Genomic DNA, 55,508 nt, shown 5'->3' on the forward strand with positions numbered 1-55,508 from the left:
CCGATGGCGACCTCCAGCACGTCGCCGGTGGCCCGGGAGCGCACCCAGGCCCGGCCGCCGCCGAATTGGATCTTCTCGAACAGGCCGATGTCGCGGTCGTAGCGGGCGGCGTACCGGTTCCACTTGTCGCGCAAGGTGTTGTCGTCCATCGCGTCCTCCGGGGTCACCAGGTGACGGGCAGTGCGGTCAGCCCGCCGGTGAGGACGTCCCGGCGCACGTCGAGCCGGTCGGGTGGGACGGCCAGGCGCAGGGTCGGGAAGCGGGCGGTGAGCAGTTCCAGCGCGGTCTGGAGTTCGATGCGGGCCAATGCTGCGCCGTGAGCGCAGCCTGCCCGGGATCTGCACCCCAACCACTGGGCCGCCGCCACGGTCGCGGGCACGCCCGCGGCAGCCGCCCTCGACGCCGCGCTTGCCACCGCCGCGGCGCCGTCGACCGCGGACCTCCGTGACGCAGCCTTGGCCCGTGCCCTCGCCGCGGCGCTGCTCCTGCTCGTCATGGCCGAACCGGAGGGCAGCGGCCACCGCCTGCCCACGCACCAGGTGTTCGTCTGGTTCCGCGACGAGCTGGAGGCGGGCTTCCGCACCAGGCACAAGGTCGCCGACTACGCGGCCCGCCTGGGCTACTCGACCCGCACCCTCAACCGACTCGCCCGTGAGAACACCGGCCTCAGCGCCAAGCAGCTCATCGACGAGCGCGTCGTGCTCGAAGCCAAACGCCTCCCCGCCCGCGGACCCGACCCGGTGGCACGGATCGCCGGACAACTCGGCTTCGACGATCCGTCCAACTTCTCCAAGTACTTCCAGCACCGCACCGGGACGACCCCGGCCGCCTTCCGGGGCCGCTTCAGGCCGAGCGCCGAATCGTCCCGGTGAAGCCGAAGAGTGAAAGAGCCCGGCTGCAATTCAGCTCGTCATCGACACACACGCGACGTTGCCATCGGTAATTGCCCGTACCAGTCCTGTCGTTAGATTCCCGTGAATGCGCGATTGCGGTGTCGAGCCGAAGAATGCTACCGGCACCCCGGTCGGTGTGGAAGGCCCCGATCCTGATCACGGACAGACCCCCCCACCGCGTCGTGGGCGGACGTAGCGTGCTGACGACGCCACTGATCTTCATCGAATTGAGAAGCGCGCATGCCTATTGAACTTCCCGATTCCGGTGTTCCTCCCGCCTCCGCTGTCCCGTCGTCCTCGCCGCTGTCGCGGCGCACGTTCATCGCGACCACCGGCGTCGTGGCGGGCGGTGCGGTCGTCGGGCCGTCGCTGCTCGGCGCCGCCGAACCGGCGACGGCCGCCGAACCGGCGGCTGCCACCGCAGGACCGGGCAGTCGCGTCTCGTTGACCGTCAACGGCACCCGGCAGACCGTGGTGGTCGACAACCGGACATCGCTGCTGGACCTGCTGCGCGAACACCTCGGGCTGACCGGGACCAAGAAGGGGTGCGACGCCGGCGCCTGCGGGGCGTGCACGGTGTTGGTCGACGGTCGCCGGGCCAATGCCTGCCTGACGCTGGCCGTCCGCTTGGAGGGCGCCGAGGTCACCACGATCGAAGGGCTGGCGGGAGACAAGTTGCACCCGTTGCAGCAGGCTTTCATCGACCAGGACGCGTTCCAGTGCGGCTTCTGCACGCCCGGCCAGATCATGTCGGGCGTCGCCTGCATCCGTGAGGGCCACACCCGCTCGGCGGAGGAGATCCGGGAGTGGATGAGCGGGAACCTGTGCCGCTGCGGCTGCTACGTGAAGATCGTCAGGGCGGTCCAGCAGGCCGCCGCACAGGGGCGGTGACGCGGACGTGTTCCCCTTCTCCTACACCAAGGTCTCGACCGTGCGCGAAGCGCTCGCGGCAGGGCAACGGGGCGGTCGCTTCATCGCCGGCGGGACCACGCTGGTCGACCTGATGCGCGAGACCGTCGAACGTCCTGGCGCGCTGGTCGACATCAGCGCTCTGCCGATGCGGCACGTCCGGGTCACGGCCGGCGGCGGTGTGCGGATCGGCGCGCTGGTGCGGATGGCCGACGCCGCCGTCAACCGGACGGTGCGCGCCGCCTACCCGGTCATCGCCGAGGCACTGGAGCTGAGCGCTTCCGCGCAACTGCGGAACATGGCCACGATCGGTGGCAACATCATGCAGCGCACCAGGTGCGCGTACTTCCGGGATGTCTCCGCACCCTGCAACAAGCGCAGGCCGGGTTCGGGGTGCGCGGCGTTGGGCGGGTACAACCGCACGCACGCGATCCTCGGAGGCTCGGAGCACTGCGTGGCCACCCATCCCTCGGATCTCGCCGTGGCCTTGACCGCGCTGGAGGCGACCGTGCACCTGGCCGGACCGGCCGGGGAACGCCGGGTGGCCTTCGCCGACTTCCTGCTCCGGCCGGGGAACACACCGGATCGGGAACAGGACCTGCGCCCCGGTGAGCTGATCACCTTCGTGGAGGTCCCGGCGCTTCCGCGCACGTCGCGGTCCGGGTACCTGAAGGTGCGCGACCGGCAGAGCTATGAATTCGCCCTGACCTCCGCGGCGGTGGCGCTCGACATCCGCGGCGGGGTGATCCGCACGGCGAGGGTCGCCGCGGGCGGTGTGGGCACCGTGCCCTGGAAGCTGTCCGCCGTGGAGCAGCAGCTGGTGGGCAGACGACCGTCGGCGAAGCTGTGGGCCGAGGCGGCCGAACGGGCGGCGGACGGCGCTCAGCCGCTGGAGCACAACGGATTCAAGGTGGACCTGCTCAAGCACACCGTGGAACGTCAGCTGCGCGTGGTGGGAGGCAACAAGTGAACCAGGCCGTCGGTGCGCCCCTGTCCCGTGTGGACGGAAAGCTGAAGGTGACCGGACAGGCGCCCTACGCCGCCGACCACCACGTCGACGGCGTCGCCCACGGGGTGATCGTCTCGAGCACCGTCGGAGCCGGGCGGATCACCGGTGTCGACACCGGATCGGCCCTCGCGCAGCCCGGCGTGCTGTCGGTGATCACGCACGACAACGCGCCCAGGCTGCCGTACCGCCCGTACCGCAACTTCCTCGTTCCCCCGGGGGAGCGGCTGCACGTCCTGCAGGACGACCAGGTCCACTTCTTCGGACAGCCGGTCGCGGTCGTGGTCGCCGAGACCCTGGAGGCCGCGCAGCACGCCGCGAGCCTGGTCGATGTCGCCTACGACGGCCGGCCGCCGACCCTGGACCTGACCGGCGCCCCGACCAACGAGCCCTTCAGCTACGCGCGGGGGGACGCGGGGGGCGCGCTGGGTTCGGCCGCGGTTCGGCTGGAGATGACCTACCGGGCCGCCCGCAACCACCACAACGCCCTGGAGCCGCACGCCACCATCGCCCTCTGGGACGGCGATCGGCTGACCGTGTGGGACAAGACCCAGTACCTGGTCGGCGCGCAGGGCGAACTCGCCGCCGTGTTCGACATCCCGGTCGAGGCGGTGCGGGTCATCTGCCCGTTCATCGGTGGCGCGTTCGGCAACGGCCTGCGGTGCTGGCCGCACACCGTCGTCGCGGCGCTCGCCGCACGCGTGACCAAACGCCCGGTCAAAGTGGTGCTGACCCGCCGGCAGCTGTACTTCGGCGTGGGATACCGGCCCACCTACGAGTACAGCGTGCGTCTCGGCGGCGACCGGCAGGGCCGGCTCAGCGCCATGACCCACGACGCGAGGTTCGAGACCTCACGCTACGAGCGGCACGGCGAAGGCATCCAGGCCCTCGGGCAGATGCTCTACGAGACCCCCAACGTCAGCCAGACGTTCCGGAACGTGCCGTTGGACGTGAGCACCCCCACCTGGATGCGCGGGCCCGGCTACTCCACCGCCGCCTACGCCATCGAGTCGGCGCTCGACGAACTCGCCCACGAACTGGGTGTCGATCCGATCGAGCTGCGGCTGCGCAACGAACCCGACGACGACCCGGCCAGCGGGCTGCCCTTCTCGACGCGGCGGCTGCGCGAGTGCCTGGCGATCGGCGCCCGCGAGTTCGGCTGGCACAAGCGCAAACCCGAACCGCGCTCCACGGTCGACGGCGACCGGCTCATCGGCATCGGCATGGCCGCCGGCGCCTACCACACGCTGCGGGGCGCGGCGCGGGCCTACGCGCGTCTGACCGCCGAAGGCGCCGCACTGGTCCAGGCAGGGGCCAGTGACATGGGGCCGGGCACCTACACCTCCATGACCCAGATCGCCGCCGACGCGCTGGGCCTGACGATGAGCACCGTGCGGTTCGAACTCGGCGACTCCACCATGCCCCAGGTTCCGCCGCACGGCGGCTCGCAAACCATGGCCAGCGTCGGCTCCGCCGTCCAGAACGCCTGCGACCAGCTCCGACAACAGGCCATCACCCTCGCCGTCACCGACGAACGGTCGCCCCTGCACGGGGTCAAGGCCGAGGACGTCATCGTCCGGGACGGCGGCATGAGGGTGAAGAACGATCCCACGCGCGGCGAGACCTACCGGCAACTGCTCACCCGCCTCAACCGCACCCACCTGGAGGTCATCGGGTCCTACGCGCCACCCCAGCAGCCGCGGTTCTCCACCTACGCCTACGCCGCGACGTTCGCCGAGGTCGCCGTGGACGCCAGGCTGGGCGTGGTCCGGGTGCGGCGGATGCTCGGCGTCTACGACGCGGGCCGCATCGTCAACCCGAAACTCGCGGACAGCCAGGCCCTCGGGGCAATGGTGGGCGGCATCGGCATGACTCTGCTGGAGCACACGGTCACCGACCGCCGCGACGGCCGGATCGTGAACGCCAACTTCGCCGACTACCTGGTGCCCGTCAACGCCGACGTCCCCGACCTGCGGGCGATCTACCTGGAGGGCAACGACCCCGATGCCGACCCCATCGGCGTCAAGGGCCTGGGTGAGGTCGTGATGGTCGGCGTCGCGCCCGCGATCGCCAACGCCGTCTTCCACGCCACCGGCCGCCGCGTCCGCGAGCTGCCCATCACCGCGGAGGCACTGCTCTGACCACGCTGGTCCACCCCGTGCCGGGGAGCGGGGTTTCTCCCTTTGAGACGAGCTCACACCACCCGTGCCGCACAGGCACGACACTGACGGACATGACGTCTGAGCAGGACAACGGTGGGATGGAGCTCGGGCGGTTCCTGCGCGCCTGCCGGGCCAAGGTCACCCCCGCCGAGGTAGGCCTCCCGGCGGGCGCCGGGAGGCGCCGCACACCCGGCTTGCGCCGCGAGGAACTGGCCTGGCTCGCCGGGGTGAGCATCGACTACTACACGCGGCTGGAACAGGGCAAGAAGGCCCGCCCCAGCCCGTCGGTCGTCGGCGCCCTCGCCCGGGCGCTGCGCCTGGACGAAGCCGATCGGGAGCGCCTGCGGGCGCTGGCTGCCGGGACCGCACGGCACGTGCCCGAGGGGAGGACCGCGGTCGAGCGGAGAGTGCGGCCCGGCACGGTGCTGTTGTTGAACAGCCTGCGGCCCAACCCCGCGCACCTGCTCGACCAGGGCATGACGCTGCTCGCGTGGAACCCCGGTGGGCTGCGCATGTACCCGGGGATCGAGGACTGGCCGGTCGAGCACCGCAACGTCGCACGCTACGTGCTCCTGCACCCGGCGGCCCGGACGCTGCTCGACGACTGGGAAGACCAGGTCCGTTGCTGCGTGGCGTACCTGCGGGCGTCGGTCGAGAGGGATCCGGGTACCCCGGCTCTCATCGGCCTCGTCCGCGAGCTGGTGCTCGAAAGCCCGGAGTTCGCGCGGCTCTGGAAGCGGCAGGACGTGCAGGGGCACCCGCACGGCCGGCGGGTCCTGCACCACCCGGACGTCGGCACCATCACCCTGCGCTTCCAGGTCATGCACCTGGTGGGCGCCCGCGGCTGGCGCACGGTCACGTACTACGCCGACCCGGGCACCGCCGACCACGACGGCATGGTGATGCTCGACATGGCCGCGGACGACCACGCGGCGCATCCGACCGAGCCGCCGGGCTGACCGGGCATCCCGCCCCGGCGATCACGCGTGGCTTCACCGGACCTGGTGAGCCGCGTGACGCGGGAACGCCTTCCGGGCGCAGAAGAGCAGTCAGTGAGGGGAGAGTGGTTCGAGATGCGCGACCTGGCGCACGACTTGGCGGGCTGGACGCCGCCGTACGCGGTGGCGAGCGTGGTCGCGGTGCGGGGCAGCGCGCCTCGCGAGGTGGGCGCGGCGTTGGCCGTGCACCCGTCAGGGAAGGTGGTGGGCAGCGTCTCCGGCGGCTGTGTGGAAGGCGCGGTTCACGAGCTGGCGATGTCGGTGCTGGCGTCCGGTCGCCCGCAGCGCGCCCGGTTCGGGTACTCCGATTCGCAGGACGCTCGCGCACTCCTTTGTGAACGGACATCGGCTTGACCCCGTCCCGAGTTCCCGTGAGCAAGATCTGGTTCGTCACCGGTTCCTCGCGTGGGTTCGGGCGCCAGTTCGTCGGGGCGGCCCTGGACCGTGGCGACAAGGTCGTGGCGACCGATCGGAACACCGACTCCCTGGCGGATCTGGTCGCCGTGCACGGCGAGTCACTTCTCCCGCTGGTTCTGGACGTCACCGACCGGGCCGCTGTCATCGAAGCCGTCGAGCGGGCGCACGAGCACTTCGGTCGCCTGGACGTGGTGGTGAACAACGCCGGGCACGGCTTGCCCGGTGCTCTCGAAGAGCGGGCGGAACAGCAGGTGCGCGCCGGGTTCGAGACCAACTTCTTCGGCGCTCTCTGGCTCGTCCAGGCGGTCCTGCCCATCCTGTGCCAACAGGGCAGCGGCCACATCGTCCAGATCTCCACCGCAGGTGGCGTGTCCGACTTGCCCGCGGTCGACGGCCACAGCGCGTCCAGATGGGCGCTGGAGGGCCTCACCGAGGCCCTCGCGCTGGAGGCTGCCGGCTTCGGGATCAAGGTCACCCTGGTCGAACCCGATGACTTCGCCGCCGACCGGCCGATCACCGCCGGTCCGGCCCTGCTGAAGATCGTGGACGCCGAGAACCCACCGCTACGGGCCTACCTCGACACCTCACCGCTCTGATCGGCGATCCGGGACGGAACGTGATACCCGGCCGGGTGGCCGAAAGCTGCCGCGCGACCGGCCGCAGGGCCTCTACGGTCTGGCCGGCGGTGACCGGACGGCATGGGCGGAAGCGAGGCGGAGCGCGCGTGATCAGGGTAGTGGTGGTGGACGACGAGGCGCTGGTCCGGTCGGGGTTCGGGCTCATCCCGGGAGTGTGCAGTCGGTGCGGACGATCCTGGACAACCCCCGCTACACCGGCCGCCAGCTCGGCGGCGGCCACGTGGGCGCATGTAAGCGCCAGGACGGGGCGATCAGCGCGCCCGGGCCGAACTCACCCACCGCACGAGCTGCGGCGGGCCTTCCCGGAAGCTCGTGCGCACCCGCTCAGGCCAGCGCGGGTACCGGATCCGCTGGGCCAAGGCGGACACCCGTTCGCGCTTCGGCCGGGGAGGCGCGTTCGATGCGCCGCCGGCTCTGTGCACGCCACCGGAGACGGTCGCAGCACGAGGCCCGGGAACACCGGTCCCTCCTTCGTCACCTGCCACAGGCGCGGTCGAGCCCCGCACCCGCCCACGCCGCCACAGCCAGACCTCGTGTGGTCTCAAGTCGACGTCGTGACGGCCTGCTGCAAGTGCGCTAACAGGCGATGATGCTTAAGCGACAAGGGTGTGTGGAGTTCGATTTCGGCATCGACGGGTACCGGCCGCGATGGCTGTGCGGGTGGCGAGTTGTGGAAGCCGAGCACGGTGAGCGGCTGCGTGGGTTGGTCGGCCGGGTGCTCACTCGCGGTTGGGTGGCGGTGGACCCGGAAACGGAGATGTGGTTCAACCAGTGGCCGGTGCTGCTGGACTTCGAGGGCGAGCAGGTCGAGATCAACCACAAAGGGGCCTGCGACATGTCCATCACCTGGAACACCATCGATCCGGCTCGACCGGTGGTCTGGGGCGACCTCCGATTGATTTGGCGCGATGACATCGCGTCCCATTTGGTGCTCTCGCGGGGCGAGACCGTACGCGCTGTCGATCTGCTCGAGTGGGAGGTCCACGACGACGTCGAGGACGACGAGGTCCGCGACATCGCGGTCGCCCTCACCATCGGGAACACCGAGCTGGTGATCTACAACGAAACCGACGACAACCAGCTGCGAACCGCCCCGCCGACCCCATGGCACCGCCGCCACCACATCGGCTGACCAACCGTCCTCGTACCCAGAACCCTTCGGAGGACGAGAAGTGAACCGCCCCGGTTTTGATGGGGGCTCCATTGCGTGTGGAGGATGGAGTCATGGCAGGAACGTCACGGCACTCGGCTGAGGTGCGGCAGCGGGCGGTGCGGCTGGTTCAGGAGCATGTGGGCGAGTACCCGTCGTGGTGGGCGGCGGTGTGCTCGATCGCGCCGGAGTTCGGTGTGACCCCGGAGACGCTGCGCAAGTAGATCCGGCAGGCCGAGGCCGATCGGGGCACCGGTCAGGAGACCGCGGCGGAGGAGTCGGCGGAGTTGCGACGTCTTCGGCGTGAGGTGGCGGAGTTGAAGCGTGCCAACGAGATCCTGAAGTCCGCGGCGGGTTTCTTCGCGGCGGAGCCCGACCGCCCCGCGCAACGGTGATCGACTACATCGACCGGCACAAACAGGAGTTCGGGGTCGAGCCGATCTGTCGTGTCCTGCGCCGGGCAGGCGTGCGGATCGCCCCGTCCACCTACTACGCGGCCAAGACCCGCCCCGTTCGGCGCGATCGGTGCGCGACGAGCGGCTCAAGAGCGAGATCCTGGCCGCTTGGAGGGAGAACTACGAGGTCTACGGAGCACGGAAGATCTGGATCGCGTTGTGCCACAAAGGAATCACGGTCGCCCGGTGCACGGTCGAGCGGCTGATGCGCCAACCGGGCATCACCGGCGTGGTGCGCGGCCGTCCCCGCCGCACCACGATCCCGGCCAAGGACGGGGCGCCGTGCCGGCGACCCGGTGGACCGGGACTTCACCGCCGGACGGCCGAACGCGTTGTGGGTGGCGGACTTCACCTACGTGCCGACCTGGTCGGGCACGGTCTACGTCGCGTTCGTGATCGACGTGTTCTCCCGCCGGATCGTGGGCTGGAAGGCCGACACCTCCATGCGCACCGCGCTGGTGCTCGACGAACCACCGAGGGCAAGTCCAAAGCCGAGATCATCCGCTGCCTCAAACGCTTACTGGCCAGGGAAGTCTGTGAGCAGTCAACTGATCGAGTCTCCATCGAACCCGGGGCGGTTCAAACCCGCAGCGGCTTAACGCGGGTCAGAGCTATAGCGCCGACTTTGGCACCCCACACCATCCGGCAGATCCCCTACCGGCGCAAACGCGCTGCCGGTAAAGACAGGAAGCCTACGCTGCCTCAAACGCACGCTCGCCGATGTCGTCCACCGCACATGACACGAAACTCACAAGCGGGGACATGAAGCCACAAGCCGGGCCCAAGCCCGAAGGTTTCCGACGTCGTCGACGCAGATCACCTTTGCGCCCTCCTGCTGGACCGGCACGAGGACGCGAAGGTGAGTCCGCGGCCACCATCGGCACGGTCGCCTACAGTTGCTTCACGTAGGTGTCCTGGTAGGCCGCCCGGCCGCCGAAGACGTTGAGGCCGATGTGTCCGACTGTGTAGGTCGTATCCGTCACGTCGATGATCCGGGTTCCGTTCAGGAACACTTGGATGCGGTCGCCCTCGGCGAGAATGCCGACCGGGTATGTCGTGCCGCGGCGGACCAGGGCCGGGACGCGAGCGAGGACGGCGCCGTCGTCGAAGTGCCCGTCGGCCTTGGCGACCAGGCGGATCACCCGCAGGTCGGGGTCGATGTTGAGGCAGTAGGCGTCGGTGCCGTCGGCGGAAGCGCGCCAGAGGAGGGAGAGGGCGCCGCCGGTGTCCGGGCCGGGGCCGCCGAGCCGTACGAGGGTGGTGAAGTCCAGATCCGTCGCCGTGCGCGCCGACATCGCGTTGGAGTCCTTGTCGAAGGTTCCTGCGCGGCCCGCGCTGTCGGTGGACCAGTGACCGGCGGGGGCGGTCGTCAAGGTGCCGAGGTCGGAGCGGAAGGTGCCGCCGCTCGGAGCGGCCACCGGCGGCTTCACCCAGTCCACCAGGCGGTAGGTGCTGCCCAGTGTGTGCACCGTGAGCGACTCGATCCGCGCGGTGCCGCCCTTGGCGTAGAAGGCCATGCCGTCGGCGTCCGGAGCGGGGAAGATCAGGCTGGTCACCGCGGCCCGGCCGGCTGCGCCGAATGCCTCGACCGACGACGAGTCGACGTACACGCGCAGGGTGACCCGACCGTCGGTCGCCTGCATCGGCGCGGTCGTGCGGCCGGCGAAGTGCTGGGTGAAGTCGCTGCGGCCCGACGCCGACCGGTCCACGAACAACTGGTTCGTCTCGGCGTCGTAGCCGACGGTCGTCTGCCGGTCGTCGCGGGCCCGCAGTCGGAAGCCGATCTCGGTGGCTGTGCCGAGGGTGACCTCGGCCTCGATCTCGTAGGCGACACCTGTGACGCCCGTGAGCGGGTCCGCGGAGCCGGGGCCGACGGAGAGATCGTTGCGTGTGGTGGTGGACGTGCGCAGAGCGGCCAGTTCCGGGATGGGGCGCTGCGCCAGGCGCACGCCGTCGGCGGTGTCGGTGAGGGTCAGTTCGCGGGGGATGCTCAGCTGGCCTTTCCAGGAGCCGGTCGGCGCGCTGAACGGGTAGTCCCAGTTGCTCATCCAGCCCAGCCACACACGGCGGTCGTCGGGCAGGCCATCGAAGGACATGGCGGCGTAGTAGTCGCGGCCGGAGTCGGCGCGCAGAACGGTGCCGGGCCTCTGGTCGGGGGCGAAGCTCGTGCCGTTCCAGTCGCCGGTGAAGTACTGGGCGGCCGAGCCGTCGGTGGCGCGTACGGCCCCGGTGCTGAGGGTGAGGACCCACTTCACCTTGTCCTTGTCGCCGTCGACCGGGAGGGGGAAGAAGTCGGGGCACTCCCAGACCCCCGGCGTGACCCAGTCGCCGTAGCCGAAGGAGCTGACGTGGGTCCAGGTGAGCAGGTCGGTGGAGGTGAAGAAGCGGACGTGGTCGCCGCCGGAGACCACCATCAGCCACTGGTCGTGCGCCTCGTCACGGATCACCTTCGGATCCCGGAAGGTCCAGCCGGCGTCGGGACCGCCAGGGTTCTGCACGGCCGGAGCGGGACCGCCGTGCCACTGCCAGGAGCGGCCTTTGTCCTTGCTGTACGCGATGCGCACGCTCGCGTTTCCACCCGGCTTGTCCGGGTGGTAACTCGTGTAGTACGCGATCAGGCCCGAGCCGCCGTCGAAGAGGCCGGAGGTGTCGTCGGCGTCGACGACCGCGCAGCCGGTCCAGCAGTGGCCGTGGGTGTTCCAGGGCAGGGCGATCGGCAGGGCCTGCCAGTGCACGAGGTCGGTGCTGACCGCGTGCGCCCAGCGGCCCTGGTCCTGGTGGAAGAGGTGGTATTCGCCGTCGTGGAAGACCAGGCCGCAGGGATCGCTGGTGGAGCCGGTGAGCTGGGAGTAGTGGTACGTCGGGCGATACGGCTCGGTGAAGTGGTCGGCGGTGCAGCGGACCTCGACGTTCTGGAAGTACGACGTGCCGTGCGCGGACGCGGTGCCGACCGCCCCGCCCGTGGTGCGGGACACGTTGGTGTTCAGCGCTCGGACGCCGTCCACGTACACCTCGACCATCCTGCCCGTCGCGCGTGCCTCGACGCGGTACGTGCCACCGGGCGCGATGGGTCGCACCGGGCCTGAGGCGGAGGCGAGGCGGGCGCCGGAGGAGCGGTCCAGCAGGACGACGACGTTCCGGCCGGCCTCCAGGCGGGCTTCGTAGCCGCCGGAGCCGTTCACGGACGCGCGCAGCACCAGGCCGGCCGAGGACGACGCGCCGGCGGGTGTGATGTCGGCCCTCGCTACCAGGTCGCCGTCGGCGAAGGGAGCCGTGCGCAGGCCGTTCTCGCCGCGGATGCCCCGCAGGTCGGGGGTCCAGGTGCCGGAGCGGGCCGTCCAGCCCTGGACGCCGGTGACGAGATCGGCGGCGGCGATGTTCTCGAAGGACACCGCACCGGACGACGCCGTGACGGCGAGTCGGCCCTCCGCGTGGGTCGAGTCCTGGGCGGTGATGACGGGGCTGTAGCCATCGGGTGAGAGGAAGTTGGTCTGCCAGTGCACGCGCAGTTCGCCGCGCTCGGCTGCCACGCGTACGCGGTAAATCGTGTCGGCCTTGATGGTGGTCGCGTACGTGCCGAGGGTGACGTTCCCGTCGATGCGGTAGAGCCTCACCCGGCCGTGGCCGGGATCGACTTGGACGCCGTAGCCGCGCGAGGCCGTGGCGTCGGTGCGCACCAGCAGTTCGGCGACAGCGGAGGCGTCGTGCAGGAGCAGGTCTGCCTGCAATGCGGTGTCGTACGCCCGGGTCGCCGTGACGGCGCGGGCGGTGGCTCCCCGGGACGGGTCCGCGCGCCAGCCGAGCGAGGTGGCCGTCCAGGTTCCGCCGCTCGTGGTCCAGCCGGTGAGGTTGGTGGTGACCGCGGAGAGGGAGGGCGGGCTGAAGGTGACGGTGCCGTTCTCGGCGAGCAGGCCAACCGATCCGGTGTCGTGGCGGTGGTCCTCGGCGTGGAGGAGCCGCTTGCCGTCGACGTACACCGTCAACTCGGGTCCGTCCACGGCCACTTCGAGGTCGTGGGTTCTCCCGGTCCGCTGGAGCGGCGCGGTGGCGAGCGTGTCGCCGCTTGCAAGGTCGTAGAGCCTGACGCGGGCACCACCCGGTTCAAGGGTGGCCGCATAGCCGGTCGAGCCGTCCAAGGCGGCCCGGAACACCAACGCGCCCACGGCGGAGGCGGAGTCGGACGTCACGCGGGCCGCAAACGTGCCCTTGGTGGCGAGTTGCTGCTCGGACAGGGCGAGGGCACGCCCGCGGCGGCCGGCGGTCGCCTTCTGGCCGCCGTCGGCGGTGCGAGTCCAGGCACCGGAGACCGGAAGGGGGTCGGGGATGGGGGTTGCTCCGGCGGCGCTCGGGGTGGTGGTTTGCGCTGCGGAGAGCCCGCCACCGAGAGGCAGCAGGACGGCGGTGCCTCCGGCGAGCAGGAGGGTACGGCGGGACACGCTCATGGCGGCTCCTGTGGGGAAGGGTGGTCCGCGGCCCGGGGCGTCGCCTGCCCCGCGGGCGTGGTCGGGGTAAGACCGTCACGGCCACAGCGGCCGGGGTCCGTCGGTGAAGGCCGACGCCATCTGCCAGGCGTCGAACCGCTCCAGGGTCGCGTCGCCGTCGGCCCCGATGCCGACGCCGACGGCCGCCTCGGGGCGGGTGGGATAGATGCGGGCGGTGAGAGGGCGCCCGTTGGCGAAAACCTCCAGTGCGGAGTGGTCGACAAGGACGCGCAGATCGACGCGACCGTCGGCGTCCAACGGCAGTTCGCCGTACCGGGGTTCGGTGTCGACCGTCGGGTCGAGGCTGCTGGTGTCGCGGTGCAGGCGCAGCGTGCCGGCTCCGTCGTGCGCCCTGCCCACCTCCACCACCGTGCGCTCCGCGCCGTCCGGTGTCTCGCGGACCACGAGCCGGGCGGTGGCTCCGGGTGCGAGGCGCAGAGTCGTCTCGATGTCCAACTGGTCCCCGCGCACGGAGTGCAGCGGGGTGTACGGGTCGGTCAGCGGGCCAGCCGCCACCTGCACGCGGTTTCGCCGCAGCACGGCCAGTTCCGGCGCCGGGGCCTGCTCCAGGCAGCCGTCACCACCAAGCGTGACGACCCTCGGCAGGGACATCACACCGCACCAGCCGGCCTCCGTGTTGGCCTCGTCCGTCCGGCCTTCCTGGAGCCAGCCGAACATGATGCGGCGGCCGTGTTCGTCGCATGTGGACTGGGGGGCGTAGAAGTAGCGGCCGCCGTAGTCGAGGCGGTGGAGAGCGGTCGGCGTGAAGGCGTCACCCTTGTAGCGGCCGGTCCAGTACAGCGGGTGGTGGGTGGTGCCCTCGTCCCAGGCCGAGAAGACCAGCACGTCGGTCCCGTCGAGACCGAACAGGTCGACGCACTCCCACATCGTGCCGGTCCAGTCGAGTTCGCCCCGGTTCCGCGAGGCGTCACCGGTCAGCAGGGGGCCGACGTACCGCCAGCTGTTCAGGTCGTCCGACTCGTACAGGAAGGCCGTGCCGCCGACGCCCCGGACGCCCGAGCCGACGAGGTGGCGCCACACCGTGCCATCGCCGGAGCCCTCGCGCCACACGCAGTGGTCGCGGAAGGCGGTGATGTCGACGCCCTCGGGCGGGGCGGCGATGACCGGATTGGCGCGATCCTTGGTCCAGTGCCTCAGATCCGCCGATCCCCTGGCCACGCAGGGAAGTTCGCGGCCTCCGTGCCGGCCCGAGTAGACGATCGTGGGCACTCCCCCGTCGTCGACGAGGACACCGGACCAGCAGCCGTCGCGGTCGGGGCCGTCCGCGCCGGGGACGAGCGCGATCGGCTCGTCGGTCCAGTGGACGAGGTCGGTGCTGGTGGCGTGACCCCAGTGGATGCGGTGGTGGACGGGGGCGAGCGGGTTGTACTGGTAGAACAGGTGGTAGACGCCGTTCCGGTGCGTAAGCCCGTTGGGGTCGTTGAGCCAGCCACCCGGCGACGTGAAGTGGAAGCGCGGACGGTGCGGATCCCGGTGGGCGCGCTCGGCCAGCCCCTCGGCCGCGGCAGCGGGGAGGGTGAGGTCGTGGGTCATGCGGCGGTGGTCTCCGCTTTCTCGGTGTCGTCGGTGGCCTTGAGCACGCGGCGGGCGATGTCGGAGGCGGGTGCGCGCAGGTGGCAGCGCACCCAGTGCGGTTGCCCGTCGTCCTCGCCCACGATGTGCCGGACTGGCTCCGTGCGGCTGCACGTACCGTCGTCGCCGTACGGGCAGGACGTGGGGTTGAGGATCGCCTCGCGCAGCCGTGCGCGCTCGACCGGGTCGTAGCTCCCGGCCCGTTCGGGGTCGGGCACGGCGGACAGCAGCAGGCGGGTGTAGGGGTGGGCGGGGGCGTCCATGACGGCCAGGGCGTCGCCGCCCTCGACGAGTTCGCCGGCGAACATGACCATCGTGGTGTCCGCGAGGTAGCGCGCGGAGCCCAGGTCGTGGGTGATGTAGAGCATGGCGATGTCCCGCTCCTCGCGCAGGCGCCGCATCAGGTTGAGCACGCCCACGCGCACCGAGACGTCCAGCATCGACGTCGGTTCGTCGGCGAGGATCAGCCGTGGCCGCACGGCGAGGGCGCGGGCGATCGCGACGCGCTGGCGTTGCCCGCCGGACAGTTCGTGAGGGTAGGACTGGAGCATGTCCTCGGTCAGACCGACGGTCGTCATCAGCTCGCGCAGCGCCTCCCCAGTGGCGGGGTGGCCGTGCACGACGAGGGCCCGGGCGAGGAAGTGTTCGATGCGGTGCACGGGGTTGAGCGAGCCGAAGGGGTCCTGGAACACCATCTGGACCTTGCGGCGGTACACCTGTGACGCGCGGCGTCGCTCGGTGCGCAGGACGTCTTCGCCGTCGAGCAGCACCTGTCCGGCGGACGGTTGTTCGAGGCGGGCGAGGCAGCGGGCGATGGTGGACTTGCCGCTGCCGGACTCGCCGACCAGGGCGGTGATCCGGCCGGCTGGCAGGTCGAAGGACACGTCGTCGACGGCACGGACACGGCGCCGTGAGAAGACGGTGCCGACCTGGAAGTCCTTGGTCAGACCGCGGACGGAGAGCAGGGGATGGGTCATCACGGGGCTCCCTGGGCACTCTGAGCCACCCACCGGCCGGGGGCGACCTCGCGCAGGTCGGGGATGTTGGCGGAGCAGTCCGAGCGGTCGTCGGGACAACGGACGTGGAAGCCGCAGCTGTCGGCGGTGCGCGGGGCGTCGAAGAGACCGGTGAGCTCGCGACGCGGGCCGGTCAGCGGCGGGAAGGCGTTCATCAGCGCCTCGGTGTACGGGTGAAGGGGTTTGGCGAACAGGTCTTTCGCGTTGGCGAGTTCGACTATCCGTCCGCCGTACATCACGCCCATGCGGTCCGACAGCTCGACCATCAGGGACATGTCGTGGGTGATGAAGAGGATGGAGAAGCCCAGCTCGCGCTGGAGGTCGCGGATCTGGGCCATGATCTCCTGCTGCACGACCACGTCGAGTGCGGTGGTCGGCTCATCCATGATCAGCAACCGGGGGCGGAGCGCGACGGCCATGGCGATGACCACGCGCTGGCGCATGCCGCCGGAGAGCTGGTGCGGGTAGGCCTTCAGCCGCCCTGGGTCGATGCCTACCAGCTCCAGCAGCTCGCCCGCCCGCTCCCGCGCGGCCCGCTTCTTCAGCTTCTCGTGGGTGGTGAAGATGTCGCCGATCTGCTCGCCGATGGTCAGGACGGGGTTGAGCGAGTTCATCGCCGACTGGAAGACCATCGCGATCTCCCGCCACCGGAAGGCGCGCAGCTCCCGCCCGTCCAGGGCGAGGACGTCCCTGCCCTGGAAGCGGATGCTGCCCGCGGTGATCTCCGCCGGGGGCTTCAGCAGCCGCATCACCGCGTTGGCGATGGTCGACTTGCCGCAACCCGACTCACCGGCGAGGCCGAAGACCTCTCCGGCGCCGATGGAGAAGGAGACGTCGTCGGCGCCCACGACACTGCGTCCGTCGCCGCGGTATTCGACGCGTAGGCCGCGAACGTCGAGGACGGGTTCGTCACGTGCGGAATCCATGACTCAGCCCTTCCTCTCGGCGGAGCGCCGCTTGGCGGACCGGACCCGCAGCCTGGGGTTGGTGATCTCGTCGACCGCGTAGTTGACCAGCGCCAACGCGAAGGCGACGAGCGCGATGGACAGCCCGGAGGGGACGAAGACCCACCACGTGCCGGTCATCAACGCGCCATCGGTGCTCGCCCAGTACAGGTTGGTGCCCCAGCTGACGACACTGCTGTCGCCGAGGCCGAGGAACTCCAGCGCCGCCTGGGACGTGATGCCGAAGACCACGCAGCCCAGCAGCGTGGTCATCACCACGGACGCCATGTTGGGCAGGATCTCCCGGAACATGATCCGCAGGGGGCGCTCCCCGGTGACGACCGCGGCGGCCACGAAGTCCTTGCCGCGGATCGACTTGGCCTGCGCGCGCAGCACCCGGGCCGAACCCGCCCAGCCGGTGATCACCAGCACCAGGACGACCGTGGAGGTTCCCGGGGGCAGGAACGCGGCCAGGATGATCAGCAGCGGCAGACCGGGCAACAACAAGAAGACGTTGGTGACCAGGGTCAGCGCGTCGTCCACCAGCCGCCCGAAGTACGCGGACGCGAGGCCCACCAGCATGGCGATACCGGTCGCCACGAGCCCAACGGTGAACCCGACCAACATCGAGGACCGCGCGCCCCACAGGGTGAGCGCGAGGACGTCCTGCCCCTTGGTGGTCGTGCCGAACCAGTGCTCCCCCGAAGGTGCCTGGCTGCCTGCGGAGTTGATCAGGGACGGGTCACCAGGGGCGAGGACGGGCGCGAACAACGCCAGCAGCGCGAACACGGCGAGCAGGCACAGCCCGGACAGCGCCTTGCTGTTGCCGAGGAGTTGGCGCGCCAACCCGTGTCGCCTCCCCCCTCCCGGTGCTGGAGGCGTCGGCGTGGCCGCGGCCGGGGTGGTGCCCGCGCTGTCTACGGCGGTCATGTCTTGAAGGCTCCCTTCAGCGGACGCGCACGCGCGGGTCGAGGCGGACGTAGAGGATGTCGACCAGGAAGTTCGCCAGCAGCACGGTCGCCGTGATGGTGAGGAAGATTCCCTGCATCAACGGGTAGTCGAGGCCCTGCACGGCCGCGAGGAGCTGGAAGCCGATACCGGGGTAGGCGAACACGACCTCGGTGAGCAGTGCGCCGCCGACAACGAAGCCGAGGCCGATGCCGAAGTTGGTGACCGAGGGGAGCAACGCGTTGCGAGCGGCGTAGCGGAACATGATCCGCGAAGGGCTCAGCCCTTTCGCCTGCGCCATGGTGATGTAGTCCTCCGCCGCCGTGGCGATCATGGTGTTGCGCATGCCGAGCATCCAGCTGCCGACGGTGACGGCCACGACGGTCAGCGCCGGGAGCACCAGGTGGGTGGCGGCGCTCGCCAGGAACTCGGCGTTGAAGCCGGGCGTCAGACCGGCGTCGTACGCGTGCCGCAGCGGGAACCAGCCCAAGGTCACCCCGAACAGGTACAGCGCGCCCATCGCCAGCCAGAAGTACGGGAACGAGCCGACGAAGACCAGCAGCGGAGGGAAAACGGAGTCGAAGACGCCGCCGCGCCGCCAGGCGGCCACGATGCCGAGCAGGTTGCCGACGACGGCCGCGACGACGAGGGCGGTGGCGCCGAGCAGCAGCGTCCAGCCGAGCTGCGAACCGATCACCTCGGACACCGGGGTCGGGAAGCGGGTGATGGAGATGCCGAGGTCGCCGGTGAAGACGCTTTTGACGTAGGTGACGTACTGCTCCCACAGGGGGCGGTCGTCGAGGCCGAAGAGCTTCTCCAGCTGGGCCAGCTGCTCGGGCTGCATCCCGCCCTGGGTCCGCGCGAACATCCGGGAGACCGGGTCGCCCGGCATGAATCGCGGAAGCAGGAAGTTGAGCGTGATGGAGACCCAGAAGGCGAGCAGGTAGAACCCGAGGTTGCGCAGGATGAGACGCACTGCTCGTGCTCCCTGTCGGTGGGGGTGAACGGGGATACGGTGCGGGGGCGGCCGTCCGGGGAGGTGGGCGGCCGCCGGTCCGCGCGGGCGTCAGTCCTTGACGGGCTTCAGCGACGTGAGCACCAGGATCGTGCTGGTGTTGCGGTTGCCGAGGGTGGCGTACGGGTTGTCCGCCGACGGCCAGCCGGTGAAGCGGGCGTCGGTGTACGCGCCGAACTCGGGCCCGGTGAACAGGGGCACCGCAGGGGCGACCTCGTCGTACAGCTCTTGCAGGGCGTCGACCTGCTCGCGCTGCCCCCGCTCGTCCGTGGCGGCGGCGAAGGCCTCGATCAGCCCGTCGGCCCTCTTGTCGGCGTAGCGGTGGTAGTTCTGCGTGGCCTTTTCGCCGACGGGCTTGAGCATCCCGCTCGACATCACGTCGCGGAAGTACTCGTACGGGGTGGCTCCGTTGTTACTCCACACGATGCCGGTGTCGAAGGTGCCCTGCTCGTAGGAGTTGATCACGGCCGCCCAGTCGGGCGTCTTCACCGTGGCGGTGATGCCTACCTTCGCGAGGTTCTGCTTGATGATGTTCGCGACCGAGATCCAGTCGGAGGAGGCGGATCCGACGGAGATGTCGAGCGTGAAGTCCTTGCCGTCCTTCAGCTTCCGCTTGCCGCCGCTCTCCTGGTAACCGGCCGCGTCGAGGGCCTTGGCCGCCGCGTCGGCGTCGTACTTCGTCCACGTGCACGACGCGGCCAGGTCCTTGTCGCGCCACTTGTCGTACGTGCGGGCAAGGCCGGTGCAGTCGGCGGGTTCGGCGTAGCCGCTCATCGCAACCTTGGTGATCTGGTCACGGTCGACGGCCATGCTGAGCGCCTTGCGCACGGCCGGGTCGTCGAACGGGGCCTTCGTGGTGTTCAGCTGCCAGTTGATCATCGCACCGGCGGGCGGGAACCAGTAGTGGTTGTGGTCCTTGTCCTTGGCGACGAAGGACTTTTCGATGTCCGGGATGAACGACTGCGTCCAGTCCACCTCACCGTTGGTGAAGGCGAGGTTGGCGCTGTCGTTGCCGGAGAAGGCGAGCATCCGGATGCCGGCGATCTGCTGCTTGCCGGGCTGCCAGTAGCCGGGGTTGCGGTGCAGCTCGTACGACTGGGCCTGGAACTTCTCCACCTTCGTGTACGGGCCGGTGGCGACCGGGTCCGGGTTGGTGAACTTCGCCGGGTCCTCGACCGCGGACCAGACGTGCTTCGGCATGATCGACTGGCCGCCGATCTCGAAGAGCGCCGGCGAGAAGGGCTTGGTGAAGGAGAACGTCACCGTGCGCTCGTCGACCGCGGTGACCTTGTCGAGGTACTCCAAGCCGCCCAGCACCTTCTTGCGCAGCTCGAAGGTGTAGACGACGTCCTCGGCGACGAGCGGCTTGCCGTCCGACCACTTGACGCCCTCGCGCAGCGTGAACGTGAGCGAACGGCCGTCCTGTGACTGATCCCACTTGGTGGCCAGCCACGGCGTGTCCTTGGCGTCGGCCATGCTGTGCACCAGCAGCGGCTCGTAGACGGCCTCCTTGGTCATGGGAGCGGCCTGCGGGGAGAGCGGGTTGAAGTTGCGCGTGAACGTCGCCAGGTCCTCACGCGGGATGGTGAGCAGCTGGTTGCCGGAGGTGTCACCCGCGGAGGCGCCCGAGCCCGCCGAACAGGCGGACAGGACCAAGGCGGCGGTCGCGGTGATCGCGATCAGGGTGGGCCGCAGCCACCGCGAGCGTGCGGAGGGTGCCATAATGAAGACTCTTTCCTCTCTTCAACACACAGGACGAAGACGGGATGGGATTCCTCGGCGGGCTGATTAGCGGTCAGACCGACGAGCGTTCGATCAGCGGGCAGTCGATCGTCACCCGGCGGGTGTCGAGCGGCTGCCCCGCTGCGAGATCCGCGAGCATGTCGACGCCCTTGGTGCCCATGGCCTCGAAGGGCAGGGCCAGCGTCGTCAGCTTCGGCCGCAGGTAGCCGGCGATCAGTTCCTGGTTGTCGAACCCCACCACGGCCACGTCGTGCGGGATGCGCAGTCCGCGTTCCTTGATCGCGTCGTAGGCGCCCATCGCCATCCGGTCGTTGCCGCAGAACAGCGCGGTCGGCCGGTCGCCCCCCGGACGGTCGAGCAGTTCGCAGGCGGCGGTGTAGGCGCCGTCGGCGGTGGCGTAGCCCGGGATGACGAGGGAAGGGTCCGGGGTGATCCCGGCCTCGCGCAGGGCGCGTTCGTACCCCTCGCGCCTGCCGATGGCGGCCGGTATCACCGGGTCGAGGTTGATGAAGCCGATACGAGTGTGCCCGGCATCGAGGAGCCGGCGGGCCGCCCGGTAGCCGCCCGACACCTCGTCGGGCAGGACGCACGGCAACTCCCCCTCCGCGTCGTAGCAGTTGACGAGCACCGTCGGCACCTCGCGAGCGGCCTCGGGGAGCGTGACGGCCCGGTGCCAGGTCGTGGCGTACAGGAGTCCTTCCACCCGGTGCTCCAGCATCTGGTCGAGCGCGGCGGCCTCCTGGGCGGGGTCGCCCTCGCTCGCGGCGATCAACAGGAATCTCCGGTCGGTCCAGGCGCGACTCTGCGCCCCGGTGATCACCTCCGCCGCGAAGGGGCCGGTCACGATCTCGGTGATCAGCCCGAACCACCCGCTGCGATTCGCGGCCAGCGCCCGCGCGCCGGCGTTGGGCCGGTAGCCCAGCTCGTCGATCGCGTCGAGGATCCGCCGACGGGTCTCGTCGGGGATGGCGGCACCGGGCCGGTCGTTGAGGACGAAGGAGACCGTGGTCCGCGAGACACCCGCGTGGCGGGCCACATCGCTCATGGTCACACGACGTGGGTTGTTCGGGGCCACTGTTGGTTCCCTTCGGAGGAGGCGTGACATCACGTCAGGTTTCGCGCTTTAATAACGCGCGTTAGTTGGTGGTTGCAGGGAAGTTACGTCCGCCTTAGCGGCATGTCAATACCTGTGCACTGGCCACATCAGGCCCCCGAGCCCTCCCGAGAGAGGCAGACAGTCGCCATGACCCGCCCCCAGTCCCCGGCAGCGTCACCGTCATCGGCGAGCGCGTCGCCGACGCCTTCACCGACCCCGCCCGATCCGGCCCCGACGAACTCGCCGGAGAGGGCATCGGGTTCAATCCCGCGCTGGTCGTCGCCGATCGCTCCGACGCACTCGGCAGCTACCGCGCGGCGCGGGCACTGCTCCCGTCCGCGCACCGGCCCACTGCGCTGTTCTGCTTCAACGGCCGCATGGCGATGGGCGCCTACCGCGCGGCCGCCGAACTCGGCCTCACGGTTCCGACCGACCTGTCCGTGATCGGGTTCGACAACCAGGAGCTGATCAGCGAGAACCTGCACCCCGCACCGGCCACCGTCGCCCTGCCCCACTACGGGATGGGGGCTCGGGCGATCGCCCGGCTCCAAGCCGTCATCGACACCTCGGAGACCACAACCGGCCCCGCTCCCCAAGAGGTGCTGCGCTGCCCCTTGGTGATCAGGGACTCGGTCGCTCCGCCGCCCCGGTACTGACCACCGCAACGGCAGAGCGACCTCGGCAGGGCGACCGCTGACACCGGTCGCCCGGCAAGAACCCCAGCCCAGCACGATGGAGGAACCATGAAGGTGACGTCGCGGGCGTTGGTGGACCGGTCGTCGGTCGAGGTCTTCGGCGACGCGGGCCAGGCCGTGATCACCAGCCAGGCCTTCCCCATCCGACCAGCGACGGGGTGGAGGTCTTCGCCGATGGCGGCAGCACCCGGATCGACCGCCTCACCGCCCGGGACATGGGCTCCTACCAACACTGACCGCACACGGTGGTGGAGCCCGCTGGGGCTCCACCACCACTCCCGCAAGGAAACCACCACATGATCATCGTTGCCGGCGAAGCCCTCATCGACCTCGTACCGGACCGCACCGGCGGCTACCGCCCCCTGCCGGGCGGGAGCCCGGCCAACACCGCCGTCGGTCTCGGCAGACTCGGCACCCAGACCGCGTTGCTGGCACGCCTGGCCGAGGACCGCCTGGGCACGCTGCTGCGCGCCCACCTGGAGACCTCCAACGTCGACCTCGGCCACGTGGTGCGGTCCACCGCTCCCACGACGCTCGCAGTGGTTGACGTCGACCGGACCGGCGCGGCCGACTACTCGTTCTACATCGACGGCTGCGCCGACGGCGGCTGGCAGGTAGCTGACCTGCCCAACGCCCTACCGCCGAACGCGGCACTGCACGTGGGCGGCTCCTTCGCCCTGGCCGTCGAGCCGATGGCTGCGGCGTTCGAGACCCTGCTGTCCCGCGAACACTCGCACCGCGTGGTCACCTTCGACCCCAACATCCGCTCTTCCCTGGTGAACGACGACAACGCGGTGCGCGACCGACTCCGACGGTGGCTCGCGATGACGGACGTGGTCAAGGTCAGCGCCGACGACCTGCGGTGGATCGCCCCGGACCGCCCCTTCGCCGACGTCGTGGCCGAGTGGCACGAGATGGGTCCGGCTCTCGTCATCGTCACCCGGGGAGCGGACGGCGTGCACGCCTCCGGCCGGACCGGCCGGGTCGACCTCCCCGCCGTGCCCGTCGCCATCGCCGACACCGTCGGAGCGGGAGACGCCTTCATGGCCGGACTACTGGCGGCCCTGGACCGGAAAGACCTGCTGACCCGGACCGGTGTAGCGGCACTGACCGAACCCGAACTGGCCGAAATCCTCGCCTACGCCCAACGCGTCGCCGCCCTCACCTGCACCCGCCCCGGGGCCGACCCACCGTGGTTCGACGAACTGCTGCCCACCGACACCCGTCCCGCGATCTTCTGACCTCGACAGAGCCGAAATCCGGGTCTGATCCGAAGGATGTGGTGAGGTGACTGCCTGGTCTGGTCGGGCGGCTACTTCGACGGGGTCGAAGCGGGCGGTGAACCCCTGGGCGCTGGCTTGGCGGACGATGCGGCGCATGGCACAGCCACGGGATCCCGGTGGGCGAAGTAGTCCCCGTCCAGATCGTGGTAGTGACTGTCGCCGGCGAGCATGTGCCAGACAGCGGTGAGATGGAGCTCGATGGCGAATCAAAACTTTCTCCTACTCAAGGACGGCTTGAGCTGGACCTCGAACACCAAAACGGCTGACATCTCAGCCGCAGCGGTCCACAGAGGGTAACCGCAGAGATACTGTCTGTGGACTTTTGGCGTTCCGAAGTCCTCGATAATGTCGTGGCCGAACTCGCGGACGACGAAGCCGCCTACATGAGGGTCCGACCTTGATGTTTCCCGTGCCCTCGGTTGTGGGTCGAACGACCGGCAGCGGACTGCCCACGGCGAGGTGTGTCGGGTGCGGTGTTTCGTCGCCGCACCCGACACCTCCGGGGGGTTCTGTCCGAAATCTGCTTCTGTTGGTGCTACGGGGTCACGCGGACGTAGAAGTGGTCACCGTCGATGATGCGGTCGTACGAGTACCAGGTGCCGATCCAGGTCCCCGAGGCGCTGTTGTCCGGCCTGGGAATCGCCTTGACGGAGAAGTTCCGCTGGGGATTGGTCGTCTGCCACGCACCCTCGCGCGTGCTGGCGAAGGGGTATTCGTCGCAGTCGTACCCCTCTCTGGGGTACTGGCCCGGCGGCAAGTCGCTCACACAGGTGCGCACCGCTTCCTCGCGGTTCTTTTCACGCCAGTAGTTGTCGTGGTACAGCCGGTGCAGAGGGGTTCCGCCGATGGCGCCCGGGATGGGTTTGCCGGTGATCGTCGGGATCGTCTGTTCCGGGTGTTCCATGGCTTCGAGGTAGTGGAGACCGGACTCCCTCATCGCGGCGAACTCCGGCGTGTTGATCGGGAAGTTCATGACCGGGTTGACGTCCGGGAAGATCGCTCCGGTCCGCCCGTTCGACGTGAGGTAGGTGGCCGAGTCGAACCGCATGCGCACGTGCGGTGTGTCGACCTGCTTGGTGCTGCCGTCCTGTCGTTGCACCTTCACACGCACCCAGGCCGAGCCGTAGCCGAGCTTTTCGGGGTTCTGCGAGGGATCGGTCGCCGGCTCGGCGCCGAGGACATCTCCTCTGGCGTCCCTGTTGCTCATCCACTCGGAGATGGTGCGTTGCACTGGCGGCGTGTCACGGTCGGGTTCGCAGTCGGTCTCCGTCACGAGTGGCAGGCATCGGGTCTCGACGGTGACCTTCGGTCCACAGCGAGCCGTTCGTCCCGGTCGCGACGATGCGCAGGGAACCGTCGTATGCCTCGACCGGAACGCTGGTCGCGTACAGGATGGAACTGCCGGTCGGTAGCTGCTGCCGGAAACCCTGGCCGTTGGGCTCGTCGAGCGCGATGTGCGCACCGCGGTCGCTCCACAGGTCCAGGTAGTGCACCCGACCATCCGACGTGGCCAGCACCTTGGGCGGGGCCGGAGGTGCCGGTGGAGTCCTAGGATCCGCTGTCGAACTGCCGACCGCTCCGATGATGCCCGCTGCCAGCAGTGCCATCACAGCGAGAAAGGTGACCGGCCGCCGTCGTAACCGCACTCGGCGGCCACGCAACGCGGTTTTTCTTGCACGGGAAAGCAAAGCAACCCCCCTCGGGTTGTTCATGAACCCCCGCCAGGATCATTTCGTCGTGGTACGGACAGGCCTAGCCCCGTTCGGATCAACCCTGCTTGCGCCTACGTCCACCGTCATCGCGATACCCGCCGTCACGTCACGTCCGACCGTCGGCTGTCGGATCGGGAACTCGCCACTCCACCGCCGGAGTTGGTGCAGAATGGCCGGCGTGGTCGCACCAGTAGTGGACTCGTGGCGTGGAATTGCATCTTGGCTCGAAGTCCACGCCCCCGTGACATTCGCTGCCCTTGCACCGCCCGCGCGCATGGACGAGATACAGGCTGTGCGCGACGACGTCGGGCAGGACCTCCCGCACGACCTGGTCGCATGGTGGAGGCTGTGCGGCGGCACCGAGCCCGGCGATGGGACCGGCCGACTGCTGCCGCCGTTCTACGAGCCGTGTCCTCTGCGCGCTGTCCATGCGATAAGGGGATTCGCGGTCGGCTCCGGTTCAGCCGCCGCCATCCGCAACGCCGGCGTCGGTGAGGCGGGCAGCCTCGCCGGGGCGTTCCTCGCCTCGTTCGTCCCGATCGCTGCCGACGGCGGTGGCGACTACCTCTTCGTCGACCTCCGCACCGGATCGGCACAGGGCTGCATCCAGCACTGGAGCGGCGACGACGGCGCGGCCGGTGTGGTGTGGTGGTCGGGTGTGGCCGAGATGCTCGCCGATGTGGCCGACGCCTTGCGGCACGGGTCCGAAGCACGTCGCGGCTACGCCGACGCAGCGGCCCAGCAGCACTTTCGGGCGTCCACGGACCTGGCATCGGTCAGCGACGGGCGTCTGATCTGGGAATCCACGCCGATCAGCCCTCCGCTGTCCGGCCGATGACCCGGCATCACGATCCACAGCCGGCTGCGGCCGGCACACGTCGTGCGAGCGCGCGGTGGGCCGCGATCACGGCTGCGTCCCTGCTTGTGGGACTTGGCCTGGTCGTGTCAGCACTGTTTTCCGGTTCGTCGAGAAACCGTGACACGACCGGAGATCACCTGTGTGTGGTCTGGGGAACACGAGTGGAGACACCTCGGGATCTCTGCGAGCGCGTGTCGGCCGACACCGCTGGACGGAGCAGGATCAGCGAATCCCAACGCGCAGTCGGCGAAGCCGCGTTCGCCCGGGTCGAACGAGCACTAGGGCTGCTCGGCAGGTGCTACACCGACCATGGGATGCCCTGTGCACGCGAACACGAACCCAGGGCGCCCTCTCAAGCCGATGCTGACCGCCTGAAGCAGGACATGACCAGCGCGGGCTTCAGCCGCAACACCGCCCGCATCGCCACCACCGAGGATGCTGCTCCTCACGGCAGTCTGCTGTACGCGATCCAGGTCGACGACCGCACCTGTGTCATCGGCTATCTGAACCGAGTGCCTCTCGGGCTGAGTGGACACGACGTAGTGGGACCCCTGCCAGGTGGTGGTTGCCTGACCGCTTGAACAGCCCTACCAGCCACGGCAAGCGTATTGAGTCGAAAGTGATCTGCCCCCGCAAACCGCGAAGGGCGGTCGCCACGTTGAGCACTGGTTTCGCAGCGCCAGGGCCGGACCCACGCGCATCGGGCGGCGAGGCGCACACAGACCGTCGTCGATCATCGGCGAGGTGAGGTGATCGGCCGGCGCCATCGCGGTGAACCGGTCGCAGGACACCGGCACGACCGTCTCGTGGGCGTCCCGCGTCGGGGTGCTGATCAAGCAGGCCGTCGGCCAGGGCCTGCTCCTGAGCGCCCACGACCACCGCGCGCCGCCGGCGCACAGGATCGCTACGGGTCGTCAGAAGACAACCCGCGCGCGTACGCGCAGCTGGAGCACGAGCTGCCGGTGATCGAGCGGCTCGACTTCCCCGGCTACTTCCTGATCGTGCACGACATCGTGGAGTTCTGCCGCCGCAACGACATCCTCTGCCGGGGCCGCGGATCGGCCGCCAACTCCGCGGTCTGCTACGCGCTCGGCGTGACCAACGTGGACCCGCTGCGCTGGGACCTCCTGTTCGAACCCTCATCGCCGAACACGACGGCACCCGCGTCGACCTGGCCCACCTCGACCTCGCCGACCCCGAGGTCTACGACATGCTGTGCGCCGACACCGTCGGGGTCCTCAAGGTCGAGTCCCGCGCCCAGATGTCCACCCTGCCCTGCCTCAAACCCCGCAACTTCTGGGACCTCGCGGTCGAAGTCGCGCTGATCCGGCCTGGCCCATCCAGGGCGGCTCCGTGCACCCCTACATCCGCCGCCGGCAGGGCGAACCCTGGCAGCACGACCACCCGCTCCTCGCCCGTGCCCTGGACAAGACCCTCGGCGTGCCGCTGTTCCAGGAACAGGTCATGCAGATCGCCGTCGACGCCGCCGGATTCACCCCGGGCGAAGCCGACGAACTGCGCTGCACGATGGGCTCCAAACGCGCCCTGTCCAAAATGGACCGACTGCGTGACCGGTTCTACCGGAGAGCCGCTGCGAACGGCATCCACGGCGATTTCGCGAACAAGATCTTCCTCCAGGTCCAGTCCTTCAGCGGCTATGGTGTCCCCCAGAGCCACGCACTCGCGTTTGCGCACCTGGTGTTCGTGAGCGCGTGGCTCAAGCGCCACCACCCCGCCGCGTTCTGCGCCGCCCTGCTCCGCACCCAGCCGATGGCGTTCTACACGCCCCAGTCCCTGGTCGCCGACGCCCGCCGCCACGGCGTGAACATCCGCCGCGCCCAGGTCGGCACGAGCCTCGCCCACGCCGGCCTCGAACCCGACCCCACCAGCACCGGCGGCCACGCCATCCGCCTCGGCCTCGCCGGCATCCGCACCCTCGGCGACGACCTCGCCACCCGCATCGCCGACCACCGCCGCCGGTACGGCCCCCTACGAAAGCCTCGACGACCTGGCCCGCCGCACCAACCTCACCACACTCCAACTCGAAGCACTGGCCACCGCGGGCGCGCTCGCCGAACTCGAAGCCGACCGCCGCGCCGCGCTGTGGAAAGCCGGCGCTGCCGCCCGCGAACATCCCGCCACCCTGCCCGGCACTGCCGGCATTACCGCCAAAGGGCAAGGTTACCGCGGGTGTTCAGGGTGTCGTACCTCCACTTGACGACCGCGGCACCTCGACCCTGAGCAGGACCGTTCAGCGCCGGCGTCGTGCGGTGTGCGCCACGACCGCCGCACGTGAGGTCACGTCGAGCTTGGTGAAGATGTTGCGCACGTGCGCGTCCACCGTCCGCACGCTGAGCACCAGCCGGTGGGCGATCTGGGTGTTGGTCAACCCCTCGGCGATCAACGCCGCGACCTGCCCTTCCCGTGTCGTCAGCCGCGGCGACGGGTCGCCCCGCGGTGTCCGGGTCGGGAAGCGGCAGCCGAGCCTGCGCAACGCCTTGGTCGCCTCGTCGTGCAGGCGGTGCGCGCCTCCCGCGCCGAACAGGTGACGAGCGTGCTTCAACTCGGCGATGGCGGCGGCGCGCGCTCCGGCGGCGGCGTGCGCCGATCCGGCCAACAGCCGGGCCCGCCCGAGGTCGAGCGTGTCGTCCGCCTCCGCGAAGACGACTGCGGCCGCGTGCGCCTCGTCCACCGCCTGCCGGGCGCGACCGTCGGCGAGCATCAGGTGCCCCCTGGCCAGGCGGACCAGAGCCGACCGGCACGGCAGCGCCGACTCCAGCCGATCGGCCGCCTCGGCCATCCGGTCGAGCCACGCGTGCGCGGCGTCGAGGTTGCCGGCGGCCGCCTCGGCGTAGACGAAGAACTGGTACCAGTTCGGCCGGTGGCCCGGGTCGATGGCCGCCAGTTCGACGCCGCCGACGGCGTCGACCACCCGGGTCAGGCACACGGCCGGATCGGCCCCGCCGTGCAGGAGCGCCTCACCGTGGATCACCGCGGCCGTGGCCGACCACCAGTCGCGGTCGGCGCCCGCGGCGGCCACGGCCCGTCCGCCCGCGTACGCGGCCAGGTCGAGGTCGCCTTGACGGCACGCGACCAGGGCTTGCAGCGCATAGGTCATGGTGCGCAGTTCGTCGCTGCCGGTGAGTTCGGCGGTCGTGACCGCGTCGTCGGCCCATCGGGCGGCGGTGTCCAGCTCGCCGAGCCACTGGTGGTCGCACGCCAATCCGGCGAGCAGGCACGGGAGCAGGTGCTCCTGACCGGTGCCGCGGGCCAGCCGCAGACCGCGTTCGAAGTGGTCGCGCGCGGTGTGGAACCGTTCGAGGAACATCTCGATCCACCCCAGGTGGACCATCGTCTCCAGGTTCGCGGCCAGGGTGTCGTCGGGTAGCGCGTCCACCAGGGCGGCCGCCGCGGCGGCGCCGACCGCGGCGGCTTTGACGGCGCCGGAGGTGAAGTCCGCCAACGACAGCAGCGCCGTCGCGTGGGCTTGCAACGACGGGTCGTCCACCCGGCGCGCGGTGCGGTGGGCGTTCTCGACCAGCTCGCGATCGGCGGAGAAGTCGCCGCTGAGGATGGCGACCATGCCCAGCTCCAACTCCAGACCGGCCGCGGTGACCGGGTCGTGCACGACGCGCAGCTCACGGCGCAGCAAGGCACGCGCGCGCGAGTGGTGCCCCAGGACGCGTTCGACCGCCGCGGCCAGGACCACCGCCTCGGGACGACGGTCGTGGCCCGGCGGCAGGCGGTGCAGCACCCCGTGGACCACCGCACGCGCGTCGTGCGGACGCCCGTCGGCGGTGGTGCAGCGGGCCAGCTCCAGCTCCAGGCCGTGGCGCCGGGCCGGGTCCGCGTGGTCGACGGGCAGCAGGCGGACGGCCTCGGTCAACATGCTCGCCGCGGTGCCCGGTGCGCGTGGGTGCAGCTCGGCGGCGGCCGCTTCGAGCAGCGCAACGGCGTCCAGGTCACCGACGACCGCGGATCTGGCGACGTGCGGCGCGCAGACGGACAGCGCCTCGCCGCGGCGGCGCAGCACCAGGGCGGCACGGGCGTGCACGTCACGGCGCCGGCTTGCGCCCGTGCTGTCGTAGACCGCCTGCCTGACCAGGTCGTGCCGGTAGGCGAACCGGGACAGGCCGTGCGGCCGGACGAGGTCGCGCCGGTGGGCCTCGTCCAGCGCGCGCGTGACCTCCGCGCGGTCGACACCGGAGACCTCGGCGACCAGGTCCGCGTCGAACGGGTCACCGATCACCGCCGCCGTCCGCGCCACCTGCCGCGCGGACGGCGAAAGCCCGGCCAGTTCGGCCAGCAGCACCGCGTGCAGCCTGGTGCGGGCAGGGTGGTCGCCCGCCGCGAGGGCACGCAGGTAGAAGGGGTTGCCGCCGCTGGTCCGGTGCAGGTCCGCCGCGCGGGTGCGGGTCACGCCCGGTCCCAGCAGCTCCCGGCTCTGCTCCTCGGTGAGCGGCTTCAGCTCGACGTGGCGCACGACGGCCGGACCGGCGAGCACGGCCGCCGCGAGGCGCGGATCGACCTGCCGGGGCCGGTAGGCCACCACCAGCAGCACCCGTGCCCGCGGCGGTCGGCGGACCAGGTACGCCAGCAGCTCCACCAGCGCCGAGTCGGCCCGGTGCACGTCGTCCAGGGCGAGCACCAGGCCCCGCCGGCGGCCGAGCTGTTCCAGCAGCCCGCGCACGGCCCGGTGCACCAGGTGCCGCTCCGAGCGGTCGGCGCGGAACCGCGCGAGGGCGGGGAACACCTCCGCCAGCGCGGCGAGGTCGTCGGCCATCGCCGCACGCCACGGGCCGCCCTCGGCGACGTGGTCGTCCATGGCCTCGGCCAGCGCGCCGAACGGCGTGCCGTCGGTCGCCTGCCCGGCCAGCGCCACCGCGCCGCGCGCCGCGGCCTCCTCGACCGCCAACGCCAGCAGCGAGGACTTGCCCGTCCCGGGATCCCCCACCAACTCCAGCACCGTGCCCGTGGCGGCGTCTTCTTCCAGCGCAGCACGAATTTCGGCGATTTCCGCCCGCCGTCCGACCAACACCCCGGATCCCCCCTTGCTCCCAGCGCACAAGACCGTGGCACGTCTGCGTGGATACGTCGGGGATGTAGGCGGTTTCACCGATGAGACCGGCGATCCGCCCGGCTTGACTCGGATCGGCCGATGACGGCCACCCGATCGTCGGGAATGCGAGGAGAACTCATGACAACCACCTTTTCCGTGCGGTGGCGGACATTCCGCCGACGTGCGGTGGTGATGGCCTTGGCGATGGCGGTTTCGGTCGTCGTCCCGGCCACCGAAGCCGCGCACGCCGCACCACCGTCGCACCGCGCGACGCTGAAGCTGCCCACGCCCACAGACCCCGTGTCCGGTCCCGTCGACACGGCCCCACCGCCCGAGGTCGTCGGCTCCGCGGTGCTGAACCCGCCCTTCACCGGCCTGGACGAGACCGTCGACAACACCGCGGTCTCCGACACCGTCGTCGCGGCGGGCGCGACCAAGGTCCTGCAGGCGGTCAACCGGAGCCTGCGGATGACCGACACCACCGGCGGCAACGCGCAGGTGATGAGCCTGGAGCAGTTCTTCGGAGCCGCCGGGCAGGGCCTGATGTTCGACCCCAAGGTGCACTTCGACCGCAACGCGGTCAACCAGCGCTTCTACGCGATCGCGCTGCAGGAGGCCAACACCGACAACGGGAACCCGGCCGACGACTTCTCGGCGATCCACCTCGCCGTGTCGCGGTCGGCCGCGCCGTCGGGCCTGGACCCCGCGAACTGGTGCCGCTACGAGCTGGACGGGCTGCTCACCAGCCCGGCGACCGGCAACCAGGTCAGCACCGCCGACTTCCCCGGGCTCGGCGTCGGCGCGGACGGCATCGTGATCACCACCAACCAGCACACCGGCGACTTCGCCGTCGCCGCCGTGCGGGCCCTGGACAAGGCGCTGTACTCGAACAACGCGGCGTCCTGCCCGCTCGCGCCCTACTGGGAACTGGAGGCGTCGGGCGTCTTCAACGACTTCTCCGCGCACACCCTGCAACCCGCGCAGCACTACACGAACCCGACGTCGTTCCCCGGCCGGGCCAACCCGGTCTACCTGGTGAGCACCCGGCACGCCGAGGTGTCGAACGCGTACCGGGTCTGGCGCGTCGCCAACATCGCCCCGTTCGACCCGGTCACGCCCCCGGTGCTGGAGAGCACGACCGTGTCCTGGTCGACGTACAGCCCGCCACCCGCCGCGCCCGGCGGAGCGGGTGGCGCGAAGGTGGACACCGGTGACTCCAGGACCCTCCAGGTGGCCGGTGTCGGCGACGCGATCACCGCCGCGCACGCGATCGCCTGCCAGTTCACCGCGGGCACCGCGCTGGAGTCCTGCGTGCGGGTGGTCCGGCTGGTCATGGGCCAGAGCGGCGGCGTGATGACCGCGACGAAGTCGGAGCTGCAAGGGCTCGGTGGCGGTGACAACGCGTTCTACCACCACCCCGGCGTCGCGGTGGACACCAGTCATCACACCGCCGTGGTGTTCCTCGCCAACCTGCCCGGCAACGCGCACCGGGTCAGTTCCCGGGTCGCGGTGAAGGCACTGGGAGCGGGGTTCGGCGCGTCCGTCGCGTTGACCGACGGGACGTGCGCCCGTGCGCCGTTCCTGCCCGGCCTCGCCGTGCGGACGGGCGACTACACGGGGGCGCAGACCTCGGTCGACGGCTCCGCGTTCTGGGTGACCGCCGAGCACGCCGACCTCGTCGGCGGTGTCTGCCGCTGGAAGTCCCGCATCGCCCGGGTGACGCCGTAGTCCACATCGGACGGAGAGGAAGAAGACGATGACCGAGCCGATCGACCAGGTCGCGCAGCAGATGCTGGACCTGACCAGGGTGGTCAGCAACGCCCCCGGCGTCGGGCCGGGCGAACCGCTGCGCGTCGACGTCATCCCGGGTGTCCCGGTGTTCGGCGTCGCGGAGATGTTGCTGAACTCCCTCGGGGTGCTCCGCCTGGAGGTCCACTACCAGGTGTTCCGCGACGACAAGGAGATCAAGGAGGGCTTCGTCAAGACACCGGTCGCGGCCCCCGGTTCGGCCGAGCTGCTGTCGTCGGCGTTCACGTTCACGCCCCGCCTGCGGTTCGTGTCCCACCCACAACCCCAGCCCGTCCTGCCGTCGGCGGCGAAGCACAAGCTCAAGGTCACGTTGACGATCCACTTCGGCGACGCCTCGCTCAGCCGGGCGATCGACATCCCGTTCGCGGTGCCCACGATCGACATCCCGCTCGTGCCCGCGGTGTGCGTCTGCTCGAAGTTCAAGGAGCTGTCCACGGTGGTGCCCGCGGACGGCGAGGACGGGGACGAGCCGCAGTTCCTGGTCCTCGTCGCGCCCGGCGGCCCGAGCACCGTCGGCGAGATCGTCACCGCGTACAACCGGCTGATCTCGACGCTGATGACCTTGCAGGGCGTGCTCGACGTGGCCTCCATCGCGCTGGCGCCGCTCAAGCTGCTGGTGCAGACGCTGACCTCGCTGCCCAAGCCGTTCCTGAGCACGGACGCGTGGGTCCTCGACTTCGACGACTTCGGGGACTTCGACGACGAGATGAGCTCGTTCCTGGTCGTCGCGCCGACCGGCACCGCGCTGCAGTTCTCCGACGAGGCCAACCCGGCGTCGTGGGATGTCAGCTCCGACGTGGGGATCAAGACCTACACGCCCATCGACCTGCTCCAGCTCGTCGGCCTCGCCGCCGACTCGCCGGCCGTCCTGGCGATCAAGGACTACGAGCGGGAGAAGCTCGGGGTGTCCGCCGAGGCGGTCCAACTCGTGAAGGACGCCCTCGGCGCCGTGGACGGGATCACCGGGGATTCGTTGGAGGGCCTGCAACTCGGTCTCGCCGTGCTGTACGTCGGGAACCTGGCCGCCAATCCGGACGAGAACCCGGACTACGACCGCATCGAGCCGTTCCTGTTCTACGAGACGCCCGGTGACACGGACGAGGAAGTGCAGAACGACGTCGCGTCGGCCCGTTGGCTGCCCGCCCCGTCCGGAATCTGAGGAGGATCGATGTGGACCCAGCTCAACGTGTGGATCATGCGGGGTGACAACGCCTGCCTGGTCGACGACAGCACGGACTGGAAGGTGTTCGCCGGCGACGCGCACGGCGACCCGTTCCAGTGGAAGGGCATCGCGTACACGCAGGGGTTGCGGCTGTTCCAGCCCGGGCACCGCGCCGTCGAGATCCCGCCGGGCGCGTACGTCGTGTGGGCGGAGCGTGGCGACGGGGCCGTCCGCACCCACAAGGCGGTCGTGCACGTGGGCTTCGAGCCGCACGTGGGCGTCCGGCTGCTGCCCGATCTCCCGCGCGACCGCCCCGACCCGCACGAGTGCGCGGTCGCCATCACGTCGGTGGTGGGCGTCGGCTCGCCGACCCCGTCCGCGGTCCGGGTGACCGGCACGGCTGCCGGCTGCGCCGAGGTCGAGGTGACGGTCACCGGCAGCGGGTCGAAGTCCGCCCACGTCGCGGTCGGGCCGAACGGCGACTGGGTGGCCCTGCTGGCCGAGGTGCCCGGCGTCACCTGCGGCAGGCCCGTCTCCGTGCGGGTGGCGTGCGCGACCGACCCGCGGTGCCAGGACGCCGGGGAAATCCAGCGCCTGGAGTGCGTGCCGCACACCGGCGGCTGACCGCCGAGCCGGTCCGGTTGCCCCGGCGGGACCGGACCGGCCGCGTTCCCCGGACCACAGCCCGTCACGTGGGAACCGGATGACTCATCGGCGTTGCCAGGGGGTCTACCGATATCCGCCCATCGGCAGTACAGGACGTTGCGCGGTGCCGTTTCGGTGGTGACGTGGATGTTGTTCGACCGGCGAGCGAGGTGAACGTGGGCATGCCGAGGGTGACCGCGCTGGTTTGACGCTGGAGCGCGGCGTCGATCTGGGTAAGAACCAGTCGTCGTGCATGCACGTCGGGTTGGGTTCAGTGCCCCACCCGGCCGGTGTCGTACGCCCACATCGCGATCTCGACCCTGTTTCGGGCGCCGATTTTGGTCAGCAGGCTGGCGACGTGGGTCTTGGCGGTGGTCAAGCCGATGAACAGCTCGTCGGCGATCTCGGCGTTCGTGCGGCCACGGGCGACCAGCGTCAGCACCTCCTCCTCGCGTTCGGTGAGCGGCTCGATCGGGTGGGTCCGTCGGCTCGACGGTTCCCTGGCGGCGAGGGTGGCCAGCAGCCGCCGGGTGATGTTCGGCGCGATCAGTGCATCGCCGACGGCGGCGGCATGGACGGCCTGGACGAGCAGCTCCGGCCCGGCGTCCTTGAGCAGAAAGCCTCGGGCGCCGGCCCGGAGCGCGCCGTGGACGTACTCGTCGAGGTCGAATGTCGTGATCACCACCACCGCGATCGGGTCCGGGACGCCCCGCCCTGCGAGGAGCTGGGTCACCTCGATGCCGTCGAGCCCGGGCATCTGGATGTCGACCAGGCACACGTCGGGGCGGAGCCGATGCGCCAGCTCGACGGCGGCATGGCCGTCGGCGGCCTGGCCGACGACCTCGATGTCGGGCTGCGCGTCGAGGATCATCGACAGGCCGGTGCGCACCAGATCCTGGTCGTCGGCCACCAGCACGCGCACCGTCATCGGCGTACCTTCGTCGGCAGTTCGGCGTCGACCGTCCACCCGCCCCCGGGGGCCGGCCCGGCACGCAGCGTGCCGCCGAGCAACTGCACACGCTCGGTCATCCCCAGCAGCCCGAAGCCCTGGTTCACCGACCGTGCCGGGTCGATCTGTCCGTCGTCGGTCACGCGTAGTCGCAGCCTTCCCGCGCCCTCAACGACCCGGATCTCCACACGCGAGGCGTTGCGGGCGTGCCGCAGGGCGTTGGTCAGCGACTCTTGCGCCAGCCGGTAGACCGTCGCGTCGACCTGGAGCGGAAGTTGGTCCAGGTCATCCGGCAACTCCACGTCGACGACCGGGACAGGGTCGCGGCGGGCGAGGGACACCAGGTCGGCAACGCCGGGCTGGGGGGCGTACGCCGCCGGCGCTCCGTCGCGCAGCACCCGGACCATCGCCCGCATCTCCGCGAGCGTCCGCGACGCTTCCCCTTCGATGACCGCCAGCGTCTCGAGCGCCGCTTCAGGTCGCTGCCCGGCGATCGCCCGGCCCGCCTGCGCCTGCACAGCGATCGCCGAGACGTGGTGGGCGACCACGTCGTGCAGCTCGCGCGCGAGGCCGACCCGCTCCTGGCTGCGGATCTGGTCCAACGCCCGGCGCCAGCTCTCGGCGCGGTAGCGGAACGCCGCTCCGCCCGCCGCCGCCGCCGTCAAGATGGCGAACCCGCCGTAGAGCTCGGCAGGCCCGACGTGGTCGGGGACCATACCGATTCCCGCGGCGACCGCCACCACCGCCAGCCCGATCACGATCTCGTGCCCTGAGCCCCAGCGGACCAGCGCGTAGACGAGCACCAAGACGTAGATCATCGTGTCGAGGCCCACGCTCGGGGCCCCGCCCAGCAGGCTCGCCAGCCCCAACGCCATCGCGGTGCCGAAGGCCACCACCACACAGGCCAACGGGTGGCTACGCCGCCACAGCAGCACCGGCGCGAGTCCGACCGCCACGATCGTCGCGAACGGCCGCCAGGCGACGTCGTCCCGGAGGACTCCCTCGAGCAGCGCCGTCACCATCAACACCCCGACCAGCACCCAGTCGCGCGACACCCGTTCGGGAGCGTCCGTGGCGCGGGGCTCGGCCCACAGCGATCTCAGGGCGTTGGTGATCACACACCCAGTCTAGGAACCGCCGAGGCGGCGGGGACCGACCGAAAGAACGAGACGCGGCTCCTCCCACCGAACGAGGCGGGTCCGGCCTCGACACCGATGTGCCCGCCGCCGCGCCCGGCGATCGTGGACCTACCGATCATCACCACAACGGAGCCCATGATGAGAACACGTCAACCCACCACCACACTGGAAGACCCGCGGATCCCGGTGCGAGTCAAGCTCGCCGCGGCGTGGACAAGCCTCATGTTCCTCTACGCCTACGTGGACATCCTGGCCTTCTTCAAACCCGGCGTCGTCGCTGACATCCAGGCAGGCGTCGTCTGGGAGTTCGACATCAGCCAGACGTTGTTCACCGTCTTCCTCGTACTCATGGCGATCCCGATCTTCATGATCGTGCTGTCGATGACGCTGCCCGCCCGGGCGAACCGGATCACGAACCTCATCGTGGCCTCGGTACAGGTCCCCTTCGCGGCATTCAACGCGGTGGGCGAGTCCTGGAGGTACTTCTACGGCCTTGGCGTCGTACTGGAAGTGATCATTCTCGCCGTCATCCTGCGGTACGCCTGGACCTGGCCCCGCACCGCACCGTCGGCGACCATGGCCACCAGCCCGGACCGTGAAACCGTTCGCGCCCAATAGCAAGCGTGAACCCAAGCTCAGTCCCCGTCCTGTTCGGAGCCGTCTGCCTCGGTGCCGCGGCGTGGGCCTGTTGGCGGTAGGACACCAACTACCACTGGGACGTCGCGTAGGGGCCTTCCAAGGCCCCTACCGGCAGGTCAGGTCGTCGGATGCGCACACAGGCCCACCGCATCGTCGACACCGACCCCAAGCGCGGCAACGTCGTCGTCCGCGTCACTGGCACCCGCCACGACGAGCCGACGTATCAGGTCGCCAGTCCCCACCGAACACCCGGGAGGTCCCGGTCACGATCCAGGCACACCAGCTCACCAAGCGCTACGGCGACAAGACCGCCGTGCACACCCTCCGCTTCACCATCGCGCCCAATGGGTGGAGACCGAGCGCTGGACGGCGTTCCGGTCGCACTGGGGCGTCGAGGCGTTCTACTGCCGGCCAGGCGAGGTCGGGGCGCACGAGAAGGGGCGGGGTCGAGGGGCGGATCGGCTGGTTCCGCCGCAACCGCATGGTCCCGGTCCCGGAGGTCGACTCGCTGGCCGAGCTCAACGAGCTGATCGACCGCTGGGACGGCGAGGACCTGGACCGGCGGATCGGGGCGCGGCCGCGCACGATCGGGGAGATGTTCGCCGCCGAGGCCCCGGTTGCCGGCGCCGCTGCCGGTCGAGCCGTTCGAGACCGGCCGCTGGTTCGCCCCGCGCGTGGACCGCTACGCGCAGGTCACCGTCCGCACCAACCGCTACTCGGTGCCCGCCCGGTTGATCGGTCGTCAGGTGCGGGTCCTGCTGCACGCCTCCGAGTTGGTCGTGTTCGACGGCCGCGTCGAGGTCGCCCGGCACGAACGGCTGCTCGCGAAGGGCGGCACCCGGCTGGAGTTGGACCACTATCCGGAGGCGTTGCTGCGCAAGCCCGGCGCGTTGCCCGGGGCGACGGCGTCGGAGCAGGCACGAGCGGCGGGCAAGTTCACTGGACCAAGACCTTCACCGACCCGCGGCTCTGCGCCGCCATCGTCGACCGCCTCACCTTCGGCGGCAACGTCATCGAGACCGGCACCGACTCCTACCGCCTGGCCCACAGCAGGGCACGAGCCGGCACTTGATCGCGCTCCACAGCTGTCCTGTCCGACGGAGCCTTGCGGGATGGGCACACCGCTGGACCCGCGGCACGAAACAAGCTCCGCCCAGCGGGTGCTCCTCGCTGTTCGGAGCAACCTTTCGGATTCGATGAGAGACACAGCTCCGACAGTCGTCCGGTGAACGCGGGGCCACGGCGGTGTCTGGCACCGTCCCGCTGCCAGGTTGAATGAATACCATGACCGATCACCTCACGATGAGCGACCGCGAGTACTTCGCGAGCGTGGCCGCACGACCGGGCATGTTCGTCGGTCGACCGTCCTTCCACGCGTTGACGGCGTTCATCACCGGCTACGACGAGGCCGCCAGGCGGCTTGGAGCACCCGGACTCCGCGGTTTGCGCGAGTGGCTGGTCGCCTACCGAGGACGCGACTGCAATCATGCGTGGCCGGGACAGGTCCTCCACATAGCCATCCCGGGAGGCTGGGAGGACCTATGGGCGCTAGCGCCCGACGTCGAGGCCCGCGCCATCGAGGTGCTGTTCGATCTGCTCGACAGGTTCCTCGCCGTACGCGACGGCAGCGCCGACCTTGGTACCGGCTGAGAACGGCAACTCCAGACAACCGTGCCTCACGACGTCCGCTTGCATCCGTAGCGAAACGGACACGCCCGAAGACTTGCCCCGAACACCCGAAGCCGAAGCCGAACCCGAAGGGTCCGCCCGGACAGGACAACAGCCAGGCGCAACTGATTCACACCACAGCTCCGCCGGTGACGTCGGAATTCGCGAACATTGCCCGTGGCCCCTGTTCATCGCCGCCGCCGCGACGGCGGGTCTGCTCCTCTCGGCCTGTGGTGCCGAGACCAGTGGCACGGCGACTCCCGGCTCCACGGAGGCGACGACCACCACCGCCGGCTCGAAGGAGACCAGCACGCCCACCGCGTCGCCGGTCGCCGGCAGCGACACCACCGCTCCCGGTACGAGGCTGAAGGTCGACGCCCGTGCGGTGATCCCGTACGCCTCGGGCGAGAAGAAGGGCACGATCGCGGTCACGCTCACCGCCATCGATCCGGGCGCGAAGGAGGACCTCGCGAAGTTCGGTGACAAGGCGAAGAACCTCACGCCGTTCTGCCTGCGCGTGCAGATCGAGAACCTGAGCGGCACCGACCTCTCCTACACGTCGGTGTCCCTGCGGGGCCTCGGCGCGGACGGCAAGGGCACCGGCGTGATCATCACCGGTGAGACGGCGAAGTGTGAGTCCGGCAGCGCGCCCAAGGCGTTCTCGACGGCGGGTGCGGAGTACGAGACCTGCGTGCTGAGCGCGGCACCGGACGGCTCCAAGGTCGCGGCACCCGCGTACGACCGCGGCGACGGTTGCGAGAAGTCGCCTGTGATCTGGGAGAGCTGAACCATGCGTTCGGCCATCTGCGCGGCCATCGAGTGAACGACAGGACGGAAATGAAGGTTTTGACACGTGCGTTCACCGCGGTGTCGCCGGCAGGGGTCGTGGCGAGCACCGCGGCGCCCGCCGCTTCCGCGGTGGTCGTCTACAACAAGCGGTACACCCCTGAGCGACTCTGCCACTCCACTCGCCAGGAGTTCGAGATCGAGTTGGCGCAGTCCGGGACCGTGCTGCGGGTGCCGGCCGACCGGTCCGTGCTCGACGCGGTCGAACAGGCGGGCGTGTCCGTGCTGTCCTCGGGTCAGGAACGCACGCGCGGCACCTGCGAGACGGTCGCGCTCGACGGCGAGCCCGATCACCGCGACCCCGTTCTCACCGCGGAGGAACAGCAGTGCGGCGAGGCGATGACGATCTGCGTGTCGCGGTCGCGCTCTCCGCGCCTGGTGCTCGATCTCTGAGCATGACCCCAAGTAACACTTGACAGTTCAACAAAGCAGACCCATGCTTACTATATCAGGATTCCTGATATACGCGAACCTGATGCCGACGCTCGACGAGGAGCTGCCATGCGTGGTCACTAGGAACCGGCGAGAGCGGCGCGGCACCGGTTGAGCAGGTCGTGCAGCGCGGTTCGCTCGCTCTGGTCGAGCCTGCTCACCATCCGTTCCTCGATCGCCGCGATCTCGGCGGCGTGCTCGTCCAGGAACGCCCTGCCCTTGTCCGTGAGGCTGATCAGCAACCTCCTGCCGTGCGCGGGGTCCTGCTCGCGGACGATCAGCTCCCGCCGCTCCAGCGCGGCGACCATGTCGGTCATCGTCTGCGCCGTCACGAACGACTTCCGCGCCAGCTCCGCTGACGTGAGGCCGTCGCGGCCGTCCAGCACCGTCAGCGCGGTGTACTGCAGGGTCGTCACGCCGGCAGGACGCAGCACCTCGTCCATCAGCGCGCGTGCCGCGAGCTCCACCTGCTTGACCTCGTACATCAGCGACGGACGCAAGCGCCTCACCTTCCCCATCTGCTGCTCCCCTCTCCCCCGAAGCCTGTCACAGGAAGGGCAAATCGACATGACCCCAGTCGACGACCGGCAGACCGCGACGGTGCGCCGCCCCGACGTCACACCCGGCAGGTTGTTCATCGGGGGCCGGTGGCGGGAGCCGGCGGAAGGCAGCCGGATCAACGTCGTCGACCCGTCCACGGGATCCGTGGTGACGTCCGTCGCCAGGGCCGGGACGGCGGACGTGAACGACGCGGTGGACGCGGCGCGCGCCGCGTTCGACGGCTGGGCGGCGACACCGGGCAGGCACCGCGGGCGGATCCTGCAGCGGGTCGCCGACGTCGTGCGGGCCAGGGCGGACGAACTGGTCGCGGTGGAGAGCCTCGACGTCGGCAAGCCGGTCGCGTTGTGCCGCCCGGTCGACGTGGACACGACCGCGGAGCAGTACGAGTACTACGCGGCGCTGGCGCAGAGCATCGACGGGGCGACGCGGCAGATCCCCGCCCCCGCGCACGCCTACACCCGCCGCGAACCGGTCGGGGTGGTCGCCGCGATCACGCCGTTCAACTTCCCGCTGATCCTGTCGAGCTCGAAGATCGCCCCGGCACTGGCGGCCGGTTGCACGGTCGTGCACAAGCCGGCCGAGGACACGCCGCTCAGCGCGTTGCTGATGGCTGAGATCCTCACCGAGGCCGGCGTCCCCGCGGGCGTGGTCAACGTGGTGACCGGGTACGGCGCCGAGATCGGCGAACACCTGCTCCGCCACCCCGGCGTCGACAAGGTGGCCTTCACCGGGTCGACCGCCGTCGGCAGGCACGCGGCGAGCGTGGCGGGAGCCCAGCTCAAGCCGATGACGATGGAGCTGGGCGGCAACGCGGCGCACATCATCTTCTCGGACGCCGACATGGAGAAGGCAATCGGCGCGGCCATCAAGGGATTCGTGTTCAACACCGGCCAGTTCTGCATGAGCGGCCCCAGACTCCTCGTCGCGGCGCCGTTGTACGACGCCGTCGTCGAGGCGCTCGCCGACGCCGTGCCGCACGTCCCGCTCGGTGACCCGTTCGACCCGGCGACCGTGATCGGCCCGATGGCAGGCGAACGCCATCTGTCCAAAGTGGAAAGCTATGTCGCACAGGCGAAGGCGGCCGGCGGCCGGATCGTCGCCGGCGGGCAGCGCGCCGACCGCGACGGATTCTTCTTCAACCCCACTGTGATCGCGGACCTGCCGGACAGCTCCCCCGTCGTGCGGGAGGAGATCTTCGGGCCGGTGCTGACCGTGCAGCGGTTCGACACCGAGGACGAGGCGATCGCCATGGCCAACGGTACGTCCTACGGCCTCGCCGCCGGACTACAGACCGAGAACCTCGCCCGCGCGCACCGGGTGGCCGCCCGGCTGCAAGCGGGCATCGTCTGGGTCAACGACTGGGCGGTGCTCGACCCCGCAATCCCGTTCGGCGGAGTCAAGGACTCGGGCTACGGCCGCGAGTACGGCCCCGAGGCGCTCGCCGCTTACACGCGCACCAAGTCCGTCGTCATCTCCCTGGCCTGAGGAGAAAACCATGTCCACCACAACGATGGCGGCCGTGGTCGAGTCCGCCGGTTCCGGGTTCGCGCTCTCCGAGGTGACGCTGGACGACCTGCGCCCGGACGAGGTCCGCGTCCGCGTCATCGCCGCCGGGATCTGCCACACCGACCTCGGCGTCGCGGGGGGCCACCTGCCGTTCCCGCTGCCCGGTGTGCTCGGCCACGAGGGCGCCGGGATCGTCGAGGAGGTCGGCGCCGCGGTCACCAAGGTCGCCGCGGGCGACCGGGTGCTGCTGAGCTACACCTCCTGCGGCCACTGCGCCCGCTGCCGCGAAGGTCACCCGGCCTACTGCGACACCTGGCTGCCGTCGAACCTCATCGGCGGCGAACGAGCCGACGGGACGTCGCCGATCTCCCGCGACGGCGTCCCGCTCGGCGGTCACTTCTTCGGTCAGTCGAGCTTCGCCCACCACGCCGTCGTCGACGAACGCAGCGTCGTGAAGGCCCCCGCCGACGCACCGCTCGACCTGCTCGCCCCGCTCGGCTGCGGGGTCATGACCGGTGCGGGTGCCGTGTGGAACGTGCTGGCCCCTCGGCCCGGCGCCACCCTCCTCGTCACGGGCGCCGGCGCGGTCGGCCTCTCCGCGGTCATGGCGACCCGGCTCACCCCGGCCACCCGGGTCATCGCGGTCGACCGCGTCCCGAAGCGACTGGAGCTGGCCGCCGAACTCGGCGCCACCGACACGATCGACACCACCTGCACCGACCTCGGCGAGGCGCTCGCGAAGCTCACGTCCGGCCGCGGTGTCGACGGCGTCGTGGAGACCACCGGCAACGCCGACGTGCTCAGTGTGGCGATCTCCTCGCTCGCGACCCGTGGCACCGCGGTGATCGTCGGCGCACCCGCGTTCGGCACCCAGGTGCCCGTCGACGTGAACTTCATGCTGCCCGGCCGCCGGGTCGTCGGGCTCACCATGGGCGACGCCGAGACGCAGTCGCTGATCCCGGTGCTCGTGGATCTCGTCGCCGCGGGCAGGCTGCCGATCGACCGGCTGATCACCCACTACGAGTTCGGGGAGATCCAGCAGGCGGTCGACGACGCGCTGGCGGGGGTGACGATCAAACCGGTGCTGCGGCTCGGATGAGGTGGCGACGGCGACGGCGACGGCGATGATCGGACCGGTCAACGCCGGCGTCGGCAGCCGGCCGGCGCGCCGGGCTCGCATCTCCCCGCACCGCGCCGCTCTCGCGCGCCGCACACCCACCTGGCATCCCCATCCGTTCCGCCCAGTGCCGCATGTGTTGCCGGGTGCTGCCCAGATTGGGGTTGGTGCGTGCGGTGAACGGCATGTGAAAAGCGGGACGCGACGAGATGCGGTTCATGCCCGGATCTTCGCAGTGGCGGCGGCCCGCAGAAGGGTCAACGTCCCGTGATCACGCGGCTGGAAGGGTCTGCGCTGGTTCCGGCAAGCGAACTCGCCCCGCATTTTGCGGGAAACACCCACGGAGGATTGGCCAGTTCCCCTGGGTTAACCCGGAAGGGGCAATCGGAAGCACTCGTTCCGACTATATCGGTGCCTCTGCCGAGCACCAGAGAATCGAGCGATGTCTCGAAAAGCTGACGGGCACGGTCTGCCCAGCGTCATCGTCGTGGGCGCCGGGATGTCGGGGTTGGCCGCCGCGCGGGCGCTGCGCGGACTCGGCCATGACGTGGTGGTGCTGGAGGGGCGTGACCGCGTCGGCGGGCGGATCAGGACCGACGAGCACGGGGTCGACCTGGGCGCGCACTGGATCCACGGCACGGACGGCAACCCGATCACCGAGCTGGTCGAAGACCTGGGCATCCCGTACAGCTACGTGGGCGGCGACAGCGCCTACACCGGCGGCTTCGACAGCCTGGACCTGTTCGGGGCGGACCTCCGCCTGGCTAACCACCGCCACAAGAGCCGCACCCTCCAGCTCGCCGACGACGTGCTGCACGAGCTCGAACAGCGTGCGGCGATCGCACGCAAGGAGCAGCACCCGGACATCTCGCTCGGTGAAGCTCTGCGTCGGATCTTCACCGAGCGCCGCTTTCCTCCCGAGGACGAGCAGGCGGTCCGCTACCACCTCAACGTGCTCCTGCGCGAGGACGTCGCCGAGGATCCCGACAAACTGTCCCTGCAGTTCTGGGAGGACGGCTACCTGGTCTACGGCTACGGCGACAGCGTGCTGCACCAGGGCTACCAGTCGGTGGTCGACGCCCTCGCCGAGGACCTGGACGTCAGGTTGGGACACGTGGTCACGCGGATCGACACCACCGCCGGGCCGGTGCGCGTCACCACCGACCGGGGTGACTTCGAGGCGGACAAGGTGCTGGTGACGCTGCCGCTCGGCGTGCTCAAGGCCGAAGTGGTCCGCTTCGAGCCGCCGCTGCCGGAGGCCAAGCGGTCGGCGATCGCGCGTCTGGGCTTCGGCACCCTCAACAAGATCGCCCTGCACTACCGCGAACCCTTCTGGCCCCGTGACCAGTACGTCTTCGGCTACCTGTGCCGCGACACCGACCGCTACCCCACGGTCGTCATCAGCATGTGGAAATCCCACGGCAAACCGGTCCTGGTGCTGCTGCTGGGCGCCTCGCTCGGCCGTGAGGCGGAGACCTGGTCCGACGAGGACGTCGCCGCCTACACCGGCACCATCGTCGAGGACCTGTTCGGCGCCGACGCGCCCGCGCCCGAGCACATCTCGCGCACCGCGTGGTCGGCCGACCCGTTCGCGCGGGGTTCGTACACCTGCATCGGCGTCGGCTCCTCGTCGAAGGACGTCGGCACGCTGGCCGAGCCGGTCGGCGACCGGTTGTTCTTCGCCGGCGAGGGCACCAATCCCTACCACTGGGGCTGCGTGCACAGCGCCTACGAGTCGGGCCTGCGCGAAGCCGCGCGGATCAGCGGGGATCCCACCCTCTACACCCCGCCGAGCGCCGGAACCTCTCGCCGCCAGTCGCGGAACACCGACCGCGTGCTGCGCTTCGCGCGGCTGCGGATGACGCACATCGACGAGCGTGACCTGGCCGAGCGGGTGGCGTGCCTGCGCGAGGGCGTCGACCCGCACGGGGTGCGGCTGTTCGCCTCGCTGGCGGACTCCGAGTTGGAGACCCTCGCCTCGATGTTCGACGAGATCCCGTTCGCCGCGGGCGATGCCATCTGCCGCGAGGACGACCCCGCGCACGGTGTGTTCATCGTCGTCCGCGGCGAGGTCGAGGTCGACTTCGGCGGGATCTACGAACGCACGGTCGTGGGTCGCGGCACCGTGCTCGGCCACTACGACCTGTTCTTCAACGCCCGCACCACGTCGGTCACGGCGCTCGGTGACGACGTGGTCGTGTTCTACCTGGACCACTACCGGTACCAAAGCTTCCTGCACGCCTTCCCCGACGTGCTGATGCTGATGATGTCGGACCTGGTCACCCGGTGGGAGCACCTGGAAGCCGCGCTCGGCTCCACGACACTGCCCGCTCCCGGGCGGTCGCCCTCGACCGAGCCTGGTATCACGCTCAGCGCGCCGTCGCCGAGTTCGGGCTGACGGCCCCCTGCGCCCCGCTCCGGCCCCCGCCTCGGGAGCGTGGAGACGCACGGTGCCCGGCAGTACCACCACGCCAAAGTGACCATGTTCGAGGGCTACGCCGGGACGGGGCATGACCCCGGATGTTGGACACCAGACACACTTGGATCCTGCCGATCCGGGTGGACAGGAGTCCCGTTCAGACGGTGATGAACCACTACCCGCCGGAGTTCCGGGCCGAGGCGGTCGCGCTCTACCGGTCCCGCCCAGGCGCGACGATCAAGTCGGTGGCCCAGGACCTGGGCGTCAACCACGAGACGCTGCGCAACTGGATCCGGCTCGACGACGCACAGCGCACCGGGGCACCCACAACCGCGAGAGCCTCGGTGACGGCCTCGCCGGAGGACGAGAACGCCGGGCTGCGCAGGCGCATCGCGACATCCTCGACGCCCAACGCCGCGAACAAGCACGCATCCGCAGCGAACGCCACCAACGCTGGGGCCGACCACGACATCAAGCGGCCTGACCAACCCGGCGAACACCCGAGGCTGGTCGACCTCGCGGAAACCTCGTCGGCGACCGCGCCTACGTCTGCCAATTCAAGATCAACCTGAAGAACCCGCAGGTCGGGCGGCAGTGGCCGTGGCACCAGGACTACGCGTTCTGGTCCGTCGAGGACGGCATGCCCGCGCGGGACGCGGTCAACGTCGCGATCAACCTGGACGAGGTGCACGAGGGCAACGGGCCGCTCACCGTGCTGTCCGGCTCGCACCGGCCCGGCGTCGTGCGGTCACCGGACGCGGCCGAGCCGGTGGCGGGCGGCGACCGGCGCGGGCACGTGTCGGCCGACCTCACCCACAGCGTGCCCGCCGAGCAGGCCGCTGAGCTCGCGCGCGACCACCCGCGGGCGTTGCTGCTCGGACCTGCCGGGCCATCTCCGCGTTCCACCCGAACATCGTCCACTCGTCGTCGGACAACCTCTCCGACGACCGGCGGACCGTCGTCTTCATCACCTACAACTCGGTGCGCAACGCGCCGCGGCACGTCACCCGCCCGGACTTGCTGGTCGACCGCGACACCACACCGGTCACCAGGCTCGCCCGCACCGGTTCGTGACGCCCGGCTCACCCCCGCGGCGCCCGGGTGAGGTCGCGGGCCAGGGCGGTGAAGTTCGCGGCGACCGGGGACCGCCCCGCCACCGGCAGCGCGATCGCCAGGTCCACCAGCCGCACCGTCGGGCTCAGCGGCAGGAACGCGACCTCCGGCCTGGCCTGCGCGGCCGCCGAGCCGGGCACGATGCTCACCCCGCACCCGGCCGCCACCAGGCCGACGATCGTCGGCAGCTGCACCGCCTCCTGCGCGACCTCCGGGGTGAACCCGCCACGTCGGCACAGCGCGGCGATCTCGTCGTACAGGCCCGGCCCGAGGTGGCGCGGGAACAGCACGAACGGCTCACCGGCCAGCGACCGGACCTGCACGCGCCGCCGCCGCGCCAACCGGTGGTCGTTCGGCACCACGGCGACCAGCGGCTCGCGCGACACCGGCACCAGCTCCAGGTCGTCGGCCGGACCGGGCAGCGGCGGGCGGAGCAGGCCGACGTCCAGCGCCGCCGTCCGCAGCAGCTCGACCTGCGACATCGTCGGCAGCACGGTGAACGACAGGGTCACCGCCGGGTAGCGCGCCCGGAACTCGCGGATGATCATCGGCAACGGGTGCAGGACCGACGACCCGACCATGCCGATCGCCAGCGACCCCTCCTCGCCCCGACCCATCGCCCGCGCCCGGCGTGCCGCGCCGTCCACCATGGACAGCACGGCCCGCGCGTCGGCCACGAACGCCTCGCCCGCCCGCGTGACGTGGACGTTCCTGGTGTCGCGGTGGAACAACGACACGCCGAGCTCCGCCTCCAGCGCCTTGACGGTCTGGCTCAACGGCGGCTGCGCCGTGCCCAGCGCGGCGGCGGCCCGGCCGAAGTGCAGGTGGTCGGCGACCGCGACGGCGGCGCGCAGGTGCTTGAGATCCATACCGCCTCCGAATCAATAGACACCGATTACGTGCACAATATGACCAGGTGACCGAGCCGGCGGCATCCTGGCCGCATGCTCAAGACGATCCTCACCCTCGCCCTCACCGCCGCGATCACCCAGGCGCCACCCGCCGAGCAGGTCGTCCGCAAGGACTGGAAGGTGCGGGGCGACGCCGGGCACCTCGGCGTCCGCGAGGTGCGGCAGACCCACGCCGCACGCGGCCGGCCGGTGCTGCTGCTGCACGGCGCGCGGGTGCCCGGCGTCGCCTCGTTCGACCTGCCCGTGCCCGGCGGCTCCCTGGCCGCGGACCTGGCGCGGAAGGGCCACCGCGTGTTCATCGTCGACGCCCGCGGCTACGGCGCGTCCGACCGACCTGCGGCCCTCGACGCCCCCGCCTCCGCCAACCCGCCCGCGGTCACCGGCGAGCAGGTCGTGGCGGACATCGCCGCGGTCGTCGACTGGCTGCGCCGGACCACCCGCCACGACCGCGTCGACCTCGTCGGCTGGGCCACCGGCGGCCACTGGGCCGCCTGGTACGCGAGCGAGCACCCCGACCGGGTCGAGCACCTCGTGATCCACAACAGCCTGTACGGCGCGATCGACGGCCACCCGATGCTCGGCCGCGGCTCCGACTACGAAGACCCGGCGCGACCGGGCCACTTCCACGACGCCAGGCACGGCGCGTACCGGCTCTCGACCGGGCCGAGCCTGCTCGCCGGCTGGGACTCCAGCATCCCGGTGGACGACAAGAGCACCTGGCGCGACCCCCGCGTCGCCGAGGCGTACGTCGAACACGCCCTGGCGAGCGACCCGACGTCCGGCGACCGCGAGCCGCCGAGCTTCCGCGCGCCGACCGGCGCGATGAAGGACAGCTTCCGGCTGGCCACCGGGCAGCGGCTGTGGCACGCGGGCACGATCATCGCACGCACGCTCGTCCTGCGCGGTGAGCACGACTTCTGGTCACGCGAGGGCGACGTGACCACGCTGGCCGCCGACCTGGACCGGGCGCGGGAGGTGCGAGTGGCGCACCTGCCCGGCGCGACCCACTTCGTCCACCTCGACCGGGGCGGGCGCGGCCGCGACCGGCTGCTCGACGAGCTGGTGCGCTGGCTCCGGTAGCTCAGCTGGAGCGCAGCTGCGCGACCCGGGCGTCCAGGTCGCGGAAGTGCTCGGCCATCGCCACCTCGGCCCGCGCCACGTCCCGCTTGCGCAACGCGGTGACGATGGCCCGGTGCCTGCGCACCGCCTGCATCGGGTTGGGTCGGTCACGCCGAGCCGGTGGTTGACCCGGTGGAAGACGTCCCAGAAATCAACCCTTTCACCATCGCCGGCCATTCGCTCAAATGCGTGATTGTGCAGGGTGCGGTCTGATCACCGGCGTGCGAGCGCGTCCCAGAAGGCCAGGTTGTGGTTCGTCGCCCGGTCGAACGGCCCGATTCGGCGGAGGTCGAGGCCTTGTACGTATGGCGTGGTGCCCGCCGGGTCTACGCGGGGCCACGTCGGCAGGCCGGGCCGGTTGGGGTTGCCGGTGGTCGCGAAGCGGACCCAGTAGTCGATCATCCGGTCGCCCAGGCGGCGCTGTGCGGTTGTCAACCGCGCCTGGTCGGACCGCAGGTCGAACAGGTACCGCAGCTCGGAGCCGTGTGCGGCGAGCGGCTCGACACCGGGCGGGAACTCGGGGATCGCCGGTGCCGTGCGGTCGAGGAACTCGTAGGCGTACACCGGGGTCCGGGCTGCGAATTGGCGATCCGCGGCGCGTTGCAGCCAGGCCCAGTCGAGGTCGGTCATGATCGCGGCCATTGCCCGCACCGCGGAACCGGCGTGCCCCTCTAGCGGGTACCGCTGCGCGACCGCCGCGGCGTCCGGACCGAAATGCGCGGCCAACGCGGCCATGTAGCCATCGGGACCGAGATCGGGGAACAGCAGTGGTGCGAAGAAAGTGCCCTCGTCACGCGTGATGCCGGTCAGCAGCGGCACGTGGGTGAACCGCCCGGCCGGTACCGCCACCGCGGGGTCCTCCGGCAGCACCGTGTTTCCGAAGGCAGGCAGGGGAAACGCCGGTGCGGCGAGTAGGTCCGGCACCGGCTTGCCACGCAGGCACTCGAGTGTCGTGCACCCCAGCCCAGCGGCGACGCTCTGGCCATGCCCCTGGTGCCACTCGTGCGGCACGAACAGCGGCACGTCCAGTATCGGCCGCAAGTCCGCGCCGGCGAAGGAGCCCGGTACGCATGGCGTGCTCTGGGCGATCGCCCGCTGGAACAACCCGGCCGCGCCCGGCGACGCGAGTTGCGCGCACACCGAGTGCGCCCCGGCGGACTCCCCTGCCAGGGTGACGTTGTTCGGGTCGCCACCGAACTGCGCGATGTTCCGCCGCACCCAGCGCAGCGCCGCCTGTTGGTCCTCGATACCGAACGCACCGCCGTTCGCGAGCCCGGGAAAGCCGAGGAAACCGAAGTTCCCCAGCCGGTAGTTGACGGTCACCACGACCAGGCCACCCCGCTTGACCAGCCGGTTCGGCAGGTAGTCGCTACCAGCGCCGTTCATGAGCCCGCCACCGTGCAGCCACACCAGCACCGGTGCCTTCCCGGCCGCACGCGGTGTGGTGACGTTGAGGTAGAGGCAATCCTCGGTGACGCCGGCCGGTCGGCCGCCGACACTGGTCTGCGGACAGCGATTGCCCGGCCGGGTCGCGTCCAGTGCGCCCGACCACGGCACCGGCGGCACGGGCGAGTGCCAGCGCAGATCACCGACCGGCGGCGCGGCGTAGGGAATTCCCTCGTAGGAACGGACATTCGCGTTCGTGGTGCCCCGCACCAGGCCGGCATCCGTACGCACCGCGGCGTTGTCGCTCGCCACGGCCGGCGCGGCACCCAATACCAACGCACCGACAGCGACAATCGCTCCCAGGAGTCGTTTCATGATCCAGACAGTGGCAGTTCCCGCTCACCGGACACATCAACTGATCGGTTGATCGTCAAGGTCTGATCGGTCGTCGGCCGGTGACAGGCGGGCCGCACGGACGGCCGGGGTCCGGGGCCGCCGATCAGGCTGATCACCAGCATGATCAGAGACAAGAGGGCGACCCGTTCACGGAAGCTTCTCCACATGGATACCGACGGCTCTCCGAGCACGTGGGCATCGACCCCGTCGCGGTGCGGCGTGCGGGTGATTCCCAACCCGAGGTCGCGTCGATCTCGTCGATACGCGGCGTGGTCGGCAAGTCAGGGCCGGGCAACCGCTCCATGACGGCGGCTCCGGCGGTGTCCTCTCCATGCGCATGGCATCAGCCGCTACCCGCACATCGGCATATGCGGCTGTTCGGAGCACGCCTACAGTCAGGGCGGCCAAGGGGGCACGCAGCGTCGGTTCAGCGGGTCCATCTTGGACAGCGCGCGTTTCGCGCCCACCGCGCGGCGCAACTTGACCACCTCGCCGGCGCTGAACCCGGCCGCGTCGATCACGATCTGCATGACCTGTCCCTGGAGCAGCGGCACGTCGAAGGTCTTATCCAAGGCTCGGGCAAGCGGCCGGTGGTCGTGCCGCCACGGAGTCCGCCTCCTCTGCCGACTTCCCTGCATGCGATTGACCATCGATGGCGCACAACGGGATCGCGAGACCGCGTGATCAGTCGACGTCACGGAATAGTCAGAACTCGCCGGGCCCGGATGGCTTCGTAAGAACTCGGTAACCGGCGGTGATGCCCCGAATGAGGGGTCCGTCCGGTTGGATGAGGGAGACGACCGATTCGTGGAGAGGGCGGGATGAACAGGATGCTGCGTAGGCGGGCAAGACCATGGGTGATCGGACTCGTGGCGGTCGGCCTCGTCGTTGCGGCAGCGGGCATGTACTGGTTCCAGCCGTGGAAGCTCTGGGTGGACGAGACCGTGCAAGAGGACTTGAACGTCGCCGTGGCGCCCCAGAGCCCGTCGGCCCCGACACAGCCATCCCCGGATCCGGAAGGCACGACCGTGCCACCGACGCCGTCCGGCCCGCAAACGCTGGCGACCGGCACGCTGATCAGCCACGAGCACGAGACCAGCGGCACCGTCCGGATCCTGCGGGCGGCCGACGGGACACTGGTGTTGCGCCTGGAGGACCTCGACACCAGCAATGGACCCGACCTGCACGTCTGGGTCACCGACGCGCCGGTGAAACCGGGCAAGGACGGCTGGAGCGTGTTCGACGACGGCGCGTACGTGAGCGCCGGAAAGCTCAAAGGCAACAAGGGCAGCCAGAACTACGCGCTGCCCGCCGACTTCGATCTCAGCCGCTACTCCAGCGTGAGCATCTGGTGCGCCCGCTTCAGCGTCTCCTTCGGAGCCGCCGAACTCGCCAAGACCCCTGCTTGACCATCTGCGGCGCCTGTCCGCGGCCGGCCGCACTCCGCCGGCCGCGGACCCGCTGCTCGACTGGGACGTCCGCGTGCCGGAGAGCATCGCCCGGGAGATGGTGGTGCTGCGCACGAACCGGGACCCGACCGGTATCCAGGTCTGGCGCGAGTACCACGCCGCGTTCGTCGACCGGCACGGCACCGGCACGCTGGTGCCGCTGCCCGACGTCTTCTCCCCGGACACCGGACGGGGCCACCCCGCCGCGGCCACGCCCTCACGCCAAGGCCGGGAACTGCCGCGTGGTCGCCACCGCCGCCGTCAGCGCCCCCTCGACCACGAGGACCGGGTCCACGGGCGGGTGGGCCTCCACGTAGAGCCCGGCGCGGGAGACCGCAGCGCGGACGGCGCTGCCGTTGCCGGGCATCACCGGCGCCGAGACCAGGACCGCGAGGTCGCCGAGCACGGCCGCCGGGTCGGGCACCGGCAGGTACACCCTCGCGGTCGCCCAGCGAGGCCCACAGCTCCGCGCCGCGGACGGCGACCTCCAGGACCGGTCGACCGTCGCCGGGCGCCGGTGGCGCCGGGCCGAGCGCCACCCGGACGTGGGCCACCACGGGCTCGGGGAAGTCGCCGGGGTGCCGCCGCGCCACGCTCGGCACGTACATGCCGTCCCGCAGTTCCAGCTCCAGACCCTCGGCGTCGAGCGGTTCCACCACGATCACGCCCTCGCGGCCGACCCTGTCCAGGGCTTCGGCGAGCAGGTCCCCCACGGTCGCGTCGGCGGTGGCGGTGCGCACGGCCAGGGCGATCTGCTCCTTGGTCCCCACCTCGACGGCGGAGCGCCGCAGCGCCGACGACACCGTCTCGGCGAACGTCGCCAGCTCGGCGCTCAAGCAGGCCGGGTGCACGCCGGCGGCCACGGCGTCGGCGACGGTCGCCATCATCGAGTCCGCCATCACCACGGCGGTGGCCGCGCCATCGGACCACTCGCCCCTCATCCGCCCGACCAGCGAGCGCACGAGGTCCGCGCCCAGTCCGGCCCAGCGGTCGTCGATGGTCACCGCCGCGCAGATCCGCTGCGGGTCGGCCGTGGTGGTAGAGCCGAGGACGACCACCGATCCGGCGGGACCGAGCGTCCGCCCGACCACGTCGGCGAGCCGGTGCGCACCCTCCCAGACCTCCCGCAGAGGCACGGCCCCGGTCCGGACCACGTCCGACGCCGCGACCGCCACCGGCTCGCGGGGCGGCGTGCCAGACGCCGTCGGACGCCGATGCGCCAGGTTGCGCGCCAACGCGATCAGACCGCCGGTGTTGCGGTTGCGCGCCTGCGGCAGCGGACGGGACTTGGCGGCCGGCGACGCCCGCAGCCGCCGGTAGACGGTGTCCGGGTCCAGCAGTTCCGGACCGTCGGGGACGCCCCTCGACAGCATCTCGACCAGCTCCCCGGTGAAGGCGGTGTACCCCTCACCGGGCGGTGCCAGGGCCTTGCGCGTCTCGGCCGACGCGGTCAGCAGGTACGTCCCCTCCACCACCGCCTGGTCGGCCACGTGCTCGCCCGCGCTCATCCCGCCGACCAGGGCACGTCCGCTGTAGCAGCAGTCCAGGACGATGACCTTGCGCCGCGCCCGCACCGCCGGGTCCACGACGAGCCGCCGCCCGTCCTCGTAGCGCAACGTCGTGTAGCCCGCCGCCGGGGCCGAATCGGGCAGCGTCAACAGGAGCTCGTCGGTGAACGGATCGGCCAGCCCGTGGCCCGGTGTTACCAGGTGGGCATCATCGGGGCGGGGTAGCGGTCGCCAGCCGCGCCGTTCGGCAGGGGCGAGCCGATCAGGTCCAGCCCTTCGGGGGTGAAGGTGAGGTGCGCGGCGGCGACGTTCTCGGCGACGCGCCGTGCGCTGCGGGTGCCGGGGATCGGCACGATGTCCCGGCCCTGGGCCAGCAGCCAGCCGAGCGCCACCTGCGCCACTGTGCAGCCCTTCCACTCGGCGATCGCGCCCAGGTCGCGGACAAGTGCCTGGTTGGTTTCGTAGTTGCCGGGCTGCCAACGCGCGTCGTGGGCGCGCAGGTCGTTCGGCGGGTAGTCGGCGGCGGGCGTGGCCGTCCCGGTCAGGAAGCCGCGGCCAAGCGGGGAGCAGGCGACGAAGCCGATGCCCAGCTCGCGGACCGTCGGCAGCACCTCGGCCTCGACGGAGCGTTCGAACAGCGAGTACTCGGTCTGCAGGACCGAGACCGGGTGGACGGCGTGGGCGCGGCGGATGGCGTCCGGGCCGGCTTCGGACAGGCCGAAGAACCGCACTTTGCCTTCGGCCACGAGCTCGCCGACGGTGCCGGCGACGTCCTCGATCGGCACGTTCGGGTCGACGCGGTGTTGGTAGAGGACATCGACGTGGTCGGTGCCCAGGTGCCGCAGGCTGGCCTCCACGACCGCGCGGATGTGCTCGGGCCGGCTGTCGAAGGCGCGGCCGAAGCGGCTCATGTCGGTCAGGTCGTAGCCGAACTTGGTGGCCAGGACCACCTCGTCGCGGAAGTCCTCGACCGCCCGCCCGAGCAGTTGCTCGCTCGTGCCGCTGCCCAGCCCGTACAGCTCGGCGGTGTCGAAGTGGGTGACGCCGAGCTCGAAAGCGCGGCGGATGGCGGCGATCCCGCCTTCGGGATCGGCAGGGCCGTACCCCATGGTCATCCCCATCGTGCCCAGACCCAGCGCTGACGAGGTCAGGCCCTGCGAGCCGAGCGAGCGGACCGGCATGGCGCGCTCCGTGTCGTGCTGTGCGTTCATGCCCCTGACGCTAAGATCGACGTATCCGCAGGTCATTGGGCAGCGTTCGCGTATGATTGCCTGATCGTCTCACCGTGGTCGGCGTGCGGAGCGCGGACCGGGCAGTCGAGGGAACCGCATGCTGGACCGTCTCGCCCAGGCGATCACCGACCACCGCGACGGCCCGTGGACCACCACCGCGGTGCCCCGGCTGTCGCTGGTCGCGACCGACGAACCGCTGCCGCCCAGCCGTCTGCTGTACGAGCCGATGGTGAGCTTCATCGCCGCCGGCGCCAAGCGCACCGTCGCGGGCTCGCACAGCTGGAGCGTGCCCACCCGCCGGATACTGCTCAACACCCTGCAACTGCCGGTCACCGCGGTCTTCGAGCAGGTGCCCTACCGCTCGGCGGTCCTGGCGCTGGACAAGCGGATCCTCACCGAACTGCTGCTGGAACTCGGCCCCGCCGCGCCGC

Annotated in this window: 47 protein-coding genes, 9 pseudogenes and 1 other annotated feature; of the genes and pseudogenes, 35 read left to right on the top strand and 21 right to left on the bottom strand. The window is 70.5% G+C overall.

Features of this window, described 5'->3' with window-relative positions; translation table 11 throughout:
• Window positions 1-163 precede the first annotated feature (163 nt).
• Window positions 164-307 carry a hypothetical protein gene (locus RIN75_RS35925; protein ID WP_309116547.1) on the bottom strand — a complete coding sequence of 48 codons (144 nt, stop codon included), beginning with the start codon at window positions 305-307 and terminating at the stop codon, window positions 164-166.
• 148 nt (window positions 308-455) lie between these two features.
• On the opposite strand from RIN75_RS35925, the gene RIN75_RS35930 reads away from it, so the two are divergent.
• The 11 genes and pseudogenes from RIN75_RS35930 (at window position 456) to RIN75_RS35975 (ending at window position 9,227) form a co-directional block, all read left to right on the top strand.
• The gene (locus RIN75_RS35930) at window positions 456-872 is read left to right on the top strand and encodes an AraC family transcriptional regulator (protein ID WP_309116548.1); all 417 of its coding nucleotides are present in this window, start codon (window positions 456-458) and stop codon (window positions 870-872) included.
• A 261-nt stretch (window positions 873-1,133) separates the two neighbouring features.
• Window positions 1,134-1,784 carry a 2Fe-2S iron-sulfur cluster-binding protein gene (locus tag RIN75_RS35935; RefSeq protein WP_309116549.1) on the top strand — a complete coding sequence of 217 codons (651 nt, stop codon included), beginning with the start codon at window positions 1,134-1,136 and terminating at the stop codon, window positions 1,782-1,784.
• 7 nt (window positions 1,785-1,791) lie between these two features.
• Window positions 1,792-2,772: a xanthine dehydrogenase family protein subunit M gene (locus RIN75_RS35940; protein ID WP_309116550.1), complete on the top strand. Its 981-nt coding sequence runs from the start codon at window positions 1,792-1,794 to the stop codon at window positions 2,770-2,772.
• Window positions 2,769-4,949, top strand: a complete 2,181-nt coding sequence (locus tag RIN75_RS35945) for a xanthine dehydrogenase family protein molybdopterin-binding subunit (protein ID WP_309116551.1) — start codon at window positions 2,769-2,771, stop codon at window positions 4,947-4,949. Before RIN75_RS35940 ends, RIN75_RS35945 begins: the two co-directional genes overlap by 4 nt.
• A 92-nt stretch (window positions 4,950-5,041) precedes the next feature.
• Window positions 5,042-5,929 (top strand): helix-turn-helix transcriptional regulator, encoded by an 888-nt coding sequence (locus RIN75_RS35950; protein ID WP_309116552.1) that lies wholly within the window; start codon window positions 5,042-5,044, stop codon window positions 5,927-5,929.
• A gap of 93 nt (window positions 5,930-6,022) precedes the next feature.
• Window positions 6,023-6,322 (top strand): XdhC family protein, encoded by a 300-nt coding sequence (locus tag RIN75_RS35955; protein WP_309116553.1) that lies wholly within the window; start codon window positions 6,023-6,025, stop codon window positions 6,320-6,322.
• 17 nt (window positions 6,323-6,339) lie between these two features.
• Complete coding sequence (locus tag RIN75_RS35960) at window positions 6,340-6,981, top strand: SDR family NAD(P)-dependent oxidoreductase (protein ID WP_309116554.1); 642 nt, start codon at window positions 6,340-6,342, stop codon at window positions 6,979-6,981.
• A gap of 775 nt (window positions 6,982-7,756) precedes the next feature.
• Window positions 7,757-8,155, top strand: a complete 399-nt coding sequence (locus RIN75_RS35965; protein WP_309116555.1) for a hypothetical protein — start codon at window positions 7,757-7,759, stop codon at window positions 8,153-8,155.
• A 92-nt stretch (window positions 8,156-8,247) separates the two neighbouring features.
• Window positions 8,248-8,397 carry a hypothetical protein gene (locus RIN75_RS35970; RefSeq protein WP_309116556.1) on the top strand — a complete coding sequence of 50 codons (150 nt, stop codon included), beginning with the start codon at window positions 8,248-8,250 and terminating at the stop codon, window positions 8,395-8,397.
• Between the two features lie 125 nt (window positions 8,398-8,522).
• Window positions 8,523-8,654, top strand: a sequence feature (AL1L pseudoknot).
• 44 nt (window positions 8,655-8,698) lie between these two features.
• Window positions 8,699-8,860: pseudogene (locus tag RIN75_RS44280) on the top strand (IS3 family transposase); the annotation flags it as partial.
• 64 nt (window positions 8,861-8,924) lie between these two features.
• Window positions 8,925-9,227, top strand: a complete 303-nt coding sequence (locus RIN75_RS35975) for a DDE-type integrase/transposase/recombinase (RefSeq protein WP_309116557.1) — start codon at window positions 8,925-8,927, stop codon at window positions 9,225-9,227.
• A gap of 291 nt (window positions 9,228-9,518) precedes the next feature.
• Here the strand turns inward: RIN75_RS35975 and RIN75_RS35980 are convergent, their stop codons facing one another.
• The 8 genes from RIN75_RS35980 to RIN75_RS36015 all read right to left on the bottom strand — a co-directional run bounded on the left by RIN75_RS35980 (window position 9,519) and on the right by RIN75_RS36015 (window position 21,413).
• Window positions 9,519-13,070 carry a GH32 C-terminal domain-containing protein gene (locus tag RIN75_RS35980; protein WP_309116558.1) on the bottom strand — a complete coding sequence of 1,184 codons (3,552 nt, stop codon included), beginning with the start codon at window positions 13,068-13,070 and terminating at the stop codon, window positions 9,519-9,521.
• Window positions 13,071-13,145: 75 nt separating this feature from the next.
• Entirely contained in the window at window positions 13,146-14,663 is a 1,518-nt protein-coding gene (locus RIN75_RS35985; protein ID WP_309116559.1) for a glycoside hydrolase family 32 protein, read from the bottom strand.
• Window positions 14,660-15,679: an ATP-binding cassette domain-containing protein gene (locus tag RIN75_RS35990; RefSeq protein ID WP_309116560.1), complete on the bottom strand. Its 1,020-nt coding sequence runs from the start codon at window positions 15,677-15,679 to the stop codon at window positions 14,660-14,662. The genes RIN75_RS35985 and RIN75_RS35990 overlap by 4 nt, the downstream gene beginning before the upstream one ends.
• A complete protein-coding gene (locus RIN75_RS35995) occupies window positions 15,679-16,644 on the bottom strand; it encodes an ABC transporter ATP-binding protein (protein WP_309116561.1) in 966 nt (321 codons plus the stop codon). The genes RIN75_RS35990 and RIN75_RS35995 overlap by 1 nt, the downstream gene beginning before the upstream one ends.
• A 3-nt stretch (window positions 16,645-16,647) precedes the next feature.
• A complete protein-coding gene (locus RIN75_RS36000; RefSeq protein WP_309116562.1) occupies window positions 16,648-17,592 on the bottom strand; it encodes an ABC transporter permease in 945 nt (314 codons plus the stop codon).
• A 16-nt stretch (window positions 17,593-17,608) separates the two neighbouring features.
• Window positions 17,609-18,586, bottom strand: a complete 978-nt coding sequence (locus RIN75_RS36005; RefSeq protein ID WP_309116563.1) for an ABC transporter permease — start codon at window positions 18,584-18,586, stop codon at window positions 17,609-17,611.
• Between the two features lie 90 nt (window positions 18,587-18,676).
• Window positions 18,677-20,347, bottom strand: a complete 1,671-nt coding sequence (locus tag RIN75_RS36010) for an ABC transporter substrate-binding protein (RefSeq protein WP_309116564.1) — start codon at window positions 20,345-20,347, stop codon at window positions 18,677-18,679.
• Between the two features lie 73 nt (window positions 20,348-20,420).
• Complete coding sequence (locus RIN75_RS36015; protein WP_309116565.1) at window positions 20,421-21,413, bottom strand: LacI family DNA-binding transcriptional regulator; 993 nt, start codon at window positions 21,411-21,413, stop codon at window positions 20,421-20,423.
• A 305-nt stretch (window positions 21,414-21,718) separates the two neighbouring features.
• On the opposite strand from RIN75_RS36015, the gene RIN75_RS36020 reads away from it, so the two are divergent.
• From RIN75_RS36020 to RIN75_RS36025, 3 genes and pseudogenes are all read left to right on the top strand, one after another.
• Complete coding sequence (locus tag RIN75_RS36020) at window positions 21,719-22,120, top strand: substrate-binding domain-containing protein (RefSeq protein WP_309116593.1); 402 nt, start codon at window positions 21,719-21,721, stop codon at window positions 22,118-22,120.
• 72 nt (window positions 22,121-22,192) lie between these two features.
• Window positions 22,193-22,459: pseudogene (locus tag RIN75_RS44285) on the top strand (GH32 C-terminal domain-containing protein); the annotation flags it as partial.
• The gene (locus RIN75_RS36025; protein ID WP_309116566.1) at window positions 22,456-23,400 is read left to right on the top strand and encodes a carbohydrate kinase; all 945 of its coding nucleotides are present in this window, start codon (window positions 22,456-22,458) and stop codon (window positions 23,398-23,400) included. The pseudogene RIN75_RS44285 and the gene RIN75_RS36025, both read left to right, overlap by 4 nt.
• 577 nt (window positions 23,401-23,977) lie before the next feature.
• Here the strand turns inward: RIN75_RS36025 and RIN75_RS36030 are convergent.
• Both RIN75_RS36030 and RIN75_RS36035 read right to left on the bottom strand, forming a co-directional pair.
• The gene (locus RIN75_RS36030; RefSeq protein WP_309116567.1) at window positions 23,978-24,715 is read right to left on the bottom strand and encodes a NucA/NucB deoxyribonuclease domain-containing protein; all 738 of its coding nucleotides are present in this window, start codon (window positions 24,713-24,715) and stop codon (window positions 23,978-23,980) included.
• Window positions 24,684-25,049, bottom strand: a complete 366-nt coding sequence (locus RIN75_RS36035) for a hypothetical protein (RefSeq protein WP_309116568.1) — start codon at window positions 25,047-25,049, stop codon at window positions 24,684-24,686. The genes RIN75_RS36030 and RIN75_RS36035 overlap by 32 nt, the downstream gene beginning before the upstream one ends.
• Before the next feature lie 379 nt (window positions 25,050-25,428).
• Between RIN75_RS36035 and RIN75_RS36040 the strand changes: the two genes are divergently transcribed.
• The 3 genes and pseudogenes from RIN75_RS36040 to RIN75_RS36050 form a co-directional block, all read left to right on the top strand.
• Entirely contained in the window at window positions 25,429-25,992 is a 564-nt protein-coding gene (locus RIN75_RS36040) for an SMI1/KNR4 family protein (RefSeq protein WP_309116594.1), read from the top strand.
• A 104-nt stretch (window positions 25,993-26,096) separates the two neighbouring features.
• A complete protein-coding gene (locus RIN75_RS36045) occupies window positions 26,097-26,594 on the top strand; it encodes a hypothetical protein (RefSeq protein WP_309116569.1) in 498 nt (165 codons plus the stop codon).
• Between the two features lie 309 nt (window positions 26,595-26,903).
• Window positions 26,904-28,171, top strand: a pseudogene (locus RIN75_RS36050) (error-prone DNA polymerase); the annotation flags it as partial.
• Between the two features lie 93 nt (window positions 28,172-28,264).
• On the opposite strand, the gene RIN75_RS36055 reads toward RIN75_RS36050, so the two are convergent.
• Window positions 28,265-31,051, bottom strand: a complete 2,787-nt coding sequence (locus tag RIN75_RS36055) for an AAA family ATPase (protein ID WP_309116570.1) — start codon at window positions 31,049-31,051, stop codon at window positions 28,265-28,267.
• A 159-nt stretch (window positions 31,052-31,210) separates the two neighbouring features.
• Between RIN75_RS36055 and RIN75_RS36060 the strand changes: the two genes are divergently transcribed.
• The 3 genes from RIN75_RS36060 to RIN75_RS36070 are packed head-to-tail and all read left to right on the top strand — an operon-like array spanning window position 31,211 to window position 34,667.
• Window positions 31,211-32,800 carry a hypothetical protein gene (locus RIN75_RS36060; RefSeq protein ID WP_309116571.1) on the top strand — a complete coding sequence of 530 codons (1,590 nt, stop codon included), beginning with the start codon at window positions 31,211-31,213 and terminating at the stop codon, window positions 32,798-32,800.
• A 28-nt stretch (window positions 32,801-32,828) separates the two neighbouring features.
• Window positions 32,829-34,040: a hypothetical protein gene (locus RIN75_RS36065; protein ID WP_309116572.1), complete on the top strand. Its 1,212-nt coding sequence runs from the start codon at window positions 32,829-32,831 to the stop codon at window positions 34,038-34,040.
• Window positions 34,041-34,049: 9 nt separating this feature from the next.
• Entirely contained in the window at window positions 34,050-34,667 is a 618-nt protein-coding gene (locus RIN75_RS36070) for a hypothetical protein (RefSeq protein WP_309116573.1), read from the top strand.
• A 292-nt stretch (window positions 34,668-34,959) separates the two neighbouring features.
• Here the strand turns inward: RIN75_RS36070 and RIN75_RS36075 are convergent, their stop codons facing one another.
• A complete protein-coding gene (locus tag RIN75_RS36075; RefSeq protein ID WP_309116574.1) occupies window positions 34,960-35,616 on the bottom strand; it encodes a response regulator transcription factor in 657 nt (218 codons plus the stop codon).
• The gene (locus tag RIN75_RS36080) at window positions 35,613-36,755 is read right to left on the bottom strand and encodes a sensor histidine kinase (RefSeq protein WP_309116575.1); all 1,143 of its coding nucleotides are present in this window, start codon (window positions 36,753-36,755) and stop codon (window positions 35,613-35,615) included. Before RIN75_RS36080 ends, RIN75_RS36075 begins: the two co-directional genes overlap by 4 nt.
• Before the next feature lie 156 nt (window positions 36,756-36,911).
• On the opposite strand from RIN75_RS36080, the gene RIN75_RS36085 reads away from it, so the two are divergent.
• From RIN75_RS36085 to RIN75_RS36105, 6 genes and pseudogenes are all read left to right on the top strand, one after another.
• Window positions 36,912-37,394, top strand: coding sequence for a DUF6326 family protein (locus RIN75_RS36085; RefSeq protein ID WP_309116576.1), 483 nt, complete (start codon window positions 36,912-36,914; stop codon window positions 37,392-37,394).
• 695 nt (window positions 37,395-38,089) lie between these two features.
• Window positions 38,090-38,197 (top strand): annotated as a pseudogene (locus RIN75_RS44290) (hypothetical protein); the annotation flags it as partial.
• Between the two features lie 158 nt (window positions 38,198-38,355).
• Window positions 38,356-38,487, top strand: a pseudogene (locus RIN75_RS36090) (ATP-binding protein); the annotation flags it as partial.
• Between the two features lie 212 nt (window positions 38,488-38,699).
• The gene (locus RIN75_RS36095; RefSeq protein ID WP_309116577.1) at window positions 38,700-39,065 is read left to right on the top strand and encodes a hypothetical protein; all 366 of its coding nucleotides are present in this window, start codon (window positions 38,700-38,702) and stop codon (window positions 39,063-39,065) included.
• Window positions 39,066-39,138: 73 nt separating this feature from the next.
• Complete coding sequence (locus tag RIN75_RS36100; protein WP_309116578.1) at window positions 39,139-39,870, top strand: hypothetical protein; 732 nt, start codon at window positions 39,139-39,141, stop codon at window positions 39,868-39,870.
• 182 nt (window positions 39,871-40,052) lie between these two features.
• Window positions 40,053-40,322: pseudogene (locus tag RIN75_RS36105) on the top strand (oxidoreductase); the annotation flags it as partial.
• A 119-nt stretch (window positions 40,323-40,441) separates the two neighbouring features.
• Here the strand turns inward: RIN75_RS36105 and RIN75_RS36110 are convergent.
• Window positions 40,442-40,861: a MarR family transcriptional regulator gene (locus tag RIN75_RS36110; protein WP_309116580.1), complete on the bottom strand. Its 420-nt coding sequence runs from the start codon at window positions 40,859-40,861 to the stop codon at window positions 40,442-40,444.
• Window positions 40,862-40,928: 67 nt separating this feature from the next.
• Between RIN75_RS36110 and RIN75_RS36115 the strand changes: the two genes are divergently transcribed.
• The 5 genes and pseudogenes from RIN75_RS36115 to RIN75_RS44295 all read left to right on the top strand — a co-directional run.
• Window positions 40,929-42,407: an aldehyde dehydrogenase family protein gene (locus RIN75_RS36115; protein ID WP_309116581.1), complete on the top strand. Its 1,479-nt coding sequence runs from the start codon at window positions 40,929-40,931 to the stop codon at window positions 42,405-42,407.
• 10 nt (window positions 42,408-42,417) lie between these two features.
• On the top strand, window positions 42,418-43,527 hold the full coding sequence (locus RIN75_RS36120; protein ID WP_309116582.1) for an NAD(P)-dependent alcohol dehydrogenase: 1,110 nt from the start codon (window positions 42,418-42,420) through the stop codon (window positions 43,525-43,527).
• Window positions 43,528-43,987: 460 nt separating this feature from the next.
• Window positions 43,988-45,943, top strand: a complete 1,956-nt coding sequence (locus RIN75_RS36125; RefSeq protein ID WP_309116583.1) for an FAD-dependent oxidoreductase — start codon at window positions 43,988-43,990, stop codon at window positions 45,941-45,943.
• Window positions 45,944-46,131: 188 nt separating this feature from the next.
• Entirely contained in the window at window positions 46,132-46,536 is a 405-nt protein-coding gene (locus tag RIN75_RS36130; RefSeq protein ID WP_309116584.1) for a transposase, read from the top strand.
• Window positions 46,533-46,649 (top strand): annotated as a pseudogene (locus tag RIN75_RS44295) (phytanoyl-CoA dioxygenase family protein); the annotation flags it as partial. The gene RIN75_RS36130 and the pseudogene RIN75_RS44295, both read left to right, overlap by 4 nt.
• A 397-nt stretch (window positions 46,650-47,046) precedes the next feature.
• Here the strand turns inward: RIN75_RS44295 and RIN75_RS36140 are convergent.
• Window positions 47,047-47,946 carry a LysR family transcriptional regulator gene (locus tag RIN75_RS36140; protein ID WP_309116586.1) on the bottom strand — a complete coding sequence of 300 codons (900 nt, stop codon included), beginning with the start codon at window positions 47,944-47,946 and terminating at the stop codon, window positions 47,047-47,049.
• 75 nt (window positions 47,947-48,021) lie between these two features.
• On the opposite strand from RIN75_RS36140, the gene RIN75_RS36145 reads away from it, so the two are divergent.
• On the top strand, window positions 48,022-49,068 hold the full coding sequence (locus RIN75_RS36145; RefSeq protein WP_309116587.1) for an alpha/beta fold hydrolase: 1,047 nt from the start codon (window positions 48,022-48,024) through the stop codon (window positions 49,066-49,068).
• A 1-nt stretch (window position 49,069) separates the two neighbouring features.
• Here RIN75_RS36145 and RIN75_RS36150 read toward each other — a convergent pair whose 3' ends face one another.
• The 3 genes from RIN75_RS36150 to RIN75_RS36160 all read right to left on the bottom strand — a co-directional run bounded on the left by RIN75_RS36150 (window position 49,070) and on the right by RIN75_RS36160 (window position 51,539).
• Window positions 49,070-49,192 (bottom strand): FCD domain-containing protein, encoded by a 123-nt coding sequence (locus RIN75_RS36150; protein WP_309116588.1) that lies wholly within the window; start codon window positions 49,190-49,192, stop codon window positions 49,070-49,072.
• Window positions 49,193-49,320: 128 nt separating this feature from the next.
• Window positions 49,321-50,784, bottom strand: a complete 1,464-nt coding sequence (locus RIN75_RS36155) for a carboxylesterase family protein (protein WP_309116589.1) — start codon at window positions 50,782-50,784, stop codon at window positions 49,321-49,323.
• 500 nt (window positions 50,785-51,284) lie between these two features.
• Window positions 51,285-51,539, bottom strand: a complete 255-nt coding sequence (locus RIN75_RS36160; RefSeq protein ID WP_309116595.1) for a hypothetical protein — start codon at window positions 51,537-51,539, stop codon at window positions 51,285-51,287.
• 171 nt (window positions 51,540-51,710) lie between these two features.
• Between RIN75_RS36160 and RIN75_RS36165 the strand changes: the two genes are divergently transcribed.
• Both RIN75_RS36165 and RIN75_RS44300 read left to right on the top strand, forming a co-directional pair.
• Complete coding sequence (locus RIN75_RS36165) at window positions 51,711-52,298, top strand: DM13 domain-containing protein (protein WP_375296067.1); 588 nt, start codon at window positions 51,711-51,713, stop codon at window positions 52,296-52,298.
• Between the two features lie 13 nt (window positions 52,299-52,311).
• Window positions 52,312-52,521: pseudogene (locus RIN75_RS44300) on the top strand (lantibiotic dehydratase); the annotation flags it as partial.
• Window positions 52,522-53,026: 505 nt separating this feature from the next.
• Here the strand turns inward: RIN75_RS44300 and RIN75_RS44305 are convergent.
• Together RIN75_RS44305 and RIN75_RS36175 are read right to left on the bottom strand one after the other, a co-directional pair.
• Window positions 53,027-53,845 (bottom strand): annotated as a pseudogene (locus RIN75_RS44305) (TCP-1/cpn60 chaperonin family protein); the annotation flags it as partial.
• Between the two features lie 194 nt (window positions 53,846-54,039).
• Window positions 54,040-55,056 (bottom strand): aldo/keto reductase, encoded by a 1,017-nt coding sequence (locus RIN75_RS36175; RefSeq protein ID WP_309116591.1) that lies wholly within the window; start codon window positions 55,054-55,056, stop codon window positions 54,040-54,042.
• A 118-nt stretch (window positions 55,057-55,174) separates the two neighbouring features.
• On the opposite strand from RIN75_RS36175, the gene RIN75_RS36180 reads away from it, so the two are divergent.
• Window positions 55,175-55,508: AraC family transcriptional regulator (locus RIN75_RS36180; protein WP_309116592.1), on the top strand; the 334-nt coding region annotated here is incomplete at its 3' end.

The sequence above is a fragment of the Saccharothrix sp. genome, from assembly GCF_031180885.1.
Taxonomy (GTDB): Bacteria; Actinomycetota; Actinomycetes; order Mycobacteriales; family Pseudonocardiaceae; genus Actinosynnema.

What these genes read in the sequence shown, in the direction of transcription:
- RIN75_RS35935 (WP_309116549.1), top strand. Translation starts at nt 1,134, where the DNA reads ATGCCTATTGAACTTCCCGATTCCGGTGTTCCTCCCGCCTCCGCTGTC.
- RIN75_RS35950 (WP_309116552.1), top strand. Translation starts at nt 5,042, where the DNA reads ATGACGTCTGAGCAGGACAACGGTGGGATGGAGCTCGGGCGGTTCCTG.
- RIN75_RS35970 (WP_309116556.1), top strand. Translation starts at nt 8,248, where the DNA reads ATGGCAGGAACGTCACGGCACTCGGCTGAGGTGCGGCAGCGGGCGGTG.
- RIN75_RS35980 (WP_309116558.1), bottom strand. Translation starts at nt 13,070, where the DNA reads ATGAGCGTGTCCCGCCGTACCCTCCTGCTCGCCGGAGGCACCGCCGTC.
- RIN75_RS35985 (WP_309116559.1), bottom strand. Translation starts at nt 14,663, where the DNA reads ATGACCCACGACCTCACCCTCCCCGCTGCCGCGGCCGAGGGGCTGGCC.
- RIN75_RS35990 (WP_309116560.1), bottom strand. Translation starts at nt 15,679, where the DNA reads ATGACCCATCCCCTGCTCTCCGTCCGCGGTCTGACCAAGGACTTCCAG.
- RIN75_RS35995 (WP_309116561.1), bottom strand. Translation starts at nt 16,644, where the DNA reads ATGGATTCCGCACGTGACGAACCCGTCCTCGACGTTCGCGGCCTACGC.
- RIN75_RS36000 (WP_309116562.1), bottom strand. Translation starts at nt 17,592, where the DNA reads ATGACCGCCGTAGACAGCGCGGGCACCACCCCGGCCGCGGCCACGCCG.
- RIN75_RS36010 (WP_309116564.1), bottom strand. Translation starts at nt 20,347, where the DNA reads ATGGCACCCTCCGCACGCTCGCGGTGGCTGCGGCCCACCCTGATCGCG.
- RIN75_RS36015 (WP_309116565.1), bottom strand. Translation starts at nt 21,413, where the DNA reads ATGAGCGATGTGGCCCGCCACGCGGGTGTCTCGCGGACCACGGTCTCC.
- RIN75_RS36025 (WP_309116566.1), top strand. Translation starts at nt 22,456, where the DNA reads ATGATCATCGTTGCCGGCGAAGCCCTCATCGACCTCGTACCGGACCGC.
- RIN75_RS36035 (WP_309116568.1), bottom strand. Translation starts at nt 25,049, where the DNA reads ATGGCACTGCTGGCAGCGGGCATCATCGGAGCGGTCGGCAGTTCGACA.
- RIN75_RS36040 (WP_309116594.1), top strand. Translation starts at nt 25,429, where the DNA reads ATGGACGAGATACAGGCTGTGCGCGACGACGTCGGGCAGGACCTCCCG.
- RIN75_RS36060 (WP_309116571.1), top strand. Translation starts at nt 31,211, where the DNA reads ATGACAACCACCTTTTCCGTGCGGTGGCGGACATTCCGCCGACGTGCG.
- RIN75_RS36065 (WP_309116572.1), top strand. Translation starts at nt 32,829, where the DNA reads ATGACCGAGCCGATCGACCAGGTCGCGCAGCAGATGCTGGACCTGACC.
- RIN75_RS36070 (WP_309116573.1), top strand. Translation starts at nt 34,050, where the DNA reads ATGTGGACCCAGCTCAACGTGTGGATCATGCGGGGTGACAACGCCTGC.
- RIN75_RS36075 (WP_309116574.1), bottom strand. Translation starts at nt 35,616, where the DNA reads ATGACGGTGCGCGTGCTGGTGGCCGACGACCAGGATCTGGTGCGCACC.
- RIN75_RS36085 (WP_309116576.1), top strand. Translation starts at nt 36,912, where the DNA reads ATGATGAGAACACGTCAACCCACCACCACACTGGAAGACCCGCGGATC.
- RIN75_RS36095 (WP_309116577.1), top strand. Translation starts at nt 38,700, where the DNA reads ATGACCGATCACCTCACGATGAGCGACCGCGAGTACTTCGCGAGCGTG.
- RIN75_RS36115 (WP_309116581.1), top strand. Translation starts at nt 40,929, where the DNA reads ATGACCCCAGTCGACGACCGGCAGACCGCGACGGTGCGCCGCCCCGAC.
- RIN75_RS36120 (WP_309116582.1), top strand. Translation starts at nt 42,418, where the DNA reads ATGTCCACCACAACGATGGCGGCCGTGGTCGAGTCCGCCGGTTCCGGG.
- RIN75_RS36125 (WP_309116583.1), top strand. Translation starts at nt 43,988, where the DNA reads ATGTCTCGAAAAGCTGACGGGCACGGTCTGCCCAGCGTCATCGTCGTG.
- RIN75_RS36130 (WP_309116584.1), top strand. Translation starts at nt 46,132, where the DNA reads ATGAACCACTACCCGCCGGAGTTCCGGGCCGAGGCGGTCGCGCTCTAC.
- RIN75_RS36140 (WP_309116586.1), bottom strand. Translation starts at nt 47,946, where the DNA reads ATGGATCTCAAGCACCTGCGCGCCGCCGTCGCGGTCGCCGACCACCTG.
- RIN75_RS36145 (WP_309116587.1), top strand. Translation starts at nt 48,022, where the DNA reads ATGCTCAAGACGATCCTCACCCTCGCCCTCACCGCCGCGATCACCCAG.
- RIN75_RS36160 (WP_309116595.1), bottom strand. Translation starts at nt 51,539, where the DNA reads ATGGTCAATCGCATGCAGGGAAGTCGGCAGAGGAGGCGGACTCCGTGG.
- RIN75_RS36165 (WP_375296067.1), top strand. Translation starts at nt 51,711, where the DNA reads ATGAACAGGATGCTGCGTAGGCGGGCAAGACCATGGGTGATCGGACTC.
- RIN75_RS36175 (WP_309116591.1), bottom strand. Translation starts at nt 55,056, where the DNA reads ATGAACGCACAGCACGACACGGAGCGCGCCATGCCGGTCCGCTCGCTC.